Origin of the sequence: Propionivibrio limicola, from assembly GCF_009469695.1 — a bacterium.
Classification (GTDB): Bacteria; Pseudomonadota; Gammaproteobacteria; order Burkholderiales; family Rhodocyclaceae; genus Propionivibrio; species Propionivibrio limicola.
The window spans coordinates 1-44,387 of the sequence record NZ_SSSR01000024.1 but is presented as its reverse complement, the minus strand read 5'-3'; the positions used below and the strand labels follow the sequence as shown (position 1 = coordinate 44,387).

Genomic DNA, 44,387 nt, shown 5'->3' with positions numbered 1-44,387 from the left:
GCGCTGATCGCGCCGCCTTCCGGTCGGGCCTTCGCCCCTCCCTCTCGGCAACGCGATCAGCGCAAATGAAGTGTCCGGGGTGTGTCAGTTTTGAATCGCCGTTGACAACGAGTATTCAAGATAGCCCTGCTATCGGAGTCAGCGGCTGGCACACTCTGGCTCACCTCATGGAGGCGGCAGAGCGTATCGAAGAAGGGCTGCCTATCCCTGCACACCTTGAAGCTATTTTCATGGACGGCACCGCGCTGGGCGGAGCACGCCCAAAGGCATCAATACGGGATGAGGCCGGGGTGCTGTGGTTGGCCAAATTCGCCAGCCGGCATGATGTGTTCGATGTGCCCGCCATCGAGTGCGCCGCATTGCAATTGGCTAGTCAGACCGGGTTGAACGTGCCGCCCGTACGCACCATGATGCTTGGCCACCGACGAATCATGCTCATTCGGCGCTTTGACCGTTACTGGGTAACCCCGGATACTGCACCCGCCCCCGATGCCGACCTGCTGGCCGACGGTCCTGGTAATGGCCGTGTCGAACACCGGATGGGCTTTGTCAGCGGCCTGACGCTGGTGGCGTGCGATGAATCGGAGTCACGTACAAAGTCCTACGCCGACTTGGCCGAGGCGGTACGCCGTTACTGTCATCCGTCCATCATCCGGCAAAACAATGAAGAACTGTTTAAGCGCATGGTGTTTAACATCTTCGTTAGCAACGACGATGACCATCTCCGCAATCATGGTTTCGTTTGGGACCCCAGATTGCCAGGCTGGAGGCTCAGTCCTCTTTATGACGTATTGCCTCGCGCGAGCCATGCGACCGAGCGTTTTTTTGCATCTGGGCGTCGGACCGCAGGGCAGAATGGCTACGCTCGACAATGCGCTTGCGGCTCACGGCAAATTCACGCTGTCTCTGGAAACTGCCTGCCTGTTGATAGATGAGGTCTGGCGAGTCGTGCGTCAGTGGCGAGCGTACTTCGACCAATCTGGAGTTCCCGACCACGAGCTGGTCAAGATTGCTCCCGCATTTCGGCATATTGATGACGTTTCCACAAAAGAGTTGCGCAAGCGGTTAGCAGGCGGCTAAACAGGACGGTGGGTGGCGTCGTGAATTAAGACGCCACGGCGTTGCTGTTTTGTGCCGCGAGCCGCATTGCCCGGCATGTGAGTCAGGATATTGAGAGCATTCTCGGTTATCAGGATGAACCGGAGATGATTCGTCGGGATGCTCTGTTGCTCAGCTAAACGTTTGTAGCGAGGGGCTTCTGGCGTGTCGCGACGTTGGCGCGCTTGCCTCTCAGAAGTGCTGCAAAAACAAAACGGACGCCGAAGCGTCCGTTTTTATTCTAGATCAGACGTGAGTCAGATTAGAAAGCGTGACGTACGCCAACCATGATGTTGTAGCTGTCTTCGCCGGCAGCGGCTACGCCACCTGCGTTGCCCCAGCGGCCAACGGTTGCGACGTTGTCGTCGTGATCCATCCAGGCTGCTGCGGCATAGAGACGGGTGCGCTTGGAGAGGTCGTGATCGTAGCCAACGCTGAAGCCTTGCGACGAGCCATCCAGGCTCTGAGTGGCGCCGGTGTTCGGATCGTAGCTGATTTCTGCGTATTCAGCATAAACTGCGCCAACCTTGCTGACCGGAGCGCGAACGCCAATCGACCACATGTCTGCATCGTAGGAAGCCGAGGCGTCGTTCGAGAGGTTCTGGTAGCTAGCGTAAACCTTGGCTGCGCCGAAGTCATAAGCACCACCGATATACCATTCATCCATGTCGTATGCGTTGGAGGAGGTGGTGGCGGTGTAGGTCACGACGTCATACTTGGCTTGGTAGATCAAGTCGATGTTGAACGGGCCGTTCTTGTAGCTACCGGCGATACCGAACTTGCCGTTGTCGGAGATGTCAGCCTTGTCCAGGTAGGTGGTGTTTGCAGCCGTTTCACCGAAGCTGTAGATAGCTTGAGCGGTAAAGCCGGAGAAGTTCGGCGATACGTACTTGATCGAGTTATCCCAGCGCGACGGGCCCGAGGCGCTCTTCATCGTACCGTTCAGGTTGCCAATGCCTTCCTGAAGCTGGTTCATCGCGTTGATGCCGGTGAGGGCGTTGGACGAGTTGCCGCCCATGATCAGGCCGGACGGTGAGTATTGACGGCCAAAGCCAACCGTACCGAAGTTGCCGGACAGGGCAACGAACGATTGACGAGCGTAAATGCCTGCGTCGGTGTCGGCGTTCTTGCCCCATTCAACCTGGAACTGAGCCTTCAGACCGTTGCCGAGAGCTTCTTCGCCCTTGAAGCCGATACGGGAGCTCCATTGGCCACCGTCTTGAATACCAGCAAAGCTTTGGCTGTCGCCGGCAGCGTTGTCGCCAGCGCCATAAACGAAAGCTTGGTCAACAACACCGTAAACGGTGACGTTGGATTGCGCGAAGGCAGCGCCAGATACCAGACCGGCTACTGCCAGTGCGATGAGTTTCTTTTGCATTGTGAATCTCCTCTAGGTTTAAGGTCGGCGGCGCTGTCGCACCGCCAATCTGCACCTCTCATAGTTGAGAAGCTGAGCGGATAATCGCAAACGATCCGGGGCCGGGCAACCTCGATGCATTGTTTTGGGGCGTTGGTGGCGCTGTTTGTTGCAATGGTGCAACAGTTCTGTGCGAACCGCTTTTGACGCAGAGAGCGCTGAGATACAGAGGGCGCAGAGAAAAAGCGCGTTGCCTTCGTTGGTGTGCTGCCGTAGTGTTGTCGCCTCGAAAATCGCAAAACATGGTTGGCTATCATGGCTCTATTTGATGCACTTGGATTTCACTGGGACAGGGCGGCGCTGCCGGTCCTTGTTCCTGTTTACTCCATCGAACGCGTCTGCTTTCGCTTTCACCGAATGCTTCCAGAGTTTGTTTGGGATGCCAGTGTGCTCGAAGGCAATCCGTTTACGTTTCCGGAGGTGAAGACGCTGTTGGACGGCGTGACCGTTGGTGGGCGGAGAGTGTCCGATCAGGAGCAGGTTCTGAATCTGGCGGAAAGTTCCAAACGGCTTCTGGCTTTGGTGAAGAGTGGACGGTTTGAATTGTCCAAGGCGATTTTTGTGGAGCTTCACCGCCTCGTGGCCCGCAATGAGGCGCTGGAGTGGGGGCTGTTCCGGGGTGAGGGAGAGGAGACGAATTACACGCCCGATGTCGGGCTGGGGACGTATGGTCGGCATACACCGTTGCGAACCCTGCCGGGGGCGCCGGAACTGAACCGTGTCTTTCAGGAGGGCATTGCCGCGCTTGCCGACTGCCCGCCTTTCGAAAGGGCGTTGGCTTTCTTTTTGTTCGGTGCTTTGCAGCAGTTTTTCTTTGATGGCAATAAACGTACTTCGCGCTTCATGATGAACGGCATCCTGATGTCAAACGGCATCGACGCGATCAGCGTACCCGCCGCCAGGGCGCAGGAGTTCAACGAAAAAATGGTGCGTTTTTATCTGACGAAGGACGGCACGGAGATGATGGCGTTTCTTGTCGATTGTCACCCGGATGCGGAGGCGATTCGATCGTCGGTGGTGGTGGGGTAGTGGTTTCGCGCAGCGAAGCTGCGCCCCTACGATGTTGAGGGGCGGGGTAGGAGCCCGGCTTTGCCGGGCGATCAGGCCTGCGTGCTTTGGCGGATGCGTTCGCGCAGGCGGAGCAGATCCGGGCCGTATTCGGTGCTGATGGCGCTGTAGGTGCGTTGCAGGTCGAACGGGCGGTAGCGGGCGAGCGAGGCTTCAATCAGCCGGCAGGCGTTGCCGTAGCGTTCGGCAGCTGCTGCGACGAGTGCGTCGTATTCAGAGGAAGTCATCGAGCGGCTCCAGTTTGAGGGTGGCGATGAAGGCTTTTTGTTCCGTGGTGGGATGGTCCGGATCGACGACGAGTACATCCAGCTTGGCGTCAAATTCCTGTGCAAAGCGACTGGCGACGCGGTGGGCGGTGTCGAAAGGCTGGGCGTTGCTGTAGAGGAGGATGTCGATGTCGCCGCCGCGGGCCGTGTTGTCGGTGCGCGAGCCGAACAGGAAGGCTTTCTGGTAGGCGATTCCGTTTAGCGCGGTTTTCAGGGCGGCGATTTCGGCGGGGGAGAGGCGCATGATGGGGGCTATCTGAACAGCTTGGCCAGTTCCTCGCCGGGGCTGGGCGCGCGCATGAAGGCTTCGCCGACGAGGAAGGCGTTGACGTTGTGTTGGCGCATCAGCGCGACGTCGCTTGTGGACAGGATGCCGCTTTCGGTGACGACGATGCGGTCGGCCGGGATGCGCGGCAGGAGGGCGAGCGTGGTTTGCAGGCTGACTTCGAAGGTGCGCAGGTTGCGGTTGTTGATGCCGAGGAGCGGCGTCGTGAGTTGCAGCGCGGCGTCGAGTTCTTCGCCGTTGTGCACTTCGACGAGCACGCCCATGCCGAGTCCGTGGGCGATGGCTTCGAGTTCCTGCATCTTGCCGAGGTCGAGCGCGGCAGCGATGAGCAGGATGGCGTCGGCGCCCATGGCGCGGGCTTCATAGACCTGATACGCGTCGACGAGAAAGTCCTTGCGCAGGGCAGGCAGGTTGCAGGCGGCACGGGCGGCTTGCAGGTATTCGGGCGCGCCCTGGAAAAACTGTTTGTCGGTGAGTACGGAAAGACAGGCCGCGCCGTGGGCTTCGTAGTCGGCGGCGATTTCGGCCGGGCGGAAGTCGGGGCGGATGATGCCTTTGGACGGGCTGGCCTTCTTGATTTCGGCGATAACGGCCGGTTGGCCGGCGGCGATCTTGGCGCGGATGGCGCCGACAAAATCGCGCGGTGCGGTGGTTGCATCCGCCTCCGCGCGCACAACGGCGAGTGGCTTTTGGGCCGAGGCGGCGGCGACTTCCTCGCGCTTGACGGCGAGAATCTTGTTCAGGATGTCGGATTGGGCGGTCTGGCTCATGCGGAAAATCCTTGCGTGCAGCGGACGAATTCGTCGAGTTTGGCGCGGGCGGCGCCGCTGGTGATGGCTTCGCGGGCGAGTTCGATGCCGCGACCGATCGAGTCGGCGACGTTGGCGACGTAGAGCGCCGTGCCGGCGTTGAGAGTGACGATGTCGCGTGCTGTGCCGGGTTCGTTGTTGAGTACCGAAATGACTTTCGCGTGCGATTCCTGCGCGTTGGCAACGCGTAGCTGGCGGGTGGAGGCCATCGCGAGGCCGAAGTCCTCGGGGTGAATTTCGTATTCGCTGATCTTGCCGTCCTTGAGTTCGCCGACCATGGTGGCCGCGCCGAGCGAGACTTCGTCGAGGCCGTCCTTGCCGTAGACGACCATGACGTGTTTGGCGCCGAGGCGCTCCATGACGCGCACGAGGATGCCGACGAGGTCTTCGTGGAAGACGCCGAGCAGCGTGTTCGGGGCGCCGGCCGGATTGGTCAGCGGGCCGAGGATATTGAAGATAGTGCGTACGCCGAGTTCGCGGCGGACCGGGGCGACGTTTTTCATCGCCGAATGGTGGTTGGGGGCGAACATGAAGCCGATGCCGGTTTTGGCCAGACATTCGGCGACTTGCGGCGGCGTCAGCATGATGTTGGCGCCGAGCGCTTCGAGCGCGTCGGCGCTGCCGGAACTCGACGAAACGCTGCGCCCGCCGTGTTTGGCGACCTTGGCGCCGGCGGCGGCGGCGACGAACATCGAGGTCGTCGAGATGTTGAAGGTATGGGCGTTGTCGCCGCCGGTGCCGACGATGTCGACGAAGTTCCGGTTGTCGGCAACGTCGAGGCGCGTGCACATTTCACGCATGACCTGTGCGGCGGCGGCGATTTCGCCGACCGTTTCCTTCTTGACCCGCAGACCGGCGGTGATGGCGGCGATCATCACCGGCGAGACCTCGCCGCTCATGATCTGGCGCATCAGGGAAACCATTTCGTCGTGGAAGATTTCGCGGTGTTCGATGACCCGCGCCAGAGCGTCCTGCGGCTTCATTTGGCGTGCTCCTCAAGAAAGTTCTTCAGCATGTCGTGGCCGTGTTCGGTCAGGATCGATTCGGGGTGGAACTGCACGCCTTCGACGGCCAGCGTCTTGTGGCGCATGCCCATGATTTCGCCGTCGTCGGTCCAGGCGGTGATTTCCAGGCAGTCAGGCAGCGTTTCGCGCTCGACGGCGAGCGAGTGGTAGCGGGTGCAGGTGACCGGATTCGGCAGGCCACGGAAAACGCCGACATTGGCGTGATGCACCGGCGACACCTTGCCGTGCATCAGCTGCTTGGCGTGCACGACCTTGCCGCCGAAGGCCTCGCCGATCGACTGGTGGCCGAGGCAGACGCCGAGCAGCGGGATTTTGCCGGCGAATTCCTTGATCGCGGCGAGCGATACGCCGGCTTGAGACGGTGCGCAGGGGCCGGGGGAAATCACCAGATAGTCGGGCTTGAGGCGGGCGATCTCGTCGAGCGTGATTTCGTCGTTGCGGAAAACCTTCACCTCCTGCCCGAGTTCGCCGAAATACTGGACGAGGTTGTAGGTGAAGGAGTCGTAGTTGTCGATCATTAGCAGCATTTTTTACCTCTTTCGACGCAGAGGGCGCAGAGACGCAGAGAACGCAGAGAAAACCAATTACAAGCCGTTCGCTACTCGCTTGACCCCTGACTTCAAAATTCTTTCGTTGAAATTTATCAGCAATCCAATCGATTTACCGGTTAACCGCAGGTAGGTAAGCAGTTGTGCTTCGTGGATGGGCTGGATGCGTTCGACGGCCTTGATTTCGACGATCAACCGATCATTGGCCAACAAGTCGATTCGAAACCCATCGCCAAGCGCGGCCCCCTTATATGCCAGAGGAACAGGCTTCTGGCGCTCGACTCGAAGCCCTTGCATTGCCAACTCGCGCTCCAGCGCCAATTCATAGGCCGATTCCAGCAGACCGGGACCCAATACACGATGCACTTCAATCGCCGCTCCGATCACATTGCCCGACAGCACATTTTCTTCCATCTCTGCGCCCTCTGTATCTCTGCGATCTCTGCGTTGAATGCGGTTAATCGTTCAATCCAGCCGCGTATCCAGTCCCTGTTCGGCCAACTCGGCGGCGCGGAGGACGGCTCGGGCTTTGTTTTGCGTTTCCTGCCATTCGGAGGTCGGGTCGGAGTCGGCGACGATGCCGGCGCCGGCCTGGACGTGGAGTTGGCCGTCTTTGAGAATTGCCGTGCGGATGGCGATCGCCAGATCCATGTCGCCGTTGAAGCCGAGGTAGCCGACGGCGCCGGAGTAGATGCCGCGTTTTACGGGCTCGAGTTCGTCGATGATTTCCATCGCCCGCACTTTCGGGGCGCCGGAGACGGTGCCGGCCGGGAAAGTGGCTTTCAGCACGTCAAGCGCGTCGAGGCCGGGCTTCAGTTTGCCTTCGACGTTGGAAACGATGTGCATCACGTGCGAGTAGCGCTCAATGGTCATGTTTTCGGTGAGCTTGACCGTGCCGACTTGGGCGACGCGGCCGGCGTCGTTGCGGCCGAGATCGAGAAGCTGGACGTGCTCGGCACGTTCCTTTTCGTCGGCCAGCAGTTCTGTCGCCAGCGCCTGATCTTCCTCGAAGGTGGCGCCGCGCTTGCGGGTGCCGGCGATCGGGCGCACCGTGACCGTATCGCCTTCGAGGCGGACGAGGATTTCCGGCGAAGCGCCGACGACGTGAAAATCGTCGAAGTCGAAGTAGAACATGTACGGCGACGGGTTGAGCGAACGCAACGAACGGTAGAGCGCCAGCGGGCTGGCGGCGAACGGTTTGCTCATGCGCTGCGAGAGGACGACCTGCATGATGTCGCCTTCGGTGATGTAGCTCTTGGCCTTGCGCACGGCGGCCTTGAATTCTTCTTCGCCGAAAACTGAGACAGGCGGTTGCGACGCGGCCGGTTTTTCTTCCGGCAAACGGGCCGGTTCGCGCAGTTGCGCGAGCAGCGCCTTGAGACGTTCGCGTGCCTGCTGGTAGGCGCCGGGCTCGGTCGGGTCGGCATAGACGACGAGCGTCAGCTTGCCGGACAGGTTGTCGACGACAACGATTTCCTCCGAGAGCAGCAGGACGATGTCCGGCGTGTCGATGTCCGCGGCTTTGCGGCCGCGCTCCAAGCGCTGTTCAATGTAGCGCACCGTGTCGTAGCCGAAGCAGCCGACGAGGCCGCCGCAGAAGCGCGGCAGGCCGGTCGACGGTGCGGCACGGAAGCGTTCCGTGAACGATTCGATGAAATCGAGCGGGTTGATGTCGGCGGCTTGTTCGGCGATGCGTTCGCCATCGAAGACCGTGACTTCGTGCTCGCGGACGACGAGGCGCGTGCGGCTGCGCAGGCCGACGATCGAGTAGCGGCCGAAGCGTTCGCCGCCCTGCACCGATTCGAGTAGGTAGGTGTACGGTTCGTTGGCGAGCTTGAGGTAGATCGACAGCGGCGTGTCGAGGTCGGCGAACGTCTGGAGGGTGACGGGGATGCGGTTGTAGCCGGCAGCGGTGAGCTGGTTGAACTGAACTTCAGTCATGAGAAAACTCCACAAACAAGATCTGCACAAAGATTTGTACAACGAGAAGCGGGCACGCCGTGGATAAAAACGGTCGTGCCGGTACGGGCCTGGGATCAGCTACAGGGTCGCCAGGGCCAAGCCTCCGCCCAGAATGCGGGCTCAAGATGCAGGTTGTTGTGGAGTACGTTCATGGAGTGATCAGTTCGGGCTGTAGCGAATGCGATCTACAGCGGATTCGATGGTCGGGACTATAGCATCACAGGCGAGTTCCTGCACATCGCGGCCCTCGTTGTAGCCGTAGGGCACGAGGAAGACGCGGCAGCAGGCGGCTTGGCCGGCGAGCGCGTCATTGACCGAATCGCCGATGAACAGCGCTTCGGCAGGCGAGACGCCAAAGCGGCCGCAGGTCCAGATGAGCGGCATCGGGTCGGGCTTGATCTTCGGCAGGCGGTCGGCGCAGACGACGGCGTCGAAGAACGGCGCGAGACCAGTTTTTTCGAGCAGCGGTAGCGTGAAGGCTTCGGTCTTGTTGGTGATGACGGCGAGCGGCAAACCCATTGCCCTGAGCGCCCGCAGCCCTTCGATAACGCCGGGGTAGGGCTGCGTGCTGAGTCCATTCTCGCGCGCATAGTGGCGCTTGAAGCTGTCGAGCGCTTCGGCCGGCGGCGGGTTCTCGTCGGTGATTTCAAGCGAGTTCGAAAGAAGCCGCTTGACGAGGTTGTTGATGCCGCGGCCGACGTAGCGGCGGATGGCATCAACCGGCAGTTCTGGCCGGCCGAGGTCGCGCAGCATGGCGTTCGATGCGGCGTGCAGGTCGGGCACGGTGTCGAGCAGCGTGCCGTCGAGGTCGAGCAGGACGGCGCGAACGTTGATTGCGGTAGCGTTCATCGTGATCAAACCTTCGCCAGTTCGGCGCGCAGGGCGGCGATGACCGAGTCGTAGCGGTGCGGATCGCTGTCCTTGCCGGCACCGTAAACGGCGGAGCCGGCGACGAAGGCATCGGCACCGGCGCGGGCGATCTCGGCGATGTTGTCGACCTTGACGCCGCCGTCGATTTCCAGACGGATGCGGCGGCCGCTCTCCTGCTCGTAGGCGTCGATTTTCGCCTTGGCGGCGCGCAGCTTGGCGAGCGTCGACGGGATGAATTTCTGGCCACCGAAGCCGGGGTTGACACTCATCAGCAGGACAACGTCGAGCCGATCCATTACGTAATCCATGTATTCGAGCGGCGTCGCCGGATTGAACACCAGGCCGGCCTGACAACCGCTTTCGCGGATCAGCGACAGGCTGCGGTCAACGTGCTCGGAGGCTTCCGGATGGAAGGTGATGATGTTGGCGCCGGCCTTGGCGAAATCGGGAATGATGCGGTCGACAGGCTTGACCATCAGGTGCACGTCGATCGGCGCTTGCGTCAGCGGGCGGATGGCTTCGCAGATCATCGGTCCGATGGTCAGGTTGGGCACGTAATGGTTGTCCATCACGTCGAAGTGAATCCAGTCGGCGCCGGAGTCGATGACGTTGGTGATTTCCTCGCCAAGCTTGGTGAAGTTGGCGGAGAGGATGCTGGGAGCGATGAGGTACATGGGCTGTTCTGGCGAGCGGAGAAAGGCGCGCATTTTATCGCGAAAGGGTGGCGGCCTGCGTTGCCCGAAGTTGACGCTTGTAGTCAGCTACAAAAAGCGAACCACCAAGACGCCAAGAACACCAAGAAGCACCAAGAAAAACATCTCGAATTTCTTGGTGAAACTTTGTGCCCTTGGTGTCTTTGTGGTGAAAATCGTCGCTGACTTGGGCGGTGTCAGCGTTTCAGTGTGAATTCCATTCTGACGCCGGCGATTTCGATGATGTCGCGGTCAGACAGGGGGGCGGGGTGGTCGCCGAGCGGGCGGTCGTTGAGGAGCGGCGGCGGGAGGTCGGGCAGGCGGCTGAGCTGGTAGCCGCCGGGCAGGCGGCTAATTACGCCGACCTGGACGCCGGGTTTGCCGAGCGTCGTCTGCGGTTTGGTCAGTTCGACGGAGCGCCCGGCGTTCTTTCCGTTGAGGATGTGGATCGAGGCGCCGGCTGGCTGTGCGTTTTTGGCGGTGGTCGCGGCATCCGTAAAGTCGGTGGACGCGCCGTGGATTTCGTCGGGCGTCGGTTCGTCGATCAGGTATTTGAGCTTGTACTTGCCGAGGCTGACGACGTCTTCGTGCATGAGCTGCCGCTTCTTGACGGCCTGCCCGTTGACCTGAGTGCCGTTAGTGCTGTTCAGGTCTTCAAGGAACGAATCGTCGAGAATCGTCACGATCACGGCGTGCTCACCGCTGATCGCGAGGTTGTCGATCTGGATGTCGTTCACCGGTTTGCGGCCGATGGTCATGCGCTCCTTGTCGAGCGCGATTTCCTTGAGCACGAGGCCGTCCATGCTCAGAACGAGCTTTGCCATGGTCTGCGTCCTTTTATGAAAAACGTGTCGTGAGTTTCGACAGCCAGCCGGTGGCGACAGCGGCGCCGGCATCCCCGGCGGCAACGTCACTGCTTCCGGCGGACGTCGGGCGTTCGGGGGTGCCCCGGAAGTCGGCAGCTATCCTGACCAGGATCAGCGAGATGTTGTCGCGGCCGCCGCGCTCGTTGGCCATGTCGATGAGATGGCAGGCTGCCGTGTTGAGGTCGTCGGCCTCGTTGTTCTGCAGGACGCGCTTGATCTGCCGTTCGGGCAGCATGTCGGTCAAACCGTCCGAGCAGAGCAGGAACAGGTCGCCGAGGCGAACATCGTGTTCGGCGATTTCGGTCCGGGCGTCTGCTTCAGCGCCCAAGGCCCGCGTAAGAACGTGCCGGTTCGGCGAAAGCCGGGCTTCGGCGGCCGTGATTTTCCCCTCGTCGAGTTGCTCCTGCAGGAGCGAATGGTCATGCGTCAGCAGGGAAAAATCTTCACCGCGCAGCCGGTAGCAGCGCGAATCGCCGATGTGCGCGACCATGACGCGGTTGTCGAAGAACAGGGCGGCGGCCAGGGTGGTGCCCATGCCGGCGCATTCGGGATGGCGGGCAGCGGCTTGCAGGATGGCCATGTTGGCGGACTGGATGCTGTCGCGCAGGCAGTCGTGAGCGTACGGCTGGCCGCTTGGCGGGTGCGTCGCGCAGGCCGGGCGGCCGGCGAGAGAAAAACCGATGCGGCTGGACAGATGCATGATGGCCAGGCTGCTGGCCACTTCGCCCGCGTTGTAGCCGCCCATGCCATCGGCGAGCAGGACGAGGCCGAGGTCCGGGTTGGCAAAAACGGCATCCTCGTTGTGCTCGCGCACCCGGCCGGTGTCCGAGTGGAGTGCGATGTCGAGGGCGTGGTGCAGGCGGGTGGGCATGGGCGGTGTGGCAGGCCGGGGCGTGTCGATGGACGACAATCGCCCGGACTGCCGGGCGCGCTTAGCCGCCGTAGGGCAGCTGAACGCCGAGCCCCTGTTCGCGCGCCAGTGCTTCGAGGCGGACGGCGACGGCGATGTCCTGGATGGCCATGCCTTGCGATTCGAAGAGGGTGATGTCTTCCGGCGAGGTGCGGCCGGGGTGCTTGCCGAGGATGATGTCGCCGAGTTCGACGAGCTGGCGTTCGTTGAGGCGGCCCTTTTCGAGCAGCGGCAAGAGGTCGCCGGCTTCCTTGAGCGCGGTTTCGACGGTGTCGACGACGATCGGCTTGCAGATTTTCAGCGTGTCCTCGCCGACTTCGCGGCGGATGAGCGCGTTCGATCCGGCGGCGTTGATGTGCGTGCCGGGCGAGAGCCAGGCGGCGTCGAACAGCGGATTGGTGGCGGTGGTGATGGTGCTCACGATGTCGCTGTTGCGGACGGTTTCTTCCGGTGAGGCGGTGGGCACGACGTCGATGCCGAGACGGTCGGTCATCCTGGCGCAGAAGGCGTCGAGACGTTCCTTGTTGCGGGCGAAGACCTTGACGCGGCGCAGCTTGCGCACGGCGGCGACGGCCTCGATGTTGCCTTCGGCCTGCCAGCCGGCGCCGAAGACGCCGAGCACTTCGGCATCCGGGCGCGCCAGCCACTTGGTGGCGACGCCGGAGGCGGCGCCAGTGCGCATCATGCCGAGGTAGTCGGCTTCGAGCACGACGCGCAGCACGCCGCTCGCCGCACTGAACACATGCACGAGGAAGCGGACGCCCGAGCGGTTGCTGGTGTAGGCCTTGTAGCCGATCGCGTCGCGGCCGGGCAGCGCGCCTTGCAGGATGTGCAGCGCGGTTTGCGGTAGACGGGTGCGCTGGCGCGGAATGTCGATCGCCTTGTTGAGCGACAGCTCCTTGTGGGCTTCTTCGACGGCTTCGAGCGTCAGCGGCATGGTCAGCAGCTGGCGGACTTCGTTTTCATTGATGAACAGGGCCATAAAATCTCCGGGCTCGGTGGTGGCTGTTTGGAATATGGAATCGGAACAGCGGAGATTTTAGCGGCATTTAATGACGGGCAGGGCGGACGTTTTTTTCTTGCTGATCCGGAAAGAAAACGCCCGCCCTGCGGTGACGCTTACAGCAGCGATTTGAGCAACCGTCCCATTTCCGACGGATTGCGCGTGATCGTGAAGCCGCACTCTTCCATGATGGCGAGTTTGGCTTCGGCGGTGTCGGCGCCGCCGGAAATCAGCGCACCGGCATGGCCCATGCGCTTGCCGGCCGGGGCGGTAACGCCGGCGATGAAGCCGACGACCGGTTTCTTCATGTTGGCCTTGCACCAGGCGGCGGCTTCGGCTTCGTCCGGCCCGCCGATCTCGCCGATCATGATGACGGCGTCGGTATCCGGGTCGTCGTTGAACAGCCGCATGATGTCGATGTGCTTGAGACCGTTGATCGGGTCGCCGCCGATGCCGACCGCCGACGACTGGCCGAGGCCGATTTCGGTGAGCTGAGCGACAGCCTCATAGGTCAGCGTGCCGGAGCGCGAGACGACGCCGATGCGCCCCTTCCGGTGGATGTGGCCGGGCATGATGCCGATCTTGATTTCCTCGGGCGTAATCAGGCCGGGGCAGTTCGGGCCGAGCAGCCGCGTTTCCTTGCCGCCGGCGGCGACCTTCTGTTTCATCTTGTTGCGCACCATCAGCATGTCGCGCACCGGGATGCCTTCGGTGATGCAGACGACGAGGTCAAGATCGGCTTCAACGGCTTCCCAGATGGCATCGGCGGCACCGGCCGGCGGCACGTAGATGACGGAAACGGTAGCGCCGGTATCGGCGGCGGCGTCCTTGACCGAAGCGTAGATCGGGATGTCAAAGACCTTCTCGCCGGCCTTTTTCGGATTCACCCCGGCGACGAAGCAGTTCTTGCCGTTGGCGTATTCCTGGCATTTTTCGGTGTGGAACTGGCCGGTCTTGCCGGTGATGCCCTGCGTGATGACCTTGGTGTTCTTGTTGATCAGAATCGACATGAAAACTCTCCCTTACTGGACCGCGGCAACGATCTTGGTGGCCGCTTCGGCCATGGTGTCGGCGGCAATGATCGGCAGACCGGAATCCTTGAGCAGTTGCTTGCCGATGTCCTCGTTGGTGCCCTTCATGCGCACGACGAGCGGCACGGTGAGCTTGGTTTCGCGGGCGGCGGCGATGACGCCGTTGGCAATCGTGTCGCACTTCATGATGCCGCCAAAAATATTGACGAGGATGCCCTTGACGTTACTGTTGCCAAGCATGATCTTGAACGCGGCCGTCACCTTCTCGGTGGTAGCACCGCCGCCAACGTCGAGGAAGTTGGCCGGTTCGCCGCCAAACAGCTTGATCGTATCCATCGTCGCCATCGCCAGCCCGGCGCCGTTCACCAGACAGCCGATGTTACCGTCGAGCGAGATGTAAGAGAGGTCGTATTTCGAGGCTTCGATCTCGTTCGGGTCTTCCTCGTCGATGTCGCGGAAGGCGACGATGTCCGGGTGGCGGAACAGCGCGTTGGCGTCGAAGTTGAATTTTGCGTCGAGCGCCTTGATGTTGCCGTTGCCCTCAAGGATCAGCGGATTGATTTCGGCCAGCGAGGCGTCGGTCTCCATGTAACAGGCGTAGAGGCTCTTGAACACGGCGACAGCCTGCGCCTGCGAGTCAGCCGGGATGCCGATGCCGGCGGCGAGTTCGCCAGCCTGTGCATCAGTGAGGCCAACGAGCGGATCGACGAAGACCTTGATGATCTTCTCCGGCGTTTTGTGCGCGACTTCCTCGATGTCCATGCCGCCTTCGCTGGAAGCCATCATGACGACTTTCTGCGTGGCGCGGTCGGTGAGCGCGGCGACGTAGTATTCCTTCCGGATGTCGGCGCCTTCCTCGATCAGCAGGCGGCGCACCTTCTGCCCTTCCGGTCCGGTCTGGTGGGTGACGAGCTGCATGCCGAGAATCTGGCCGGCGTACTGGCGCACTTCGTCGAGCGACTTAGCCACTTTCACGCCGCCGCCCTTGCCGCGCCCGCCGGCGTGAATCTGCGCCTTGACGACCCAGACCTTGCCGCCGAGCGCTTCGGCTGCTTGCACCGCGTCATCGACGGTCGGGCAGAAAATGCCGCGCGGCACCGGTACCCCGAACTTCCGGAGCAGTTCTTTTCCCTGGTATTCGTGAATCTTCATGCGCTCCCCCTTGTTGGTCTTGAGCTTGCGTGCAACGAATCAAACGAATCGGGCAGGTGCGAACTTCCTCCTACCCGCGATGGTGGTCGCGGTACCAGCGCGGGTAATAGCGCCGGACCACGTCCGAAGTCACTCCAAGTGCGTGGCAACCGTCGAGATGCGCCGGCATCTGATCGCCATCGTGCCGGTCTTCATGCTTGACCTCACCGGCGAAGGTCTGGAAGGCCGCCGTCGGCATCGCCATCAGCAGTTCAGACAGGTGGGTGCAGCCTTTGGTGCCGCGGAATATCTCCTTCACCGCCTTGACGAAACCCTTGAACAGATTGAGCCCGACCACCTTGCGGTAGTCAGGCAGGATGCCTTCGCAGGTGCCGGTAAAAGGCGTCGATTTGGCGCAGGCGACGATGTCGAGCACGTTCATCTTGGTGTCGATGGTGAGGCGCACGCGAATGTCGTGAATCGGCTCACCCGGTTGCCGGGTGCCGGTATGCAGCGGAAACGGGTTGTCCTTGGTGTCGACGAGTTGCCCTTCGATGTCCCATAGGCCGTCGGCACGCTTGAAACCCTCAAAGGCGATGCGGCGTTGATGGAGGCGGGTGCGGTCGATGGTGGAGGGCGGTAACGGCATGTCGCGGTCCTGAAATACGGTTAAAGCGGAATCAATATCTGGCCGGATCAATCTAGCACAAATGCCCGCAACGACCGCGCGTAGAGGCGCTTCCCGCTGTCGATAATCATCCCGACGTTTCCTTTCCCGGCTCATCAGACAGCGGGTTGGAGTGCGCCGCTGCGAATTTGTTCAACGCGCCGGAAGGGCATGTCTCAGACGAGTTCGTCGAGCGCCGACATCAGCGCTTCCTTGTCGCGGAACGTGCTCTCCGGCAGCGCCTCGATGCGTTGCCCGTCGTGCAGGACGAATACCTGGTCGGCGAGCCGGTGTGCCTGGCTCAGGCTGTGCGACACGACAAGCAGCGTATAGCGCAACTTGAGCTCGGCGAGCAGTTCCTCGATCTGGCGCGCCGCCTTGAAGTCGAGCGAGGCCGTCGGTTCATCGAGGAGCAGGATGTCCGGGCGCAGCGCCAGCGTGCGCGCCAGACACAGGCGCTGCTGCTGGCCGCCGGAGAGCGTGGCGGCCGGGGCACCGAGGCGGTTCTTTACCTCATTCCACAAATGCACTTCGCGCAACGCCTGTTCGGTGCGCGCTTCGCATTCGGCGGCGCCCAGCCCGAGCGTCACCGCGAGCGGCAGGGAGAGGTTGCGGGCGATGGACAGCGGCAGCACGTTCGGCGACTGGAAGACCATGCCGGCGCGCCGCCGCAGTTCTTCGACCGGCGTGGACGGCGCGTAGGCGTCGAGTCGCGTCGCGCCCAGTTGCAGTTCGATCTGGCCGCACGTCGCGCAGCCGGGCAGGCATTCGTTGAGGCGGTTGATGGCGCGCAGCAGCGTCGTCTTGCCCGAGCCGGAGCGGCCGAGCAGGAAGGTCAGGCCGCCGGCCGGGATGTCGAGGCTAAGGTCGCGCAGCACCGGCCGGTTGGCAAAGCTCACCGACAGGTGGCGGATGCGGATGGCCGCGGGGTTCAGGGCGTCGGTTCGGTGGTCCATTGTCGTTCGAGGCGGGTTTGCAGGACGCGCGCGGCGAGGAACATCAGGCCGGTCAGCGCGAGCAGGACGAGCGCGGCGGCGAAGGCCTGCGTCAGTTCGGCCGGCGACTGGTGTTCGGCGGCAAGGTAGTAGATGTGGAAGGGCAGCGCCTCGTACTTGCCGGTGAGCGAGGCGGGCGCGCCGGCATTGGCGACGACGCCGGTCATCAGGATGACCGCCGTATCTTCGGCGGCGCGGCCGACGGCCAGCATGACGCCGCTGAAAATGCCCGGCAGCGCCGCCGGCAGCAGCAGATGGCGGACGGTGCGGCCGGGCGACAGGCCGAGGCTGGCGCCGGTCAGGCGCAGTTGCAGCGGCAGGTTTTCGAGGGCGAGGCGCGTCGTGCCGATCACGTACGGCAGCACGAGCACGGCGAGGCACAGCGCCGAAAGCAACAGGCCGGTGTTGGCGTCCGGGGCGACCGTCCGACGCAGGAACAGGATCAGCGCGAAACCGAACAGGCCCATGAGGATCGACGGGATGCCGGCGAGCAGGTCGATGGCGAACGCCAGCAGCGCCTTGGCGCGACCCGTCGCGTATTCGGCAAGGTAGATGCCGCTGGCCACGCCGAGCGGCACGGCGATGGCCGTCGCCAGAGCGACCAGCGCCAGCGTGCCGAGACAGGCCGGCCACAAGCCGTCGAAGACGGGGGCACCGCGCAGCGCGGCGAGCGGCGGCGTGTCGGCGAAAAAAAGCGCCAGCGAGAGGCCCGGCACGCCGCGCCAGAGCAGAAAGCCGAGCAGCGCCAGGAGGATGGCCGGCACGCCCAGCGCGGCCAGCCAGGCGCCGGCCTGCGCCAGTTTTTCGGGGGGCACTGGTTTACTCATGGCGCAGGCGGCGCAGCGCCAGATTGACCAGCAGCGAGACCATGAACAGGATCACGCCGCAGGCGAACAGCGAACCGTAAGCGGCGCTCTGGCTGTCGGTCGCCACCACCAGCGCGATGTGCGAGGTCAGCGTGCGCAGCGGGTCGAGTGGCGAGTGCGGCAGTAGCGGCGCATTGCCGGCCAGCATCAGCGGGATCAGCGTATCGCCGATGGCGCGGCCGAAGCCGAGCGCGGCGGCGACCAACAGGCCGCGCGTCGACAGCGGCAAGGTCAGCCGCAGCACCTGTTGGGCCGGCGTGAAGCCGAGGGCGGCGGCCGTCAGTTGCGTTTGCGCGTGGATCGTCCGGAACTGGCTGTCGAGGATCAGCACGATGGTCGGCAGGATCAGCATGGCCAGGGTGAGGCCGGCTGCCAGCCAGGAAAAACCGGAGCCGGAGAAGCCGGCGCGGATCAGGGGGATGAGCAGAAAAGCCGATACCAGCCCGTAAACGACGGTCGGCACGCTCGTCATGCCGCGGACGATGCCGAGCAACGGTCGCGCCGCCCATGTCGGCCCCAGCCCGTGCATGAAACAGCACAGGCCAAGGCCGAGCGGATAGGCGAGCAGCATGGCCGAGCCGGCGAGGCAGAGCGAACCGGCGAGCATCGGCAGGATGCCGAATTCGCCTTGTTGCGGCCGCCATTGCCACGAGAGTAGCGAAGAGAGCGTCTCGCCGGTGAACACGGGCGCGGCGAACCACAGCAGAAAACCGAAGATGGCCAGCACCGACAGCGCCGAGACAAGCGTGGCGAAAAGCAGCAGGCTGGGCGTGATGTTGCCGCGGGGCATGGAGTGAGGGATGCGGGCGGTGAAACGGGACACCGGCTTTCGCCGGGGCGACGAATCAGGAAGCGGGTTGTGTTAGAGCGGCAAATAACCGGCGCCGGCCGTGATCTGCTTGCCGTCCGGGCCGAGGATGTACTTGATGAAGTCGGCGGTCAGGCCGTGCGGTTCGCCCTTGGTGTTCATGTAGAGCTTGCGCACGATCGGGTACTTGCCGGTGCGGGCGTTGTCCTGCGTCGGCGCGATGCCGTCGAGCGTCGGCGCCTTGATCGTTTCGTCGATGTGGCCGATCGAGACGTAGCCGATGGCGTCCTGATCGCTGGCCAGCGCCGACTTCATAGCACCGTTCGAAGCGACGACGTTGGCGTTGGCGGCGATGGTGCCCTTCTTGAGCAGTTTTTCCCAGAACACTTCGCGCGTGCCGCTTGCCTCGTCGCGGGTGTAGAGGTGGATGGCCGCGTCGCGGCCGCCGACGGCTTTCCAGTTGCCGATCTTGCCGGCAAAGATGTCCTGCACCTGTGCGGCGGTGAGGTTGCCGACCGGGTTCTTCGGATGGACGGTGGCAGCGACGCCGTCGATGGCGAAGGCAAACGATTTCAGCCCGTACTTGGCGACTTCCTCGTCGGAGAGCGGCCGGCCGGTGTTGCCGATGTCGACAAGCCCCTCGCCGACCTTCTGCACGCCGACGCCCGAGCCACCGGCGGCGACGCTGATGCGGATTTCCCGGCTGGTCTGCATGACGCGCTTGGCGGCTTCCTTCATCACCGGGATGTGCGCCGTGCCGCCGGCGATGTCGATCTTGCCTTTCTTGCCGGCGAAAACGTCGAGTTCGCCGGCCAAAGCGCTACCGGTCAGCAGGGTCGAGCAAACAACAGCGGCCAGCAGGCGGCCAGTAAGACGGGAGAGTTCAAATTTCATCGGGGATTCCTCATGCAAAAAACGGCAAAGGCCGCACTATACCGGCCGCGCCGCCTGCCAACAAAAACGGCGAGCCGGATGACTCGCCGTCGGTGGGGTAGATGTGGTGTCAGACCGTGAACTGATTCACCGACTTGTTCATCCGGTCGACGATTGCTTCGAGCTTCTGGACCATGGATTCCGTCTGATTGACGACGGCGACGTTCTGTTCGGTCATCGCGGCGACCTGCTCGACGTTCTGCGCCAGTTGCGTCATCGCTTCCTGCTGTTCGCTTGAAGCGTGCGAAATTTCATTGACGCGCTGGATGGTGTCGCCCATCTCGTTGTCGATGCGCTGCAGCGCGTCCTGCGCCGAATGCACGAGCGTGACGCCTTCCTCGACCTGCGCGGCGCCGGCGCGCATGCCGTCGACGGCGGCCTGCGTTTCCTTCTGGATGAGATCGATCATGCTGCTGATTTCTTCGGTCGCCTTGCCCGTGCGCTCGGCGAGCTTGCGCACTTCGTCGGCCACCACCGCAAAGCCGCGCCCCTGTTCGCCGGCGCGGGCGGCTTCGATGGCGGCGTTCAGGGCCAGCAGGTTGGTCTGGTCGGCGATTTCCTTGATCGCGCCGGCAATCTGGCTGATCTCGGCGGAGCGCTGGCCGAGTGTTTCGACCTGTTCGGCCGACTGCTTGACGGTCTGCGCCAGCGAATTGATCGTCAGGCAGGCTTCGTCCGAGCGCTTGACGCCTTCGCGCGAGGTTTCGCCGGCGCTGGCCGCGACGTCGCGCGTCGAACGCGCATGCTCGGCGACTTCGCCGATCGATACGGTGACTTCCTCGACCGCGGCGGCGGCCGACGAGGTGGCTTCGCTCTGGCGCTGCGCCGACTGCATGGCGACCCGCACGCCGCTATCGACTTCCCGCGTCGTTTCGCTGACGTGCTTGGCGGTGTCGGCCATGCCCTGCACGGTGGCCTGCACCGACGAGACGAACACATCCATCCGACGGGCGATGGCGCCGAGCAGGTCGGAGCGCGTTGTCACCAGGCGTTGTTTGAGATTGCCGGAGGAGAGCACGTCGTCCATCCAGTGGCCGATCGATTCCAGATCGCGGTTGACCTTGGGCGCGAACCAGCCGATGAAATAGAGGGCGTAGGCGACGGCGAAGATCATCAATCCGACGCGCGCTTGTGTCAGGACCTCGTCTGAGAAGGCCTGCCCGGCCAGATCGAGCAGGCCGAGCGCCAGTACCAGCAGCCCCATGAATACCATCTGGCCGCGCAGCGAGAACAGCGCCGTGAGGAGGGCCGGGCGTTTGTGCACGGCCTGCCCGTGGCGCACCAGCAGCTTGTTGTTGCCGTCGTTGATGCGCCGGTAAGCGGCTTCGGCGGCCAGGATTTCCTGCCGGTCGGGGCGGCTGCGCACCGACTGGTAGCCGACGACCTGCCCGTTTTCGCGCACCGGCGACACATTCGCGACCACCCAGTAGAAGCCGCCGTCCTTGCGCCGGTTCTTGACGATGCCGCGCCAGGGCAGGCCGGCTTTCAGGTCGCGCCACATGTCCTCGAAGGCGGCGATCGGCATGTCCGGGTGACGCACCATGTTATGCGGCTGGCCGAGCATCTCTTCCCGCGAAAAGCCGCTGATCAAGCAGAAGGCGTCGTTGGCCTCGGTGATGAGACCCTTCAGGTCGGTGCGCGAATAGATGAATTCGTTGTCCGGCAGTATGGATTCCGTATTCGTTACGGGGAGATTTTTTCTCATTGTCTTCTCCAGCGGAGGCGGTGGTGAGGAAGGGGGATGGTATGCCGCAGAACTTTCGCACGATTATATACAGCGCCGCCGCTTTGTTATCGTTAATAATTCGGCACTCCCAACTGCGTGCCGATCAACCGGTTTTACTTCCATGTCTTCCGATTCGATTCACTACCGCCTGTCTCCAGCCGACCCTGCCGCGCATCATTTCGAAGTTGTCTGTCGCGTTGAACATCCCGATCCAGATGGTCAGCGCTTTGCTTTGCCGGCGTGGATTCCGGGCAGTTACCTGATCCGCGATTTCGCCCGCCACATCGTTGCCATCCGCGCCGAGTCGGCGGGCAAGCCGGTGCGCCTCGACAAACTCGACAAGCACACCTGGCAGGCGGCGCCGCTCAAGCGCGGCCAGCCGCTGACCGTGACCTGCCTCGTCTATGCCTGGGATCTCTCGGTGCGCGGCGCGCATCTCGATCGCACGCACGGTTTCTTCAACGGCACCAGTGTTTTTCTGCGCGTCATCGGGCAGGAGGAATCGCCGTGTCTCGTCGACATCCGGCCGCCGGCCGGCGAGGCATTCAAGGACTGGCGCGTGGCCACCTCGCTCGAACCGGCCGTCGGCGTCGAAGGCGCTGCGAAACCTTACGGTTTCGGTTCTTACCGCGCTGAAAGCTACGACGATCTCATCGATCATCCGGTCGAGATGGGAACTTTTACGCTCGCTACCTTCGAGGCGTGCGGCGTGCCGCACGACATTGCGATCACCGGCCGCCACGATTGCGATCTCGAGTGCCTGACCGCCGACCTCAAGCGCGTCTGCGAATGGCAGATTCGTTTCTTCGGCGAGCCGGCGCCGATGTCGCGCTACGTCTTTCTCGCCACGGCGGTCGGCGATGGCTATGGCGGTCTTGAGCACCGCGCCTCGACGGCGCTGCTCTGCTCGCGCAACGACCTGCCGTATCCGGGCATGGAAGGGCTGCCGGAAAGTTACCGCACCTTCCTCGGCCTGTGCAGCCACGAGTATTTCCACACCTGGAACGTCAAGCGCATCAAGCCGGCCGCTTTCGTGCCTTATGACCTCGAACGCGAGAACTACACGACGCAGCTCTGGGCCTTCGAAGGAATCACCTCGTATTACGACGACCTCGCCCTGCTGAAGAGCGGCGTCATCGCGCAAAAAGACTGGCTCGAACTGACCGCTAAGGCGATCAGCAACGTGCACCGCGCCCCCGGCCGCCTGCGCCAGTCGCTCGCCGAATCGAGCTTCGATGCCTGGAGTAAGTTCTACCGGCCGGATGAAAACACGCCGAACGTCGTCGTCAGCTACTACGCCAAGGGCGCGCTGGCCGCGCTGGCGCTCGATCTGACGCTGCGCCGGGAAAGCGAAGGCCGGATTTCGCTCGACGACGTGATGCGCACGCTCTGGGAGCGTTTCGGGAAAACGGGTTTGGGCGTTGGCGACGACGACATCCGCCGGGTGGCCGAAGAACTGTCGGGCTGCGATCTCAAGCGGTTTTTTGCCGAGGCGATCCACGGCACGCGCGACCTGCCGCTGAAGAAACTGCTCGCGCCGTTCGGCATCCGCCTCGACTGGGAGTGCGCCACAAACAACGCCAAGACGCCGTCACTCGGCGTCAAAACCAGCGCCGACGGCAACGAGCTCAAGCTGGCGACCGTCTACGACGGCGGGCCGGCGCAGCAGGCCGGGCTGGCCGCCGGCGACGTGCTGGTTGCCATCGATGGCCTGCGCATCAAGCCGTCCGAGTTCGACAAACGGCTCAGCCGCTTGCGCGCGGGCGACTGCATTACGGCGCACGCTTTCCGCCGCGACGAACTGATGGAATTCTCCGTTCGCCTCGATCCCCCGGCGGCGGATACGGCCAAGCTTCAAACGGGGAAAACGGCCAACGCCTTGCGCCAGGGCTGGCTCGGCGACTGAACGGTCAGTCGCGCAACTCGCCCATTGCCCGCCAGAGCAGGCCGCCGAGCAGGGCGGTGGCAAAGACGAGGCTGAGCAATGAGGCCAGCCAGAAGCCGGCGGCGCCCATCGGCGCGTCTGTCCGGAAGGCCAGCCACCAGCCGCCGAAGAGGCCGAGGCCCCAGAAGCCGCTGATATGGACCAGCATCGGCACGAAGGTGATCTTGTAGCCGCGCAACGCATGTGCGGCGACGGTCTGCGCGGCATCGAAAATCTGGTAGGCCGCCATATAAACGATCAGCGACAGACAGACCTCGCGCACGGCGGGGTCGTTGGTGTACGCGGTGACGAGCGGCTTCTGGATCAGCCAGAGCAACAGGCCAAGTGCCGACGACAGTGCGCTGGCAATGGTGATGCCGGCCAGCGCCGAAGCCCGCGCCCGTACCCAGTCGCTGGCGCCAGCGGCCAGGCCGACCTGCGCCAGCGTCGCCACGGCCAGCGACAGCGGCAGCATGTAGCAGATGCCGGCGAGGTTGGCGACGACCCGGTGTCCGGCGACGACCGGCGCGCCGAGTTGGGCGACGAACAGGGCGATCAAGGTGAACGCCGAGATTTCGACGAAGCTCGACAGGCCCATCGGCAGGCCGAGCTTGAGCAGGGCTTTCTGGGCGGCGAGGTGCGGTGCTTTCCAGCCGTGCAGCAGGCGATAGGCGGTCAGGTGGCGGCTGCGCACCATGTAGGCGATGCCGGCGCCGAGCGCCAGCCAGCCGATCAGGGCGTTCGAGATGCCGCAGCCGAGCGCGCCGAGGCCTGCGCCGCCCCAGGCGCCGGTGACCAGTGCGCCGGCCAGCAGGCCGTGCGCCAGCGTGCAACACAGCGAAATGACCATCAGCGGGCGCGGCAGCCCGACAGCGATGCAGAAGGCGTAAAAGGTACGGTACAGCAGCGAGGCGGGCACGCCCCAGGCCAGCATGGCGAGGTAGGCACGCGCCTTGGTCTCGACGGCAGGCTCGATGCGGGACAGGGCGAGCAGCGGGTCTGGATAAAGCAGGCACAGGAAGCCGGGGACGGACAGGAAAAGTGCCAGCCAGAATCCCTGGTGCAGCGCGCCCGCCATTTCGTCGTCCCGGCCGGCCCCCTTGAGGTGGGCCACGGTCGGTGACACCGCCTGGACGACGCCGGCCAGCGCCAGAATGATGGCGATATAGATGCCGCCGCCGACGGCGACAGCGGCCAGGTCTTCCGTCCCGAAGTGTCCGAGCAGCACCGTGTCGATCACCATCATGCCCATCGAGGCGAGTTGGGCAATGAGCATCGGCAGGGCGTTGACGAGGATCAGTCGGGATTGTCGGGCAAACATGAACGAGCAGTGGGGCTGGCGAAACGGCGAAGGCTAGCGCATTTCCGGCCGGCGTTGGCGGATTGTCTGCGTTGCGATGCTGCAAAAATGCACTTGTAATTTCCTTGTAAGGCCTTTGTAACAAGAATGATTCACGATGACACAACGGCATGACAGTCGAACGAAACGTTACAAAACAAGGGGCAAGCTGAAACAGACGTGCCGGGCGATGACCCCTATCATCAATCCCGTCGGAACAGAAAGAGACCGTTCTGATTTTTAACTGGCTTAAACAAGGAGATAAACATGCCTGCTTATTATTTTTTTGAAAATGCGTTTGAAACCGCCTTCGTTGTTGCGGCGCTGGCCATGATTGCCGGCTATGTCGCTGTCAAGGTGTTCGCCTTCCTCGAAGCTACCTTTGTTGTGCCGGATACCGCCAAGGCAGCCAGATCCGAGGCGGCCACGCGGTATGCGATCGCCGGCGCTGTGGCTGCACACTAAGAAGACTCTTTCATGAGTCCTCAACCCCCGGCCGGAAAATGGTTTTTGCAGGCGTGCCAGATCGGCGGTGCGTCCATGTCGAGACTGGCTTGGTTTCAATGAACCGAGTTTTCCGGCCGGCCTGGCTTCAATCGCTTTTGTTGCTCAGGCTTCGGCATTCCTCTCGCCGTAGCTGCCATTCGCCCGTTCCCGCCTTCCCCTGCACTTTTTTTTCGGCTTCGCCGCGTGGCGTAAAAATGCTGAAACACTGCGCTGCCATGATTTGGTCATCGTCTTCTTACAGTCCGTTACAAAGCAGGAAAACACCTGCAACAGACATCGGGGCGGACGGTAAGTAAGATAAAAAGCGTGAAGTTGATGTGCCTCCCCGAGGTTTTTCGGGTGTGTTTTGAAAGGAGAAAATCATGACGACTGCTGTCGTATCCAATCCATCACCAATTGCCTTTCAGCTCAATTCTGACATGGCAGATATTGAAGAGCGGATCACTTCGTTCTTGCTGGTGCTGTTCTGGTTGGTAATTTCCTACTTCCTGATCGCGTTTTGATCGCGCCATCTGAGCGAGTTGAAATGAAAAACTGCAAGTCATTTCCGGATAGCCGTACCGCGAACCCTGAGCGCCTTTTGGGCGAGCCGTCGGTTTCGTCGTGCAGCTTCCCTTTGGCTTGGATAAAGCCGGAGCCGGTTCAGGCCATCGTCGGTCGGACCCATCAATATAAAGTCGCGTGCCATCCTCCGGTGCATTCTTCGGCTGGCGTTCTGCCTGCCTGATCTGCTCTCCGCAGAGCCCCCCAGAAACCTGATTGAAAAGTTGCCGATGCCACAGGTGCCGGCGCGGGATTCGTTATCGCTTTTCTCGTCGCCTGACCCTCAGGCCGGGTTGTCGATGTCGATGAATTCGCATTCCAGTCCGAATCGTTGCTGTATCTCCGCAGCCAGCGCCATCGCGCCGTAGCGCTCGGTGGCATGGTGGCCGGCGGCGATGTAGGCCATGCCGGTTTCGCGTGCCAGATGCACGGTCTGCTCGGAAATCTCGCCGGAAAGATAGGCGTCGACGCCCAGCGCCAGCGCTTGCTCGAAGTAGCCTTGAGCGCCGCCCGAGCACCAGGCAATGCGGCGGATCGGCGTGTCGGCATCGCCAATGACGAGCGGCTGACGCTGCAGGCGGTCGCCGACGTTGCGTGCCAGTTCGGCCAGGGATTGCGGACTTGTTGATCCGTAGTAGCCGATGTCCTGATCGCCGAAGCGGCCGTCAACGGTCCAGCCAAGCCGGCGGGCAAGCTGCGCGTTGTTGCCGAGTTCAGGATGCGCATCGAGCGGCAGGTGATAAGCGATCAGGTTGATGTCGTGCTTGAGCAGGGCTTGCAGACGGGCCTTGCGGAAGCCGGTCACGCGGCCGTCTTCGCCGCGCCAGAACCAGCCGTGATGAACGAGCAGGGTGTCGGCATCGCGGGCAATCGCCGTGTCGACCAACGCTTGGCTGGCGGTGACGCCGGCGACGATGCGTCGCACTTCGGCGCGTCCTTCCACTTGCAGGCCGTTTGGGGAATAATCCTTGAAGCGTCCTGCCTCAAGCCGTTCGTCGAGAGCGCGTACGAGTGCATCACGTTTCATCGTTTTTCTTCCTTGTCTTTGTTTCCAAATTTTCATGCGCAGACTCTGGCTGATTTTTGCACAAACCGTTACGGTTGGTCTTGCCGTCTTCTTCGTGATTGGAGTGCTCCGGCCAGAGTGGCTCGATTTGGCCCGGCCGGTCGGCAACAACACGGTTGCCGTTCAGCAGGTGCCCGCGTCGGCGGCTGGGGCGGGTGTTGCCGCCGGCTCTTTACGCGATGCGGCGCGCCAGGCGCTGCCGGCCGTGGTGCACATCTTCACGACGCAAAAGGTGCGCTCCGCGCGTGTGCCGCTGATCGAAGATCCATTGTTCCGGCATTTCTTTGGCGATCGCCAGGACGGCGGCGGCCAGGTTAACTCCGGCCTCGGCTCCGGGGTGATCGTCAGCCAGAGCGGCTATGTTCTGACCAATTTCCATGTGGTCGAGAGCGCTGACCAGATCGAGGTAGCCCTCAACGACGGGAAATCGCTCAAGGCGCATATGGTCGGTGGCGACCCCGAGACCGATCTCGCCGTCCTCAAGCTCGATAGCGCCAATGGCGAGGAAATCAGCCTGCCGGCGATCACGCTGGGCCAGATGGAGGATGTCGGTGTCGGCGACGTCGTGCTGGCCATTGGCAACCCGTTCGGCGTTGGCCAGACGGTGACGATGGGGATTGTTTCCGCGCTCGGGCGGTCGCACCTTGGCCTGAATACCTTCGAGAATTTCATTCAGACCGATGCGGCGATCAATCCGGGCAATTCTGGCGGCGCGCTCGTCGATAGCCGCGGCAACCTGATCGGCATCAACACGGCGATTTATTCGCGTTCGGGCGGCTCACTCGGCATCGGGTTTGCCATTCCGGTTTCCACCGCCAGGAACGTGATGGAGGAGATCATCTCTACCGGCTCGGTGACGCGTGGCTGGATCGGCGTCGAGGCGCAGGAAATGACCGAGGAACTGGCCGAGTCGTTCGGTCTGAAGGAAGTGGAGGGGGCCCTGGTCGCCGGTGTTCAGCGGGGCGGGCCGGCTGACGCGGGTGGCGTCAAACCGGGCGATGTCCTTTTGACGGTGGGCGGAAAAGCGGTGACGGATCCGCAGGTCATGCTCGATCTGATCGCCGCGCAGAAACCTGGCGAGGTGGTGCCGTTCAGGCTCTGGCGCCAGAAGGCCGGGAAGACCGAACTGGTCGAGACCTCGATCCGCATCGGCAAACGGCCGAAACCGCCGGCTGCGTCGCGTCGCTGATCGCCCGCCCTTCGTCGTTACTTGCCGGCGCTCTGCGCTTCGTTCATCTTCTTTTCGAGTTGCGCCACCGGGACGGCGCCCGGGATGCGTTCGCCGTCGGTGAAGAAGATCGTCGGCGTGCCGGTGATGTTCAGACGCTGGCCGAGTTCGACGGTTTTCTGGATGGCGCTGGTGTCGCAGTCGCCCTTGCCGGACGGCGTTTTGCCGTCGACCATCCAGTCGTTCCATGCCTTGGCCTTGTCGGACGAGCACCAGATCTGATTGGACTTCTGCAGCGAATCGGGTGAGAGGATCGGCATCAGGAACGTGTAGATGGTGACGTTGTCGAGCTTGACGATGTCCTTGGCCAGCTTCTTGCAGAATCCGCAGTTCGGATCTTCGAAGGTGGCGATGACGCGCTTGCCGTCGCCGCGCACCTGCTTGACGGCGAACTCGAACGGCAAGTCCGAGAATTTGATGGCGGAGAGCTTCTGCATGCGTTCGGCGGTGACGTTCTTCATCGTTTTGCCGTCGATCAGCGTGCCGGCGATGATGGCGGTCTGCTTTTCGTCGGTGTAGATGATCTGGCCGTTGGCGTAGATTTCGTAGAGTCCGAGATAGGGGCTCTTGGTGACGCTGTTGACCTTGGTGCCGAGCTTGGCTTCGATCGCTTTCCTGACGCTGGCTTCATCCGCGAGCGACGGCTGGCAGATGAGCGCGGCCAGGGTGAGCGGCAGAAGTTTTTTGAGCATGGTGCTTCTCCGATACAGACGTGATGAAAAACGCGCTATGCAGCGCAAAAGGGGTCGGTTTAAAGGGCGCCGAGCGCGTAGCGCACGAGCAGGTTCTTGGCGATGGGCAGCCGGTTGGTCAGGCTCAGCCCGAGGTTGCGTAGCGCCGGAATGCCGGGCAGTGTCTCACGAAAAAGCTCGTGCAAGGCGTGCGTCGTGGTTTGCATGAGCACCGTTTCCTCGCGCCGGGCGCGCTGGTAGCGGCGCAGCAAGCGTTCGCTGCCGATGTCTTGCCAGTCGGGCGTGGCGGCGAGCAATCCGGCCAGTGTTTCGGCGTCCTGATAGCCGAGATTGATGCCGTGCCCCGACAGCGGATGAATGCCATGCGCGGCGTCGCCGATCAGGGCGAGGCGCGGCGCAACGGTGCGCGGGACGCGCATCAGGCGCAGCGGGAAGGCGGCTGGCGCGGTGAGCGGCGAGAGCCGGCCGAGTTCTTGTCCGCCGGCCTCTGCGACGCGTTCGCAAAGCGCTTCGGGCGACAGCGCGAGCAGTTCGGTGGCGTGCGCTTCCGGCGTCGACCAGACGATCGAAATACGCTCGCCCGGCAAGGGCAGCCAGGCGAGAACGCCGTCGCGGCAGAACCACTGGCGGGCGATGCCGCGATGCGGTTTCTCGCAGGCGAAATTGGCGACGACGCCCATCTCGCCGTAAGGCGTGTTGAGCGCCGAAAGCCCGGCCGTTTCGCGTACCCACGAGTCGCGCCCGTCGGCGCCGACGAGGAGCGCGGCGCTCAGCTTCTGACCGTCGTCGAGCGTCAGTTCGGCGGCGGCGTCCGAGATGGCGAGGGCGCGCGGCCGTGCCGGGCAGAACAGGGTGAGGTTGCTCTGCCGCTTGACGTTTTCCCACAGCTCGCACGCCATGTGCGAGGACTCGATGATCCAGCCGAGTTCGTCGACGCCGGTTTCGTAGGCGGAAAAATCGAGACGGGCGCCGCCGTCGCCGTGCACCTGCATGGCATGGATCGGTGCGAGGCGCGTCTTGTCGAGGTGCTTCCAGGCGCCGATTTTCTGGAGAAAGCGGGCGTTGGCCGGGGTGATCGCATAGACCCGGGCATCCCAGTCTCCCGCTGTGGCGGGGCGCTTCGGCGGGTGTTCTTCAACGAGCGCGATCTTCAGTCGCGTGTCGCGCAGGGCGCCGGCCAAGGCGAGGCCGGCGAGGCCGCCGCCAACGATTACGAGGTCAAACTGCATCAGGCGTTGCATCAGCGTCTACTCCGAGAAAGGGCGATTTTGCCTTGCCCGTCGAGCGTTTTACAAGGCAGCCAGCGCGTGTTAGAAGATTCGGCCATGAAAAATGTTTCAGCAAAACGCTACTTTCCGGCGATTGTGCGCGATACGTATGTTTCCCCCGTCGATGCCCTGATCGGTCTCTGCGTGCCGCAGGACGAGGCGATGGATCTGGTGGCCGCATCGTGGCGCCAGGGGGATGCGTCCGAACCCTTGTCGGTGGTGACGACGGTGGACGGTGGCCGTGCCGTGGCGGCCGTTTATGAGGCCGACGGGCGTTGGGCGGCGTGCAATGCGTTTCTCGAACATGCGTCGTCATCGCGGACGGACGCCGAAAGGCGCCTCAAAAAGCTGCTCAAGCGCGGACGGCGTGGATGCATTGGCGTTCTGGCCGGAGTCAGTGCCGAGCGGCCGGTATAATCGCCGCTTGCTTTCACGAGACTCCGTTTCCCCATGTCCGACCTCCTCGCCAACCTGAACCCCGAACAACTTGCCGCCGTCACCCTGCCGCCGCAGCATGCGCTGATCCTGGCCGGCGCCGGCAGCGGCAAGACGCGCGTACTGACAACGCGCATCGCCTGGCTGATTTCGACCGGGCAGGTCGGGCCGCACGGCATTCTGGCCGTGACCTTCACCAACAAGGCGGCGAAGGAGATGCTGGCGCGCCTTTCGGCGATGCTGCCGATCAATACGCGCGGCATGTGGATCGGCACCTTCCATGGCTTGTGCAACCGCCTGTTGCGCGCGCATCACCGTGAGGCTGGTCTGCCGGCGCTGTTCCAGATTCTCGACTCGGCCGACCAGCTTTCGGCGATCAAGCGCCTCTTGAAGAATCTCAACGTCGATGAGGAAAAATTCCCGCCGCGCGAGCTGGCGCATTTCATCAACGCGCACAAGGAGCAGGGCATTCGCGCCGCGCAGGCCGAGGTCTATGACGACTACACGCGCCGGCGCGTCGAGCTGTACGCCGAATACGACGCGCAATGCCAGCGCGAGGGCGTTGTCGACTTTGCCGAACTGCTGCTGCGCACCTATGAACTGCTGGTGCGCAACGAGCCGTTGCGCCGCCACTACCAGGAGCGTTTCCGGCACATCCTCGTCGACGAGTTCCAGGACACCAACCGCCTGCAATATGCTTGGCTCAAGCTGCTGGCCGGCCACGACGGCGCCGAGCCGCTGGCCAATGGCGCCTGCCTTTTCGCCGTCGGCGACGACGACCAGTCGATCTACGCCTTCCGCGGCGCCGAGGTCGGCAACATGCGCGATCTGGAGCGCGAGTTCGCCGTCAAGAATGTCATTCGCCTTGAGCAAAACTACCGTTCGCACGGCAACATCCTCGATGCGGCCAATGCGTTGATCAAGAACAACCGCGGCCGTCTGGGCAAGAACCTGTGGACCGATGCCGGGGCGGGCGAGCCGATCCGCGTGTTCGAAGGATTCTCCGACCTCGATGAAGCGCGCTTTGTCGTCGACGAAGTGCGCGAGCTCGTGCGCGACGGTTTCCCGCGCAACCAGATCGCGCTGCTTTACCGCTCGAACGCCCAGTCGCGCGTACTCGAACACCAGCTATTCACGGCGAGCGTGCCGTACCGCGTCTATGGCGGTCTGCGCTTCTTCGACCGGCAGGAGGTGAAGCACGCGCTGGCTTATCTGCGTCTGCTCGCCAATCCCGACGACGACACGGCGTTTTCGCGCGTCGTCAATTTCCCGACGCGCGGCATCGGCAGCCGCAGCCTCGAAGCCTTGCAGGAAGCGGCGCACCGCGCCAATTCGAGTTTGTACAACGCCGCCGCCAGCCTTTCCGGCAAGGCTGGCGCGGCGGTTGGCAACTTCATCCGGCTGATCGAAACCTTGCGCGCCGAGACGGAAAACCTGCCGCTGCCCGAAATCATCGAGCATCTGATCGAAAAGAGCGGCCTGCGTCAGCATTACCTGGCCGAAAAAGAAGGGCGCGAGCGGCTGGAAAACCTCGACGAATTGATCAACGCGGCGACCAGCTTCGTGCAGGAAGAGGGCGAGGCGGCATCGGGGATGGCTGTCGATCCGGCGCAGACCAATCCGGTGGCCTCTTTCCTCGCGCATGCGTCGCTCGAGGCCGGGGAACATCAGGCCGGCGAGGGGCAGGAGGCGGTGCAGCTGATGACCGTGCATGCCGCCAAGGGGCTGGAATTCGATGTTGTGTTCATCACCGGCCTGGAGCACGGGCTGTTCCCGCATGACAACTCCACGCAGGAGCGGGACGGGCTCGAAGAAGAGCGGCGGCTCATGTATGTCGCGGTGACGCGCGCCCGCAAACGCTTGTACCTGACGCACGCGCAAACGCGCATGCTGCACGGCCAGACGCGCTACTGCCTGCCGTCCGCGTTTTTCGAGGAATTGCCGGAGGAGCTGTTGCGCAAGGTCGGCCATGCGGCGACCTATGCCGCCGCGCCGGCCAAATCGGTGGCCTCGCCTGCTTCGTCAGCGCGCGTATCTCGCGCCGGCAGCGAGAGCGTCGGCGGCTTCCGCATCGGCCAGAGCGTGCAGCACGCCAAGTTCGGGCAGGGCGTCATCGTTTCCTCCGAGGGCCGGGGCGGCGATGCGCGCGTGCAGGTGAATTTCGGCGCGCACGGCATGAAATGGCTGGCGCTCGAATATGCCAAGCTGACGCCGGCTTGAGCGGCGTATCCATTGTTTCTTTTCGATATGCGATCGGTTTTTGCTGGAGCGCCACGTCGCCGAATTGCGACAAGTCGAGACAATGCCGGAGGAATTGGCAAAATTCCTCTTGCATCAAGCACTTGGCGATCACTAGAATCCAGCGTAACCGGCCAGCCGTGCGGAAGGTTGGCGACGTTATCTTCGACCAGTCTCTTACGGATTTCCTTCACCGGAAGCGTGTTCCTTCATTGGCCCGCGCAGGTCGCCGGTCTTGCAGCGTTGCAGCGAGCAGTCCCCTTGACATCAGCAAAGGAGGTTACATGGCAACAAGTGCGAAGAAACCCGTAGCCGCGGCTAAACCCGCCGCCAAAAAGACGACGACGGTCGATGCGAAAACGGCGGCAACGAAGTCGGCCGTCAGCAAGGCAGCAAAGCCGACGCCGGGCAAGGTCGATACGGAAGCGGCCAAGCCTGCACCGGCCGTCGAAAAGAAAACCACGACCAAGGCCCCCGCCGTGAAAAAGCCTGCCGTCAAGAAAGTCGCCAAGGCGCCCGCCGTGAAAGCCGTTGTGGAAAAAACGGCAGCGACGAAGACGACTGTCGCGGCAACGCCGGTCGCCAAGACGAAGGCCTCCGCCGTCCCCAAAACGTCAAGCAAGGAAGCCGTTGCCGCCGATCCCAAGAAAGCCGTCCCGGCGAAAAAAAGCGTAACCAAGGCGGCGCCGAAGGCAGGTGCTGAAAAATCAGCGGCGAGTAAGGCGAAGACCACCGAAAAGAAAACGGCTGAAAAAGCTGCAGAGAAGTCTGCTGCCCCCAAAACAGCCAAGACGGAAAAGGTCAAGGCCGAAAAGCCGGCCGCCAAAGGCGTTACCAAGAAGACGGAAGCTGCTGAGGCGCCGGCGAAGGCCCGGCCGTCGACGGCCGCCACTCCCGGACTCAAGTCGGCGCTCAATCCAACGGGCGCCTGGCCTTTCCCGACCGGCGCGCGGCCGAAGTAAGCAACCCGCCCGCTTCATCCACGGGCGGCTCACCCCTTTCTCTCTGCGTTCTCTGTACCTCTGTGAACTCTGCGTCGAAAGTGCTTTTAACCGTTGCTTCCAGGGGCGCTCATTGTTGAGCGGTCTATCGATCGCGACGTCGACAGCGTTGTTCCGGGCGAAATCGCGGCCAGGATGCCTTCGATCAGTTGCAGCGGTGTCGGCGGGCAGCCGGGAATGCTGACGTCGACGGGCAGGACGTTGGCGACGCGGCCGCAGCAGGCGTAGCTCTCGCCAAAAATGCCGCCGGTGCAGCCGCAGTCGCCGGCGGCGACGACGAGTTTCGGTTCCGGCATCGCGTCGTAGGCGCGCTTGAGCGCAACTTCCATGTTCTTGGCGACCGGCCCGGTGACGAGCAACATGTCGGCGTGGCGCGGGCTGGCGGCGAATTTGATGCCGGCCGCCTCGATGTTGTAGTACGGGTTGCCGAGCGCGTGGATTTCGAGTTCGCAGGCGTTGCAGGAGCCGGCATCGACGTGGCGGATGACGAGCGCACGGCCGAGGTGTTCGGTGATCGCGGCCGAGAGCCGTTGCGTGGCGGCGCGCAGCGCTTCATCGGCGGGCGGCAGCGGTTCGCTGACGATGCCGGTGCGGAAAATCTGCCTGAGTATCGGAATCATGTGGGCGCCTTAAAGATCCGGTCCTGCGTAGGAGAGATTGAACGACTTGTTGATCACCGGGAAGTCGGGAACGATATTGTCGATGGCGGCGTGTTCAAGTGCGATCCAGTTGTGCCAGGACGGGTCGTGGCAATGGCAGCGGCGAATCTTGCCGTCCAGCCCCGTCTCCACCATCACCAGCACGTCGCCGCGCCAGCCTTCGATCCAGCCGAATCCGCGCCGCTCGGGAGCGCTGCGCACGTCGCAACGGATGTCGCCGGACGGCATGCCGCTTAAAATCTTGCGGATCAGATGCAGCGATTCATTGAGCTCGGCGAAGCGCACCAGCGCTCGGGCCGCCACGTCGCCGTTTGCGTGTGTGGCGACGCGCGTTTCCAATTCGTCGTAAGGCGCACAGGGGTGATCGACGCGCAGATCCCAGTGCTGGTCGCTGGCGCGCCCAACGAGGCCGATGGTGCCAAGTTGTCTGGCGCGTTCCGGCGCCAAGTGGCCGGTGGTGAGGAAGCGGTCCTGCAATCCGGCGTGCTCGTCGTAGATCGCTTTCAGCGCGCGCACTTCACGCTGGATGGTGTCGCACTGCTCGATGAGTTCGGCCGCGCCCGATGCGCTGAGGTCGATGGCGATGCCGCCCGGTACGATCCGGTCCATCAGGTAGCGGTGACCGAACAGGCGGGCGTTGAGGCGCAGCCAGTCTTCCTTGAGGCGCGAGAACTGCATCAGGCCGAAGCTGAAGGCGACGTCGTTGGCCATGCCGCCGAGGTCGCCGAGGTGGTTGGCGATGCGTTCGCGCTCCAGCAGCAGGGCGCGCAGCCAGATCGCGCGGGCCGGCGGCGTGACGCCGGCGATCGCTTCGGCCGCCTGACTGTAAGCCCAGGCGTAGGCGACGGTGGTGTCGCCGGAGACGCGGCCGGCGAGGCGGGCGCCTTCGGCCAGCGCCATGCCGACAAAGCGCCGTTCGATTCCCTTGTGTTTCCAGCCGAGGCGCTCTTCGAGGCGCAGCACGCGCTCGCCCATCGCCGAGAAGCGGAAATGCCCCGGCTCGATGACGCCGGCGTGGATCGGGCCGACCGCGACTTCGTGCACGCCGTCGCCGTCAACGCGCACGAAGCCGTACGTTTCGTTCTGCGCGGGAAAACTGGCATCGGGAGTGTCGTGGCGGAGCGGGAAGTAGTCGGCCGGCCAGTTGGCGTGGCGCAGCCACGGGCGCAGGTCGGTGGGGTATTCGCTGGACACCGGTTCGGCGCCGATCATGTCGCGCACGGCGCGTTGCAGCCGTCCGGCGCTCGGGAAAATGGGCGCGAGGTCGGGGAAGCGCGGCGCGCAGGCGTCCATCGGCAGCGTCAAGCAGGCCAGTCCTTCCGCGAGGTCGAGCGCAACGTGCAGGGCGAAGCCGCGTGCGGGAACGTCCGGCTGGCGATCGCGCTTGTCGCAACCCCAGAGGGCGACGAGCCGCCGTCCGGCGCGGTGGGCGGCGATGCAGAATTCTTCCAGTGCGGCTTCGTCCGCTTCGGCTTCCCAGGCCGGGAACACATGCTCGGGCTGCCGCGTGAACGTGATGGGCAGGTCGAAGAATTGCGCGGTTTCGCTCATGTCGTTCATCCTTGGCCGACCAGTTGCGCCGCCTGCCGGTACCAGTCGGCGAGGTAGGGCGGAATCCACAGCCCGAGCATCAGCACCAGCCCGAGGTGGATGAACACCGGCAGCAGCGCCGGGTTGTGGGCGAGCGGTTTTACGGTCGGTTCGCCGAAGGCCATTTCCTGCACCTTGCCGAACATGGCGGCGAAGGCGACGCCGAGCGCGGCGAGCAGGAGCGGCGTGGCCCAAGGGTAGTGCTTGATCGCGGTGGTCAGGATCATGAATTCGCTGGTGAATACGCCGAACGGCGGCATGCCGAGGATGGCCAGCGTGCCGAGCATCAGCCCCCAGCCGATGGTCGGCGAGCGCTTGATCAGGCCGCGAATGTCCTCGATGACCTTGGTGCCGGCCATTTGCGCGGCGTGGCCGACGGCGAAGAAGATCGCCGACTTGGTCAGCGAATGCACGGTCATGTGCAGCAGTCCGGCGAAGCTGGCGACCGGGCCGCCCATGCCGAAGGCGAAGGTGATCAGCCCCATGTGTTCGATCGACGAATAGCCGAACAGGCGCTTGATGTCGCGCTGCCGCGACAGGTAAAACGCCGAGACGACGACGGTGAGCAGCCCGAAACCCATCATCAGGTTGCCGGCGAAATGCGTCCCCAGTGCGCCGTCGACGAGCACCTTGCAACGGATGATGGCGTACAGGGCGACGTTGAGCAGCAGGCCGGAGAGCACGGCGGAAACCGGCGTCGGGCCTTCGGCGTGGGCGTCGGGCAGCCAGCTGTGCAGCGGCACGAGGCCGGTCTTGGTGCCGTAGCCGACGAGCAGGAAAACGAAGGCGAGCGACAGGATGGTCGGTTCGAGCGAGGCCCGCACGACGCTCAGGTTCGTCCACAGCAAGGCGCCGCCGGCATGGCCGAGCACGCGTTCGGCGGCGAAGTAGAGCAGGATGGTGCCGAACAGCGCCTGGGCGATGCCGACGCCGCACAGGATGAAGTACTTCCACGCCGCTTCGAGGCTCTCCGGCGTGCGGTAGAGCGCGACGAGCAGCACCGTCGTCAGCGTTGCCGCTTCCATCGACACCCACAGAATGCCGAGGTTGTTGGTCGACAGCGCAACCAGCATGGCCGCCATGAAGAGCTGGAACATGCTGTGGTAGAGGCGCAGGCGTCCGCCGGAAAGCTTGCCTTCGTCGTGTTCGACGCGCATGTAGGGTTGGGAAAAGAGCGCCGTCGTGAAGCCGACCAGCGCCGTCAGCGCGATCAGGAAAACGTTGAGCGGGTCGACGTAGAACTGGTCGCTGAACAGTGTCAGGTTTCCTTCGTTGATGACGCGGCAGGTTAGCGCGCCAGCGGCGACGAGCGTCAGCAGTCCGCCGCCGGCGTTGATCAGCGCAGCACAGGCGCGGTGGCCCCAGAGGGCGAGGACCAGCGCCGTCGCCAGCGGAATCGTCAGAACAAGTGCCAATTCGATCATGCCGGTCATTCCTCCTTGATCTTTTCCATCTGCCGGATGTCGAGGCTGTCGAATTGCTCGCGGATCTGGAAGAAGAACACGCCGAGGATGACCATGCCGACCAGCACGTCGAGCGCGATGCCCAGTTCGACGACCATCGGCATGCCGTAGGTGGCGCTGGTGGCGGCAAAGAACAGGCTGTTTTCCATGGCCAGGAAGGCGATCACCTGCGGCACGGCCTTGCTGCGCGTGATCATCATCAGGAACGAGAGCAGCGTGCAGGCGAGCGCGATGCCGATCGTGGCGCGCATGATCGTGCCGGAGAGCTGCGAGATCGGCTGCGCGACGTTGAACGAGATGACGACGAGCACGATGCCGATCAGCATTGTCGTCGGGATGTTGAGCAGCGTCTCGACGTCCCATTTGACCGACAGTCGCCGGATCAGCCGGTGCAGGATCCACGGCAGCCCGATCACCTTGAGCAGCAGCGTGATCGCCGCCGACCAGTAGAGGTGGTGCTGGCCGGTCGAATGCGCGGCGATGACGGTCGAGGCGAATAGCGCGCCGCCTTGCAGCATGAACAGATTGATCAGCGTCAGGATGCGGCGTTGCGCCAGCATGGCGAAGCCGAGCAGCAGCATCAGCGCGGCGCACAGGTTGATCAGCTGGCCGCTCAGCGGGATCGGCAGGATGGCGGTTTCGGTCATGCGCCGGTCTCCAGCAAGAGGTGCACGAGCATGGCCAGCACGGCGAACAGGAAGGCCGTGCCGAGATATTCCGGAGCGCGGAAGACGCGCATCTTGGCGCTCAGCGTTTCGATCAGGGCGAGGCCGAAGCCGCCGCCAATCAGCTTGAGCAGCATCGTCCCGCCGGCCGTGAACAGGGCAAGAAATCCGGACGACTCGGGAATGCCGAACGGGAAGAAGAGCGCGATGCCGAGGCACGAATAGGCGAACAGCTTGAGGCTCGACGCCCATTCGAAGAGGGCCAGATGACGGCCCGAATATTCGAGGATCATCGCCTCGTGGATCATCGTCAGTTCGAGGTGCGTGCTCGGGTTGTCGACCGGCACGCGAGCATTCTCGGCGAGCAGCACCATGACGAAGGCGATGCCGGCAAAAGCCAGGCTCGGGTAGATGACGAACTCGCTGTGGGCCAGCGTCTGCACGATGGTGGCGAGCGACGTCGAGCGCGAAATCAGCGAGGCGGTGAAGAACACCATCAGCAGGGCCGGTTCGGCGAGAAAACCGATCAGCATTTCGCGGCGCGAGCCCATCGTGCCGAATGCCGTGCCGACATCCATGCCGGCCAGTGCGATGAACACGCGGGCGAGTGAAAACAGGCCGACCAGCGCAATTGCGTCGGCGGCCGGCGAGAAGATGAGTTCGGTCGACAGCGTCGGCACGACGGCCGCGGCCAGCGCCATGCAGGAAAAGACGATGTAGGGCGCGGCGCGGAACAGCGACGAGGCGTTGTCTGCGAGCCGCACTTCCTTGCGGAACAGCTTGTTCAGCGTGTACCACGGCTGCAGCAAGGGCGGCGCCGAACGGTTCTGCAGCCAGGCGCGGCACTGGTTGATCCAGCCGACCAGCACCGGCGCCAGCAGCAGCGCCAGCAGAAGTTCGAGCAGTTGGGCGAAGAGGGCGTGGAGGTTCATCGGTTCAGTCGATCAGCGGGTCAAAACGAGCAGGGTGAGCAGCGTAATGAAGCTGTACATCAGATACACGGCGATACGCCCGTGCTGCAGGAAGGCGACAAAGCGCGAGACGAGGTCGACGAGTCGCGCGATGGGCAGATAGAGCCAGTACCAGAACGGATCTTCGACGATGTTGCGGTAATGCGGCTGCCGGTCGAACGGCGACGGCAGTTCGCACGTGCGGCGGAAGAAGGGCGAGAAGATGCGCCGGATCGGCTGGCTGAAGCCTTCGGCCGTGTCCTGCATGCGCCCGTCCTGCATCGGAAAGCCGCAGTCCCAGGCCGGGCCGCGCGTCGTGGCGGCCGGAAAGGCGTGTTTGATGCACAGGTAGGCCGCGCCGATCAGCAGCAGGATGCCGCCGAAGAAAATGGCCGGGCTGTAGCTGGCGCGGTCCTCGCTGATCGGGGCGAGCAGCCACCAGTTTTCCATGCCCGCGTTGAGCTGGCGTCCCTGGCTGACGAGCAGGCTGGTGACCGGTTCGAGCAGCGAGATGACGATGTTCGGCAGCAAGCCGAGCAGGACGCAGCCGCTGGCCAGCCAAAGCAGGCCGATGCGCTTCAGGCGGCTGACATCGCGGGCCTGCGACAGGCGTTCTTCGCGTGGCTGGCCGAGGAAAGTGACGCCGAAAAATTTGACCATCGTGTAGCCGGCCAGCGCGGCGGTCAGCGCGATGGTCGCGGCGGCGATCGGCAGCAGCATGTTGAGATAACCGTGCGGCAGGCCGGGCGTGAACAGGAAGCCTTGCAGAAGCAGCCATTCGGAGACAAAGCCGTTGAGCGGCGGCAGGCCGGCGGCGCCGAGGATGCCGATCAGCGCCAGCCAGGAAACCCAGGGCATGTGGCGGATCAGTCCGCCCAGCTTGCCGAGGTTGCGTTCGCCGGTCGCATGCAGGACCGAGCCGGTGCACAGGAAGAGCAGTGTCTTGAAAAAGGCGTGGTTGATGCAGTGGTAGAGCGTTGCCGTCAGCGCCAGTGCCGCGAAGTTGCTCATGGCGAAGGCGTGGAAAACGAGCGTGAGGCCGATGCCGGCGTAGATCAGGCCGATGTTTTCGATCGAGGAATAAGCGAGCAGCCGCTTCATGTCGCTTTGCACGGCGGCGAAGATGACGCCGAACAGGGCGGTGATCAGGCCGAGCGCGATGACGAGCACGCCCCACCACCAGAGCCGCGTGCCGAGCAGGTCGAAGCTGATGCGTAGCGTGCCGTAAATCGCCGTCTTGACCATGACCCCGCTCATCAGCGCCGCGACTGGCGACGGGGCGGCGACGTCGGCTCCCGGCAGGCCTGCGTGCAATGGCAGCAGCCCGGCCTTGGCGCCGAAGCCGAACAGGGCGAGCAGGAAGGCGGCGGTCGCCCAGAATGTACCGCCGTCGAAGGCGCGCATCGCGTCGAAGGTGTAATCGCCGGTGCTGCCGGCCATCACCCCGAACGAGAGCAGGATGCCGACCGAGCCGACGTGGGCGATCAGCAGGAAAAGATAACCGGCGCGGCGGATTTCGGCATGGCGGTGCTCCGAGATGACGAGAAAGTACGAGGCGAGCGCCATCGTTTCCCAGGCGACCATGAAGGCATAAGCGTCATTGGCGAGCATGACGAAGGCCATGCCGGCGAGGAAGACGTGATAGAGCAGACAATGCAGGCCGGGCGAGGCGCCCTGTTCGCGCCGGAAATAGCCGGACGCGTAGATCGAAACGCCGGCCGTGGCGGCGCCGAGAATGAGCAGGAAAAAGGCAGATAGCGCGTCGAGGCGGACGTGGAACGGCAGGTCGGGCAGGCCGAACGGCAGGATGGCTTCCTGCGGGCCGGTCATCATGCCTGTCAGGGCGAGCAGCGCGAGCAGCAGGCCGTTGGCCGCGCCGAGCGGGAAGAGGACGCGTGTCACGAAGGTGAACCAGCGGGCGGCGAAGAGGCCGGTCACGCCCAGGCCGATCCAGCCGAGGACGAGCAAAAGAATCCAGTGAATTTCCTGCCATTCGCGCATTTTTCGCCCTACTCCTTACCGTAACTTGAGAACCGTGGTGTCAGGAGACAGGGCGCGCGCATCGGCTTAATCGCCTTCCCGTCCGGTGGCGCCGGACTGCTTGAGCAGTTCGCGCAGAATTTGTGCGGCCGACCAGAACATCAGCGCGAGTCCCGCCAGCGCCGAGGTGGCGGCTTCAAACAGGCTGGACGGGAAGTCTGGAATGAACAGCGGCTGACGCTGGGCGAACCAAAAGGCGCCGGTGGCGAAAAGGACCATTCCGGCGATATCGAAGGCGGCAAAAAAAAGAATCCTCAGCGTCAAGCGAGGGCGCTGAGGTGTTTGTGGTTTCTGCATGGAGCGTTATTTTACGCGCATGCCGGGCTGGGCTCCAGAGTCGGGCGAGAGAAGGTAGAGGCCGGAGGTCTTGCCGTCGGTGTCGGACGCGGCCATCACCATGCCTTCGCTCATGCCGAATTTCATCTTGCGCGGCGCGAGGTTGGCGACCATGACCGTCATGCGGCCGATCAGCGTGGCCGGGTCGTAGGCTGACTTGATGCCGGCGAAGACTTGTCGAGGTTTCTCTTCACCGATGTCGAGCGAGAGGCGGATCAGCTTTTCGGCGCCTTCGACGTGGCCGGCATCGACGATCCTGGCAATGCGCAGATCGACTTTCATGAAGTCGTCGATGCTGATGTGCGGACCGGCCTCCGCAGCCGCCTTGGCGACTTCGGCGGCTTTTTCCTGCTTCTCGGCGTGCTTCTGCGGTGCGGCTTCGACGGCAGGCGCGAGCGAAGCTTTATTGGCTTCGACCAGCGCAGTGATCAGCTTCGGATCGACACGCGTCATCAGGTGGCTGTAGGCGTTGATCGTGTGGCCGGCCGGCAACGCGGTGGCGGCGTCGGTCCAGCAGAGCGGCGCGATGTTGAGGAAGGCTTCGACGGCGGCGGCTACGGTCGGCAGCACTGGTTTCAGGTACAGCGTCAGCAGGCGGAAGGCTTCGATGGCTTCCGAGCAGGCGGCATGCAGTTCGGCTTCCTTGCCTTCCTGCTTGGCCAGTTCCCACGGTTTTTTGTCGTTGACGAAGACGTTAGCAACGTCGGCCAGCGCCATGATCTCGCGCAGGGCACGGCTGTATTCGCGGGCCTCGTAGGCTTCGCCGAGGTTGGTAGCGGCATCGCGCAGCGGCTTGAGCCAGGCGGCATCGGTGCTGGCCAGCTGGCCGTCGAATTTCTTGCCGATGAAGCCGGCGCAGCGGCTGGCGATGTTGACGTATTTGCCGACGAGGTCGGAGTTGACGCGGGCGACGAAGTCTTCGAGGTTGAGGTCGATGTCTTCCATCGTGCTGTTCAGCTTGGCGGCGTAGTAGTAGCGCAGCCATTCCGGGTTGAGGCCGGTGGTCAGGTAGCTCTCGGCGGTGATGAAGGTGCCGCGCGACTTGGACATTTTTGAGCCGTCGACGGTCAGGAAACCGTGCGCGAAGATGCCTTTCGGCGTGCGGAAACCGGCGTGCGCCAGTTCGGCCGGCCAGAACAGGGCGTGGAAGTAGAGAATGTCCTTGCCGATGAAGTGGTAAAGCTCGGTCGTGCTGTCCGGTTTCCAGTATTCGTCGAAGTCGATGCCCTTTTGCGCGCACAGATTCTTGAACGAGCCCATGTAGCCGATCGGCGCGTCGAGCCAGACGTAGAAATACTTGCCCGGTGCGCCGGGGATCTCGAAGCCGAAATAGGGTGCGTCGCGCGAAATGTCCCAGTCGGTCAGCTTGTTGTCGCCGGGGGCGCCGAGCCATTCCTGCATCTTGTTGGCGGCCTCGTTCTGCAGCACGCCGCTGCTGGTGTACTGGCGCAGGAAGGCTTCGCAGCGCGGGTCGGAGAGCTTGAAGAAGTAATGGTCGGAATTACGCAGTTCCGGCTTGGCGCCGGAGACGGCCGAAAACGGTTCGATCAGGTCGGTCGGCGCATAGGCGGCACCGCAGACTTCGCAGTTGTCGCCGTATTGATCCTTGGCGTGGCACTTCGGGCATTCGCCCTTGATGAAGCGGTCCGGCAGGAACATCTGCTTGACCGGGTCATAGTATTGCTCGATGGTGCGCTTCTCGATCAGTTGCCCATTCTGCAGGCGGCCGTAAATCGTGTTGGCGCATTCCTGCGTTTCCGGCGAGTGCGTGCTGTAGTAGTTGTCGAACGCGATGTGGAAACCCGAGAAATCGCGAAAGTGCTCGCCATGCACGCGGGCAATCAGCGCCTCGGGTGTGATGCCGTCCTTTTCGGCGCGCAGCATGATCGGCGTGCCGTGCGTGTCGTCGGCGCAGACGTACCAGCATTCGGCGACCTTGTCCTTCGGTTGCATCTTCTGGAAACGCACCCAGATATCGGTCTGGACGTATTCGACGAGGTGGCCGAGATGGATGGCGCCATTGGCATAGGGCAGGGCGGACGTGACAAGGATTTTTCGGGTCATGGGACGGTGTGCAGTCTGAAATTGTCGAGGTTGCGCGGCAACGGCGCGAGCCGTTTGCGGCAGAATGCGCATTCTAGCAAAGTGCAGCACCTCCCGTTTTTCGGTTAAGCTGGACAAAATTACTCGGGTATTTCAACAAGGAGTCAGCAATGGCAGTAACGATTGAGGCGGTGCAGGCCGCGCTGCAGGGATTGATTGATCCCAACACGCAAAAGGATTTCGTGTCGACGCGGTCGGCCAGGAACATCAAGGTGGACGGTGACAAGGTCACCCTCGATATCGAACTCGGCTATCCGGCCAAGACGCAGCTCGAGCCGATCCGCCTTGCCGTGGAGTCGGCGGTCAAGGCGGTGCCCGGTGTCGGCAGCGTGGAAGCCAACGTGTCAGTCAATATCGTGGCGCACGCCGTACAGCGCAATCTGAAGCCGTTGCCTGGCGTCAAGAACATCATCGCCGTCGCTTCCGGCAAGGGCGGCGTCGGCAAAAGCACGACGGCCGTCAATCTGGCGCTGGCGCTGGCGCGGGAAGGGGCTTCGGTCGGCCTGCTCGATGCCGACATTTACGGCCCCTCCGTGCCGCAAATGCTCGGTCTGGCCGGCCGTCAGCCCGATACGCGCGACGGCAAGTCGATGGAGCCGATCACGACGTACGGCGTGCAGACGATGTCGATCGGCTTCATGGTCGATGTCGATTCGCCGATGGTCTGGCGCGGCCCGATGGTCACGCAGGCGCTTGAGCAACTGCTCAACCAGACGAACTGGAAGGAACTCGACTACCTGATCGTCGATATGCCGCCGGGGACCGGCGACACGCAGCTGACGCTGGCGCAGAAGGTGCCGGTGACCGGTGCGGTGATCGTCACCACGCCGCAGGACATCGCGCTGATCGACGCATGCAAGGGGCTCAAGATGTTCGAGAAGGTCGGCATTCCGATCCTCGGCCTGATCGAAAACATGAGCATCCACATCTGCTCGAAGTGCGGCCACGAAGAGCACATCTTCGGGCAGGGCGGCGGCGAGCAGATGTGCAAGGATTACGGCACTGAACTGCTCGGCGCCCTGCCGCTCGAACTGGCGATCCGCGAAATGGCCGATACCGGCAAGCCGACCGTGGTTGGCGCGCCGGATTCGCGAGCCGCCGAGTTGTATCTGGCGATTGCCCGCCGCGTTGCCGTCAAGGTGGCCGAGCGCGCCAAGGACGTGAGCGGGAAGTTCCCCAACATCGTCATTCAGAACACCTGATCGCAGCCCTTCCAAGCCTGCCGGCGCGTGGCGTTGGCAGGTTTTCCGAACGGGGAAAATATCAGGGCAATCGCATCAAACCTACCCGAGTCCAAGGATGGACTCCCGGTAGGCATCAGAGGAGGCGGCGAGGATTCTGCGCGTATGAATGCCAGCCTTTC

At 63.2% G+C, this 44,387-nt stretch carries 43 protein-coding genes; 10 read left to right on the top strand and 33 right to left on the bottom strand.

Annotated elements, in window-relative coordinates; all coding sequences use genetic code 11:
• Positions 1 to 935: type II toxin-antitoxin system HipA family toxin (locus GH659_RS13465; RefSeq protein ID WP_211364248.1), on the top strand; the 935-nt coding region annotated here is incomplete at its 5' end.
• A 425-nt stretch (positions 936 to 1,360) separates the two neighbouring features.
• Here the strand turns inward: GH659_RS13465 and GH659_RS13455 are convergent.
• Positions 1,361 to 2,476, bottom strand: coding sequence for a porin (locus tag GH659_RS13455; protein ID WP_153111953.1), 1,116 nt, complete (start codon positions 2,474 to 2,476; stop codon positions 1,361 to 1,363).
• A 294-nt stretch (positions 2,477 to 2,770) separates the two neighbouring features.
• Between GH659_RS13455 and GH659_RS13450 the strand changes: the two genes are divergently transcribed.
• On the top strand, positions 2,771 to 3,544 hold the full coding sequence (locus tag GH659_RS13450) for a Fic family protein (RefSeq protein WP_153111952.1): 774 nt from the start codon (positions 2,771 to 2,773) through the stop codon (positions 3,542 to 3,544).
• Between the two features lie 71 nt (positions 3,545 to 3,615).
• Here the strand turns inward: GH659_RS13450 and GH659_RS13445 are convergent, their stop codons facing one another.
• The 20 genes from GH659_RS13445 to GH659_RS13350 form a co-directional block, all read right to left on the bottom strand.
• A complete protein-coding gene (locus tag GH659_RS13445) occupies positions 3,616 to 3,810 on the bottom strand; it encodes a hypothetical protein (RefSeq protein ID WP_153111951.1) in 195 nt (64 codons plus the stop codon).
• A complete protein-coding gene (locus tag GH659_RS13440) occupies positions 3,797 to 4,093 on the bottom strand; it encodes a nucleotidyltransferase domain-containing protein (RefSeq protein WP_153111950.1) in 297 nt (98 codons plus the stop codon). The genes GH659_RS13445 and GH659_RS13440 overlap by 14 nt, the downstream gene beginning before the upstream one ends.
• 8 nt (positions 4,094 to 4,101) lie before the next feature.
• Positions 4,102 to 4,905, bottom strand: a complete 804-nt coding sequence (gene trpC, locus GH659_RS13435; protein WP_153111949.1) for an indole-3-glycerol phosphate synthase TrpC — start codon at positions 4,903 to 4,905, stop codon at positions 4,102 to 4,104.
• The gene (gene trpD / locus GH659_RS13430; protein ID WP_153111948.1) at positions 4,902 to 5,927 is read right to left on the bottom strand and encodes an anthranilate phosphoribosyltransferase; all 1,026 of its coding nucleotides are present in this window, start codon (positions 5,925 to 5,927) and stop codon (positions 4,902 to 4,904) included. Before trpD ends, trpC begins: the two co-directional genes overlap by 4 nt.
• A complete protein-coding gene (locus GH659_RS13425; RefSeq protein ID WP_153111947.1) occupies positions 5,924 to 6,496 on the bottom strand; it encodes an aminodeoxychorismate/anthranilate synthase component II in 573 nt (190 codons plus the stop codon). The genes trpD and GH659_RS13425 overlap by 4 nt, the downstream gene beginning before the upstream one ends.
• 57 nt (positions 6,497 to 6,553) lie before the next feature.
• Positions 6,554 to 6,931, bottom strand: coding sequence for a GxxExxY protein (locus GH659_RS13420; protein ID WP_153111946.1), 378 nt, complete (start codon positions 6,929 to 6,931; stop codon positions 6,554 to 6,556).
• 51 nt (positions 6,932 to 6,982) lie between these two features.
• Positions 6,983 to 8,458 (bottom strand): anthranilate synthase component I, encoded by a 1,476-nt coding sequence (gene trpE, locus GH659_RS13415; protein ID WP_153111945.1) that lies wholly within the window; start codon positions 8,456 to 8,458, stop codon positions 6,983 to 6,985.
• A 180-nt stretch (positions 8,459 to 8,638) separates the two neighbouring features.
• Positions 8,639 to 9,328: a phosphoglycolate phosphatase gene (locus tag GH659_RS13410; RefSeq protein WP_153111944.1), complete on the bottom strand. Its 690-nt coding sequence runs from the start codon at positions 9,326 to 9,328 to the stop codon at positions 8,639 to 8,641.
• A 5-nt stretch (positions 9,329 to 9,333) separates the two neighbouring features.
• A complete protein-coding gene (rpe, locus tag GH659_RS13405) occupies positions 9,334 to 10,023 on the bottom strand; it encodes a ribulose-phosphate 3-epimerase (RefSeq protein ID WP_153111943.1) in 690 nt (229 codons plus the stop codon).
• 215 nt (positions 10,024 to 10,238) lie between these two features.
• A complete protein-coding gene (locus GH659_RS13400) occupies positions 10,239 to 10,865 on the bottom strand; it encodes an FHA domain-containing protein (protein WP_153111942.1) in 627 nt (208 codons plus the stop codon).
• A gap of 13 nt (positions 10,866 to 10,878) precedes the next feature.
• Positions 10,879 to 11,778, bottom strand: coding sequence for a Stp1/IreP family PP2C-type Ser/Thr phosphatase (locus GH659_RS13395; RefSeq protein WP_153111941.1), 900 nt, complete (start codon positions 11,776 to 11,778; stop codon positions 10,879 to 10,881).
• 61 nt (positions 11,779 to 11,839) lie between these two features.
• The gene (locus tag GH659_RS13390; protein WP_153111940.1) at positions 11,840 to 12,799 is read right to left on the bottom strand and encodes an ornithine cyclodeaminase family protein; all 960 of its coding nucleotides are present in this window, start codon (positions 12,797 to 12,799) and stop codon (positions 11,840 to 11,842) included.
• 137 nt (positions 12,800 to 12,936) lie between these two features.
• Positions 12,937 to 13,830 carry a succinate--CoA ligase subunit alpha gene (gene sucD, locus GH659_RS13385; protein ID WP_153111939.1) on the bottom strand — a complete coding sequence of 298 codons (894 nt, stop codon included), beginning with the start codon at positions 13,828 to 13,830 and terminating at the stop codon, positions 12,937 to 12,939.
• Positions 13,831 to 13,842: 12 nt separating this feature from the next.
• Positions 13,843 to 15,003 carry an ADP-forming succinate--CoA ligase subunit beta gene (sucC, locus tag GH659_RS13380; RefSeq protein ID WP_153111938.1) on the bottom strand — a complete coding sequence of 387 codons (1,161 nt, stop codon included), beginning with the start codon at positions 15,001 to 15,003 and terminating at the stop codon, positions 13,843 to 13,845.
• 70 nt (positions 15,004 to 15,073) lie between these two features.
• Positions 15,074 to 15,631 carry a DUF2889 domain-containing protein gene (locus GH659_RS13375; protein ID WP_153111937.1) on the bottom strand — a complete coding sequence of 186 codons (558 nt, stop codon included), beginning with the start codon at positions 15,629 to 15,631 and terminating at the stop codon, positions 15,074 to 15,076.
• Between the two features lie 194 nt (positions 15,632 to 15,825).
• The gene (locus GH659_RS13370; RefSeq protein WP_153111936.1) at positions 15,826 to 16,605 is read right to left on the bottom strand and encodes a phosphate ABC transporter ATP-binding protein; all 780 of its coding nucleotides are present in this window, start codon (positions 16,603 to 16,605) and stop codon (positions 15,826 to 15,828) included.
• Positions 16,581 to 17,459: a PstA family ABC transporter permease gene (locus GH659_RS13365; RefSeq protein WP_211364247.1), complete on the bottom strand. Its 879-nt coding sequence runs from the start codon at positions 17,457 to 17,459 to the stop codon at positions 16,581 to 16,583. Before GH659_RS13365 ends, GH659_RS13370 begins: the two co-directional genes overlap by 25 nt.
• 4 nt (positions 17,460 to 17,463) lie before the next feature.
• Positions 17,464 to 18,300, bottom strand: a complete 837-nt coding sequence (locus GH659_RS13360; protein ID WP_153111957.1) for a PstC family ABC transporter permease — start codon at positions 18,298 to 18,300, stop codon at positions 17,464 to 17,466.
• Positions 18,301 to 18,372: 72 nt separating this feature from the next.
• Positions 18,373 to 19,212 carry a phosphate ABC transporter substrate-binding protein gene (locus GH659_RS13355; protein WP_153111934.1) on the bottom strand — a complete coding sequence of 280 codons (840 nt, stop codon included), beginning with the start codon at positions 19,210 to 19,212 and terminating at the stop codon, positions 18,373 to 18,375.
• Positions 19,213 to 19,321: 109 nt separating this feature from the next.
• Complete coding sequence (locus tag GH659_RS13350; RefSeq protein WP_153111933.1) at positions 19,322 to 20,956, bottom strand: methyl-accepting chemotaxis protein; 1,635 nt, start codon at positions 20,954 to 20,956, stop codon at positions 19,322 to 19,324.
• Between the two features lie 142 nt (positions 20,957 to 21,098).
• Between GH659_RS13350 and GH659_RS13345 the strand changes: the two genes are divergently transcribed.
• Positions 21,099 to 22,883, top strand: coding sequence for a M61 family metallopeptidase (locus GH659_RS13345; protein WP_153111932.1), 1,785 nt, complete (start codon positions 21,099 to 21,101; stop codon positions 22,881 to 22,883).
• A gap of 4 nt (positions 22,884 to 22,887) precedes the next feature.
• Here the strand turns inward: GH659_RS13345 and GH659_RS13340 are convergent, their stop codons facing one another.
• Positions 22,888 to 24,222, bottom strand: coding sequence for an MATE family efflux transporter (locus GH659_RS13340; protein ID WP_153111931.1), 1,335 nt, complete (start codon positions 24,220 to 24,222; stop codon positions 22,888 to 22,890).
• Between the two features lie 285 nt (positions 24,223 to 24,507).
• Between GH659_RS13340 and GH659_RS13335 the strand changes: the two genes are divergently transcribed.
• Both GH659_RS13335 and GH659_RS13330 read left to right on the top strand, forming a co-directional pair.
• Positions 24,508 to 24,705, top strand: a complete 198-nt coding sequence (locus GH659_RS13335) for a hypothetical protein (protein ID WP_153111930.1) — start codon at positions 24,508 to 24,510, stop codon at positions 24,703 to 24,705.
• A gap of 404 nt (positions 24,706 to 25,109) precedes the next feature.
• Positions 25,110 to 25,250 carry a hypothetical protein gene (locus tag GH659_RS13330; protein WP_153111929.1) on the top strand — a complete coding sequence of 47 codons (141 nt, stop codon included), beginning with the start codon at positions 25,110 to 25,112 and terminating at the stop codon, positions 25,248 to 25,250.
• A gap of 323 nt (positions 25,251 to 25,573) precedes the next feature.
• Here the strand turns inward: GH659_RS13330 and GH659_RS13325 are convergent, their stop codons facing one another.
• Positions 25,574 to 26,317: a Nif3-like dinuclear metal center hexameric protein gene (locus tag GH659_RS13325; RefSeq protein WP_153111928.1), complete on the bottom strand. Its 744-nt coding sequence runs from the start codon at positions 26,315 to 26,317 to the stop codon at positions 25,574 to 25,576.
• A gap of 34 nt (positions 26,318 to 26,351) precedes the next feature.
• On the opposite strand from GH659_RS13325, the gene GH659_RS13320 reads away from it, so the two are divergent.
• Complete coding sequence (locus GH659_RS13320; protein ID WP_153111927.1) at positions 26,352 to 27,545, top strand: trypsin-like peptidase domain-containing protein; 1,194 nt, start codon at positions 26,352 to 26,354, stop codon at positions 27,543 to 27,545.
• 17 nt (positions 27,546 to 27,562) lie between these two features.
• Here the strand turns inward: GH659_RS13320 and GH659_RS13315 are convergent, their stop codons facing one another.
• Together GH659_RS13315 and GH659_RS13310 are read right to left on the bottom strand one after the other, a co-directional pair.
• On the bottom strand, positions 27,563 to 28,276 hold the full coding sequence (locus GH659_RS13315; RefSeq protein WP_153111926.1) for a DsbC family protein: 714 nt from the start codon (positions 28,274 to 28,276) through the stop codon (positions 27,563 to 27,565).
• 59 nt (positions 28,277 to 28,335) lie between these two features.
• Positions 28,336 to 29,505, bottom strand: coding sequence for a UbiH/UbiF family hydroxylase (locus GH659_RS13310; RefSeq protein ID WP_153111956.1), 1,170 nt, complete (start codon positions 29,503 to 29,505; stop codon positions 28,336 to 28,338).
• Between the two features lie 96 nt (positions 29,506 to 29,601).
• Between GH659_RS13310 and GH659_RS13305 the strand changes: the two genes are divergently transcribed.
• The 3 genes from GH659_RS13305 to GH659_RS13295 all read left to right on the top strand — a co-directional run bounded on the left by GH659_RS13305 (position 29,602) and on the right by GH659_RS13295 (position 33,179).
• On the top strand, positions 29,602 to 29,961 hold the full coding sequence (locus tag GH659_RS13305; protein WP_153111925.1) for a hypothetical protein: 360 nt from the start codon (positions 29,602 to 29,604) through the stop codon (positions 29,959 to 29,961).
• Between the two features lie 33 nt (positions 29,962 to 29,994).
• Entirely contained in the window at positions 29,995 to 32,199 is a 2,205-nt protein-coding gene (locus tag GH659_RS13300) for a UvrD-helicase domain-containing protein (protein WP_153111924.1), read from the top strand.
• Between the two features lie 302 nt (positions 32,200 to 32,501).
• Positions 32,502 to 33,179: a histone gene (locus GH659_RS13295; protein ID WP_153111923.1), complete on the top strand. Its 678-nt coding sequence runs from the start codon at positions 32,502 to 32,504 to the stop codon at positions 33,177 to 33,179.
• 86 nt (positions 33,180 to 33,265) lie between these two features.
• Here GH659_RS13295 and GH659_RS13290 read toward each other — a convergent pair whose 3' ends face one another.
• From GH659_RS13290 to metG, 8 genes are all read right to left on the bottom strand, one after another.
• Positions 33,266 to 33,838: an NADH-quinone oxidoreductase subunit B family protein gene (locus tag GH659_RS13290; protein WP_153111922.1), complete on the bottom strand. Its 573-nt coding sequence runs from the start codon at positions 33,836 to 33,838 to the stop codon at positions 33,266 to 33,268.
• 9 nt (positions 33,839 to 33,847) lie between these two features.
• Positions 33,848 to 35,428, bottom strand: coding sequence for a hydrogenase large subunit (locus GH659_RS13285; RefSeq protein WP_153111921.1), 1,581 nt, complete (start codon positions 35,426 to 35,428; stop codon positions 33,848 to 33,850).
• Positions 35,429 to 35,433: 5 nt separating this feature from the next.
• The gene (locus GH659_RS13280; RefSeq protein WP_246167857.1) at positions 35,434 to 36,900 is read right to left on the bottom strand and encodes a hydrogenase 4 subunit F; all 1,467 of its coding nucleotides are present in this window, start codon (positions 36,898 to 36,900) and stop codon (positions 35,434 to 35,436) included.
• Positions 36,897 to 37,577: a formate hydrogenlyase gene (locus GH659_RS13275; protein WP_153111919.1), complete on the bottom strand. Its 681-nt coding sequence runs from the start codon at positions 37,575 to 37,577 to the stop codon at positions 36,897 to 36,899. The genes GH659_RS13280 and GH659_RS13275 overlap by 4 nt, the downstream gene beginning before the upstream one ends.
• Complete coding sequence (locus GH659_RS13270; RefSeq protein ID WP_153111918.1) at positions 37,574 to 38,527, bottom strand: respiratory chain complex I subunit 1 family protein; 954 nt, start codon at positions 38,525 to 38,527, stop codon at positions 37,574 to 37,576. The genes GH659_RS13275 and GH659_RS13270 overlap by 4 nt, the downstream gene beginning before the upstream one ends.
• A gap of 12 nt (positions 38,528 to 38,539) precedes the next feature.
• A complete protein-coding gene (gene hyfB, locus GH659_RS13265; protein WP_153111917.1) occupies positions 38,540 to 40,546 on the bottom strand; it encodes a hydrogenase 4 subunit B in 2,007 nt (668 codons plus the stop codon).
• A 66-nt stretch (positions 40,547 to 40,612) separates the two neighbouring features.
• A complete protein-coding gene (locus tag GH659_RS13260) occupies positions 40,613 to 40,882 on the bottom strand; it encodes a hypothetical protein (protein WP_153111916.1) in 270 nt (89 codons plus the stop codon).
• Positions 40,883 to 40,888: 6 nt separating this feature from the next.
• Positions 40,889 to 42,985, bottom strand: a complete 2,097-nt coding sequence (metG, locus tag GH659_RS13255; protein ID WP_153111915.1) for a methionine--tRNA ligase — start codon at positions 42,983 to 42,985, stop codon at positions 40,889 to 40,891.
• A gap of 149 nt (positions 42,986 to 43,134) precedes the next feature.
• Between metG and apbC the strand changes: the two genes are divergently transcribed.
• The gene (gene apbC / locus GH659_RS13250) at positions 43,135 to 44,226 is read left to right on the top strand and encodes an iron-sulfur cluster carrier protein ApbC (RefSeq protein ID WP_153111914.1); all 1,092 of its coding nucleotides are present in this window, start codon (positions 43,135 to 43,137) and stop codon (positions 44,224 to 44,226) included.
• Positions 44,227 to 44,387: the final 161 nt, after the last annotated feature.

What these genes read in the sequence shown, in the direction of transcription:
- GH659_RS13275 (WP_153111919.1), bottom strand. Translation starts at nt 37,577, where the DNA reads ATGACCGAAACCGCCATCCTGCCGATCCCGCTGAGCGGCCAGCTGATC.
- GH659_RS13325 (WP_153111928.1), bottom strand. Translation starts at nt 26,317, where the DNA reads ATGAAACGTGATGCACTCGTACGCGCTCTCGACGAACGGCTTGAGGCA.
- GH659_RS13400 (WP_153111942.1), bottom strand. Translation starts at nt 10,865, where the DNA reads ATGGCAAAGCTCGTTCTGAGCATGGACGGCCTCGTGCTCAAGGAAATC.
- GH659_RS13425 (WP_153111947.1), bottom strand. Translation starts at nt 6,496, where the DNA reads ATGCTGCTAATGATCGACAACTACGACTCCTTCACCTACAACCTCGTC.
- GH659_RS13320 (WP_153111927.1), top strand. Translation starts at nt 26,352, where the DNA reads ATGCGCAGACTCTGGCTGATTTTTGCACAAACCGTTACGGTTGGTCTT.
- GH659_RS13310 (WP_153111956.1), bottom strand. Translation starts at nt 29,505, where the DNA reads ATGCAGTTTGACCTCGTAATCGTTGGCGGCGGCCTCGCCGGCCTCGCC.
- metG (WP_153111915.1), bottom strand. Translation starts at nt 42,985, where the DNA reads ATGACCCGAAAAATCCTTGTCACGTCCGCCCTGCCCTATGCCAATGGC.
- GH659_RS13260 (WP_153111916.1), bottom strand. Translation starts at nt 40,882, where the DNA reads ATGCAGAAACCACAAACACCTCAGCGCCCTCGCTTGACGCTGAGGATT.
- GH659_RS13305 (WP_153111925.1), top strand. Translation starts at nt 29,602, where the DNA reads ATGAAAAATGTTTCAGCAAAACGCTACTTTCCGGCGATTGTGCGCGAT.
- GH659_RS13270 (WP_153111918.1), bottom strand. Translation starts at nt 38,527, where the DNA reads ATGAACCTCCACGCCCTCTTCGCCCAACTGCTCGAACTTCTGCTGGCG.
- rpe (WP_153111943.1), bottom strand. Translation starts at nt 10,023, where the DNA reads ATGTACCTCATCGCTCCCAGCATCCTCTCCGCCAACTTCACCAAGCTT.
- GH659_RS13390 (WP_153111940.1), bottom strand. Translation starts at nt 12,799, where the DNA reads ATGGCCCTGTTCATCAATGAAAACGAAGTCCGCCAGCTGCTGACCATG.
- GH659_RS13285 (WP_153111921.1), bottom strand. Translation starts at nt 35,428, where the DNA reads ATGAGCGAAACCGCGCAATTCTTCGACCTGCCCATCACGTTCACGCGG.
- GH659_RS13345 (WP_153111932.1), top strand. Translation starts at nt 21,099, where the DNA reads ATGTCTTCCGATTCGATTCACTACCGCCTGTCTCCAGCCGACCCTGCC.
- GH659_RS13445 (WP_153111951.1), bottom strand. Translation starts at nt 3,810, where the DNA reads ATGACTTCCTCTGAATACGACGCACTCGTCGCAGCAGCTGCCGAACGC.
- GH659_RS13295 (WP_153111923.1), top strand. Translation starts at nt 32,502, where the DNA reads ATGGCAACAAGTGCGAAGAAACCCGTAGCCGCGGCTAAACCCGCCGCC.
- GH659_RS13455 (WP_153111953.1), bottom strand. Translation starts at nt 2,476, where the DNA reads ATGCAAAAGAAACTCATCGCACTGGCAGTAGCCGGTCTGGTATCTGGC.
- GH659_RS13375 (WP_153111937.1), bottom strand. Translation starts at nt 15,631, where the DNA reads ATGCCGTTACCGCCCTCCACCATCGACCGCACCCGCCTCCATCAACGC.
- GH659_RS13370 (WP_153111936.1), bottom strand. Translation starts at nt 16,605, where the DNA reads ATGGACCACCGAACCGACGCCCTGAACCCCGCGGCCATCCGCATCCGC.
- GH659_RS13350 (WP_153111933.1), bottom strand. Translation starts at nt 20,956, where the DNA reads ATGAGAAAAAATCTCCCCGTAACGAATACGGAATCCATACTGCCGGAC.
- trpE (WP_153111945.1), bottom strand. Translation starts at nt 8,458, where the DNA reads ATGACTGAAGTTCAGTTCAACCAGCTCACCGCTGCCGGCTACAACCGC.
- GH659_RS13410 (WP_153111944.1), bottom strand. Translation starts at nt 9,328, where the DNA reads ATGAACGCTACCGCAATCAACGTTCGCGCCGTCCTGCTCGACCTCGAC.
- GH659_RS13280 (WP_246167857.1), bottom strand. Translation starts at nt 36,900, where the DNA reads ATGACCGGCATGATCGAATTGGCACTTGTTCTGACGATTCCGCTGGCG.
- hyfB (WP_153111917.1), bottom strand. Translation starts at nt 40,546, where the DNA reads ATGCGCGAATGGCAGGAAATTCACTGGATTCTTTTGCTCGTCCTCGGC.
- GH659_RS13420 (WP_153111946.1), bottom strand. Translation starts at nt 6,931, where the DNA reads ATGGAAGAAAATGTGCTGTCGGGCAATGTGATCGGAGCGGCGATTGAA.
- GH659_RS13450 (WP_153111952.1), top strand. Translation starts at nt 2,771, where the DNA reads ATGGCTCTATTTGATGCACTTGGATTTCACTGGGACAGGGCGGCGCTG.
- sucD (WP_153111939.1), bottom strand. Translation starts at nt 13,830, where the DNA reads ATGTCGATTCTGATCAACAAGAACACCAAGGTCATCACGCAGGGCATC.
- GH659_RS13335 (WP_153111930.1), top strand. Translation starts at nt 24,508, where the DNA reads ATGCCTGCTTATTATTTTTTTGAAAATGCGTTTGAAACCGCCTTCGTT.
- GH659_RS13315 (WP_153111926.1), bottom strand. Translation starts at nt 28,276, where the DNA reads ATGCTCAAAAAACTTCTGCCGCTCACCCTGGCCGCGCTCATCTGCCAG.
- GH659_RS13440 (WP_153111950.1), bottom strand. Translation starts at nt 4,093, where the DNA reads ATGCGCCTCTCCCCCGCCGAAATCGCCGCCCTGAAAACCGCGCTAAAC.
- GH659_RS13300 (WP_153111924.1), top strand. Translation starts at nt 29,995, where the DNA reads ATGTCCGACCTCCTCGCCAACCTGAACCCCGAACAACTTGCCGCCGTC.
- apbC (WP_153111914.1), top strand. Translation starts at nt 43,135, where the DNA reads ATGGCAGTAACGATTGAGGCGGTGCAGGCCGCGCTGCAGGGATTGATT.
- GH659_RS13340 (WP_153111931.1), bottom strand. Translation starts at nt 24,222, where the DNA reads ATGTTTGCCCGACAATCCCGACTGATCCTCGTCAACGCCCTGCCGATG.
- trpD (WP_153111948.1), bottom strand. Translation starts at nt 5,927, where the DNA reads ATGAAGCCGCAGGACGCTCTGGCGCGGGTCATCGAACACCGCGAAATC.
- GH659_RS13290 (WP_153111922.1), bottom strand. Translation starts at nt 33,838, where the DNA reads ATGATTCCGATACTCAGGCAGATTTTCCGCACCGGCATCGTCAGCGAA.
- trpC (WP_153111949.1), bottom strand. Translation starts at nt 4,905, where the DNA reads ATGAGCCAGACCGCCCAATCCGACATCCTGAACAAGATTCTCGCCGTC.
- GH659_RS13395 (WP_153111941.1), bottom strand. Translation starts at nt 11,778, where the DNA reads ATGCCCACCCGCCTGCACCACGCCCTCGACATCGCACTCCACTCGGAC.
- GH659_RS13330 (WP_153111929.1), top strand. Translation starts at nt 25,110, where the DNA reads ATGACGACTGCTGTCGTATCCAATCCATCACCAATTGCCTTTCAGCTC.
- GH659_RS13355 (WP_153111934.1), bottom strand. Translation starts at nt 19,212, where the DNA reads ATGAAATTTGAACTCTCCCGTCTTACTGGCCGCCTGCTGGCCGCTGTT.
- sucC (WP_153111938.1), bottom strand. Translation starts at nt 15,003, where the DNA reads ATGAAGATTCACGAATACCAGGGAAAAGAACTGCTCCGGAAGTTCGGG.
- GH659_RS13360 (WP_153111957.1), bottom strand. Translation starts at nt 18,300, where the DNA reads ATGCCCCGCGGCAACATCACGCCCAGCCTGCTGCTTTTCGCCACGCTT.